Annotated in this window: 52 protein-coding genes and 1 other RNA gene (1 of these 53 running past the window's edge); 20 read left to right on the top strand and 33 right to left on the bottom strand. The window is 32.0% G+C overall.

Annotated features, from left to right (window positions below; translation table 11 throughout):
- Positions 1-293: 293 nt before the first annotated feature.
- A complete protein-coding gene (locus B8T70_RS03235) occupies positions 294-1,883 on the bottom strand; it encodes a RagB/SusD family nutrient uptake outer membrane protein (protein ID WP_086893905.1) in 1,590 nt (529 codons plus the stop codon).
- 146 nt (positions 1,884-2,029) lie between these two features.
- Positions 2,030-5,062, bottom strand: coding sequence for a SusC/RagA family TonB-linked outer membrane protein (locus B8T70_RS03240; RefSeq protein WP_086893906.1), 3,033 nt, complete (start codon positions 5,060-5,062; stop codon positions 2,030-2,032).
- A gap of 443 nt (positions 5,063-5,505) precedes the next feature.
- Between B8T70_RS03240 and B8T70_RS03245 the strand changes: the two genes are divergently transcribed.
- The 3 genes from B8T70_RS03245 (at position 5,506) to B8T70_RS03255 (ending at position 8,879) form a co-directional block, all read left to right on the top strand.
- Positions 5,506-6,540 (top strand): sensor histidine kinase, encoded by a 1,035-nt coding sequence (locus B8T70_RS03245; RefSeq protein WP_240474703.1) that lies wholly within the window; start codon positions 5,506-5,508, stop codon positions 6,538-6,540.
- Positions 6,530-7,231, top strand: a complete 702-nt coding sequence (locus B8T70_RS03250; protein ID WP_039112758.1) for a LytTR family DNA-binding domain-containing protein — start codon at positions 6,530-6,532, stop codon at positions 7,229-7,231. The genes B8T70_RS03245 and B8T70_RS03250 overlap by 11 nt, the downstream gene beginning before the upstream one ends.
- Before the next feature lie 178 nt (positions 7,232-7,409).
- On the top strand, positions 7,410-8,879 hold the full coding sequence (locus tag B8T70_RS03255; protein WP_086893907.1) for an MFS transporter: 1,470 nt from the start codon (positions 7,410-7,412) through the stop codon (positions 8,877-8,879).
- A gap of 229 nt (positions 8,880-9,108) precedes the next feature.
- Here the strand turns inward: B8T70_RS03255 and B8T70_RS03260 are convergent, their stop codons facing one another.
- From B8T70_RS03260 to ffs, 4 genes are all read right to left on the bottom strand, one after another.
- Complete coding sequence (locus B8T70_RS03260; protein ID WP_086893908.1) at positions 9,109-9,603, bottom strand: hypothetical protein; 495 nt, start codon at positions 9,601-9,603, stop codon at positions 9,109-9,111.
- Between the two features lie 92 nt (positions 9,604-9,695).
- Positions 9,696-10,352 (bottom strand): fructose-6-phosphate aldolase, encoded by a 657-nt coding sequence (gene fsa / locus B8T70_RS03265; RefSeq protein WP_039112761.1) that lies wholly within the window; start codon positions 10,350-10,352, stop codon positions 9,696-9,698.
- Between the two features lie 144 nt (positions 10,353-10,496).
- Positions 10,497-11,300: an SDR family oxidoreductase gene (locus B8T70_RS03270; RefSeq protein ID WP_086893909.1), complete on the bottom strand. Its 804-nt coding sequence runs from the start codon at positions 11,298-11,300 to the stop codon at positions 10,497-10,499.
- A gap of 193 nt (positions 11,301-11,493) precedes the next feature.
- Positions 11,494-11,591: signal recognition particle sRNA small type (gene ffs / locus B8T70_RS03275), an RNA gene on the bottom strand.
- A gap of 88 nt (positions 11,592-11,679) precedes the next feature.
- Between ffs and B8T70_RS03280 the strand changes: the two genes are divergently transcribed.
- The gene (locus B8T70_RS03280; RefSeq protein ID WP_039112763.1) at positions 11,680-12,735 is read left to right on the top strand and encodes a glutaminyl-peptide cyclotransferase; all 1,056 of its coding nucleotides are present in this window, start codon (positions 11,680-11,682) and stop codon (positions 12,733-12,735) included.
- Between the two features lie 202 nt (positions 12,736-12,937).
- Entirely contained in the window at positions 12,938-14,176 is a 1,239-nt protein-coding gene (hutI, locus tag B8T70_RS03285; RefSeq protein WP_086893910.1) for an imidazolonepropionase, read from the top strand.
- A gap of 622 nt (positions 14,177-14,798) precedes the next feature.
- Here hutI and B8T70_RS03290 read toward each other — a convergent pair.
- Positions 14,799-15,677 (bottom strand): hypothetical protein, encoded by an 879-nt coding sequence (locus B8T70_RS03290; protein WP_039112765.1) that lies wholly within the window; start codon positions 15,675-15,677, stop codon positions 14,799-14,801.
- 95 nt (positions 15,678-15,772) lie between these two features.
- Here B8T70_RS03290 and B8T70_RS03295 point away from each other — a divergent pair, with 95 nt between their 5' ends.
- Together B8T70_RS03295 and B8T70_RS03300 are read left to right on the top strand one after the other, a co-directional pair.
- Positions 15,773-16,834: a formimidoylglutamase gene (locus tag B8T70_RS03295; RefSeq protein WP_086893911.1), complete on the top strand. Its 1,062-nt coding sequence runs from the start codon at positions 15,773-15,775 to the stop codon at positions 16,832-16,834.
- A gap of 87 nt (positions 16,835-16,921) precedes the next feature.
- Positions 16,922-18,175 (top strand): DEAD/DEAH box helicase, encoded by a 1,254-nt coding sequence (locus B8T70_RS03300; RefSeq protein ID WP_039112767.1) that lies wholly within the window; start codon positions 16,922-16,924, stop codon positions 18,173-18,175.
- Between the two features lie 83 nt (positions 18,176-18,258).
- Here B8T70_RS03300 and B8T70_RS03305 read toward each other — a convergent pair whose 3' ends face one another.
- The 3 genes from B8T70_RS03305 to aroC all read right to left on the bottom strand — a co-directional run bounded on the left by B8T70_RS03305 (position 18,259) and on the right by aroC (position 23,052).
- Entirely contained in the window at positions 18,259-20,478 is a 2,220-nt protein-coding gene (locus B8T70_RS03305) for a response regulator (RefSeq protein WP_086893912.1), read from the bottom strand.
- 164 nt (positions 20,479-20,642) lie between these two features.
- Positions 20,643-21,935, bottom strand: a complete 1,293-nt coding sequence (locus tag B8T70_RS03310; RefSeq protein WP_039112769.1) for a dicarboxylate/amino acid:cation symporter — start codon at positions 21,933-21,935, stop codon at positions 20,643-20,645.
- 58 nt (positions 21,936-21,993) lie between these two features.
- Positions 21,994-23,052 carry a chorismate synthase gene (aroC, locus tag B8T70_RS03315; RefSeq protein WP_039112770.1) on the bottom strand — a complete coding sequence of 353 codons (1,059 nt, stop codon included), beginning with the start codon at positions 23,050-23,052 and terminating at the stop codon, positions 21,994-21,996.
- Positions 23,053-23,241: 189 nt separating this feature from the next.
- Between aroC and B8T70_RS03320 the strand changes: the two genes are divergently transcribed.
- Positions 23,242-24,066, top strand: a complete 825-nt coding sequence (locus B8T70_RS03320) for a UDP-2,3-diacylglucosamine diphosphatase (protein WP_039112771.1) — start codon at positions 23,242-23,244, stop codon at positions 24,064-24,066.
- 127 nt (positions 24,067-24,193) lie between these two features.
- On the top strand, positions 24,194-24,679 hold the full coding sequence (locus B8T70_RS03325; RefSeq protein WP_039112772.1) for a hypothetical protein: 486 nt from the start codon (positions 24,194-24,196) through the stop codon (positions 24,677-24,679).
- Between the two features lie 49 nt (positions 24,680-24,728).
- On the opposite strand, the gene B8T70_RS03330 is transcribed toward B8T70_RS03325, so the two are convergent.
- The 7 genes from B8T70_RS03330 to B8T70_RS03360 form a co-directional block, all read right to left on the bottom strand.
- A complete protein-coding gene (locus B8T70_RS03330; protein ID WP_039112773.1) occupies positions 24,729-25,154 on the bottom strand; it encodes a protease complex subunit PrcB family protein in 426 nt (141 codons plus the stop codon).
- A 23-nt stretch (positions 25,155-25,177) separates the two neighbouring features.
- Positions 25,178-26,329, bottom strand: coding sequence for an N-acetyl-alpha-D-glucosaminyl L-malate synthase BshA (bshA, locus tag B8T70_RS03335; protein ID WP_039112774.1), 1,152 nt, complete (start codon positions 26,327-26,329; stop codon positions 25,178-25,180).
- 495 nt (positions 26,330-26,824) lie between these two features.
- Positions 26,825-27,307, bottom strand: a complete 483-nt coding sequence (locus B8T70_RS03340; RefSeq protein WP_039112776.1) for a hypothetical protein — start codon at positions 27,305-27,307, stop codon at positions 26,825-26,827.
- A gap of 117 nt (positions 27,308-27,424) precedes the next feature.
- Complete coding sequence (locus tag B8T70_RS03345) at positions 27,425-28,216, bottom strand: (Fe-S)-binding protein (RefSeq protein ID WP_035620482.1); 792 nt, start codon at positions 28,214-28,216, stop codon at positions 27,425-27,427.
- Between the two features lie 139 nt (positions 28,217-28,355).
- On the bottom strand, positions 28,356-29,690 hold the full coding sequence (locus tag B8T70_RS03350) for a (Fe-S)-binding protein (RefSeq protein WP_086893913.1): 1,335 nt from the start codon (positions 29,688-29,690) through the stop codon (positions 28,356-28,358).
- A 9-nt stretch (positions 29,691-29,699) separates the two neighbouring features.
- Complete coding sequence (locus B8T70_RS03355; protein WP_039112778.1) at positions 29,700-30,659, bottom strand: MlaD family protein; 960 nt, start codon at positions 30,657-30,659, stop codon at positions 29,700-29,702.
- 51 nt (positions 30,660-30,710) lie between these two features.
- The gene (locus B8T70_RS03360; protein WP_039117401.1) at positions 30,711-31,865 is read right to left on the bottom strand and encodes an N-acetylmuramoyl-L-alanine amidase; all 1,155 of its coding nucleotides are present in this window, start codon (positions 31,863-31,865) and stop codon (positions 30,711-30,713) included.
- Between the two features lie 82 nt (positions 31,866-31,947).
- On the opposite strand from B8T70_RS03360, the gene B8T70_RS03365 reads away from it, so the two are divergent.
- The gene (locus tag B8T70_RS03365; RefSeq protein ID WP_086893927.1) at positions 31,948-34,653 is read left to right on the top strand and encodes a putative LPS assembly protein LptD; all 2,706 of its coding nucleotides are present in this window, start codon (positions 31,948-31,950) and stop codon (positions 34,651-34,653) included.
- A 49-nt stretch (positions 34,654-34,702) separates the two neighbouring features.
- Entirely contained in the window at positions 34,703-35,083 is a 381-nt protein-coding gene (locus tag B8T70_RS03370) for a RidA family protein (protein ID WP_035620489.1), read from the top strand.
- Here B8T70_RS03370 and B8T70_RS03375 read toward each other — a convergent pair.
- The 6 genes from B8T70_RS03375 to B8T70_RS03400 all read right to left on the bottom strand — a co-directional run bounded on the left by B8T70_RS03375 (position 35,064) and on the right by B8T70_RS03400 (position 43,814).
- Positions 35,064-35,438 (bottom strand): methylglyoxal synthase, encoded by a 375-nt coding sequence (locus B8T70_RS03375; RefSeq protein WP_086893928.1) that lies wholly within the window; start codon positions 35,436-35,438, stop codon positions 35,064-35,066. The two genes, B8T70_RS03370 and B8T70_RS03375, sit on opposite strands and share 20 nt — an antisense overlap.
- A 163-nt stretch (positions 35,439-35,601) precedes the next feature.
- Complete coding sequence (locus B8T70_RS03380) at positions 35,602-35,976, bottom strand: methylglyoxal synthase (RefSeq protein ID WP_039112940.1); 375 nt, start codon at positions 35,974-35,976, stop codon at positions 35,602-35,604.
- 14 nt (positions 35,977-35,990) lie between these two features.
- Entirely contained in the window at positions 35,991-36,842 is an 852-nt protein-coding gene (locus B8T70_RS03385) for an N-acetylglucosamine kinase (RefSeq protein WP_039117402.1), read from the bottom strand.
- A gap of 136 nt (positions 36,843-36,978) precedes the next feature.
- Complete coding sequence (gene gap, locus B8T70_RS03390) at positions 36,979-37,983, bottom strand: type I glyceraldehyde-3-phosphate dehydrogenase (protein WP_039112782.1); 1,005 nt, start codon at positions 37,981-37,983, stop codon at positions 36,979-36,981.
- Between the two features lie 91 nt (positions 37,984-38,074).
- Entirely contained in the window at positions 38,075-39,061 is a 987-nt protein-coding gene (gene pfkA / locus B8T70_RS03395) for a 6-phosphofructokinase (RefSeq protein WP_039112783.1), read from the bottom strand.
- Positions 39,062-39,353: 292 nt separating this feature from the next.
- Positions 39,354-43,814 carry a translocation/assembly module TamB domain-containing protein gene (locus B8T70_RS03400; protein ID WP_086893914.1) on the bottom strand — a complete coding sequence of 1,487 codons (4,461 nt, stop codon included), beginning with the start codon at positions 43,812-43,814 and terminating at the stop codon, positions 39,354-39,356.
- 206 nt (positions 43,815-44,020) lie between these two features.
- Between B8T70_RS03400 and tsaD the strand changes: the two genes are divergently transcribed.
- The 8 genes from tsaD to B8T70_RS03440 all read left to right on the top strand — a co-directional run bounded on the left by tsaD (position 44,021) and on the right by B8T70_RS03440 (position 51,176).
- On the top strand, positions 44,021-45,043 hold the full coding sequence (tsaD, locus tag B8T70_RS03405) for a tRNA (adenosine(37)-N6)-threonylcarbamoyltransferase complex transferase subunit TsaD (RefSeq protein ID WP_039117404.1): 1,023 nt from the start codon (positions 44,021-44,023) through the stop codon (positions 45,041-45,043).
- 3 nt (positions 45,044-45,046) lie between these two features.
- Positions 45,047-45,760: a 16S rRNA (uracil(1498)-N(3))-methyltransferase gene (locus B8T70_RS03410; RefSeq protein WP_086893915.1), complete on the top strand. Its 714-nt coding sequence runs from the start codon at positions 45,047-45,049 to the stop codon at positions 45,758-45,760.
- 184 nt (positions 45,761-45,944) lie between these two features.
- The gene (locus B8T70_RS03415) at positions 45,945-46,583 is read left to right on the top strand and encodes a DUF4159 domain-containing protein (RefSeq protein ID WP_086893916.1); all 639 of its coding nucleotides are present in this window, start codon (positions 45,945-45,947) and stop codon (positions 46,581-46,583) included.
- A 10-nt stretch (positions 46,584-46,593) separates the two neighbouring features.
- On the top strand, positions 46,594-47,088 hold the full coding sequence (locus tag B8T70_RS03420) for a TrmH family RNA methyltransferase (protein WP_086893917.1): 495 nt from the start codon (positions 46,594-46,596) through the stop codon (positions 47,086-47,088).
- A gap of 158 nt (positions 47,089-47,246) precedes the next feature.
- Complete coding sequence (locus B8T70_RS03425; protein ID WP_086893918.1) at positions 47,247-48,203, top strand: zinc metalloprotease; 957 nt, start codon at positions 47,247-47,249, stop codon at positions 48,201-48,203.
- Between the two features lie 129 nt (positions 48,204-48,332).
- The gene (locus tag B8T70_RS03430; RefSeq protein WP_039112792.1) at positions 48,333-49,424 is read left to right on the top strand and encodes an AI-2E family transporter; all 1,092 of its coding nucleotides are present in this window, start codon (positions 48,333-48,335) and stop codon (positions 49,422-49,424) included.
- 2 nt (positions 49,425-49,426) lie between these two features.
- On the top strand, positions 49,427-50,605 hold the full coding sequence (locus B8T70_RS03435) for a class I SAM-dependent methyltransferase (RefSeq protein WP_086893919.1): 1,179 nt from the start codon (positions 49,427-49,429) through the stop codon (positions 50,603-50,605).
- A gap of 4 nt (positions 50,606-50,609) precedes the next feature.
- Positions 50,610-51,176 carry a hypothetical protein gene (locus B8T70_RS03440; RefSeq protein ID WP_039112794.1) on the top strand — a complete coding sequence of 189 codons (567 nt, stop codon included), beginning with the start codon at positions 50,610-50,612 and terminating at the stop codon, positions 51,174-51,176.
- A 1-nt stretch (position 51,177) separates the two neighbouring features.
- On the opposite strand, the gene B8T70_RS03445 is transcribed toward B8T70_RS03440, so the two are convergent.
- Entirely contained in the window at positions 51,178-51,831 is a 654-nt protein-coding gene (locus B8T70_RS03445) for a M15 family metallopeptidase (RefSeq protein ID WP_086893920.1), read from the bottom strand.
- A 78-nt stretch (positions 51,832-51,909) separates the two neighbouring features.
- On the opposite strand from B8T70_RS03445, the gene B8T70_RS03450 reads away from it, so the two are divergent.
- Positions 51,910-52,485 (top strand): hypothetical protein, encoded by a 576-nt coding sequence (locus B8T70_RS03450; RefSeq protein ID WP_086893921.1) that lies wholly within the window; start codon positions 51,910-51,912, stop codon positions 52,483-52,485.
- A 78-nt stretch (positions 52,486-52,563) separates the two neighbouring features.
- Here the strand turns inward: B8T70_RS03450 and B8T70_RS03455 are convergent, their stop codons facing one another.
- The 9 genes from B8T70_RS03455 to B8T70_RS03495 form a co-directional block, all read right to left on the bottom strand.
- The gene (locus B8T70_RS03455; protein WP_086893922.1) at positions 52,564-53,025 is read right to left on the bottom strand and encodes an SRPBCC domain-containing protein; all 462 of its coding nucleotides are present in this window, start codon (positions 53,023-53,025) and stop codon (positions 52,564-52,566) included.
- 4 nt (positions 53,026-53,029) lie between these two features.
- Positions 53,030-53,506, bottom strand: coding sequence for an SRPBCC domain-containing protein (locus B8T70_RS03460; RefSeq protein WP_086893923.1), 477 nt, complete (start codon positions 53,504-53,506; stop codon positions 53,030-53,032).
- 241 nt (positions 53,507-53,747) lie between these two features.
- Positions 53,748-54,050, bottom strand: a complete 303-nt coding sequence (locus B8T70_RS03465; RefSeq protein WP_086893929.1) for a phosphoribosylpyrophosphate synthetase — start codon at positions 54,048-54,050, stop codon at positions 53,748-53,750.
- 108 nt (positions 54,051-54,158) lie between these two features.
- A complete protein-coding gene (locus B8T70_RS03470; RefSeq protein WP_086893924.1) occupies positions 54,159-54,797 on the bottom strand; it encodes a hydrolase in 639 nt (212 codons plus the stop codon).
- 55 nt (positions 54,798-54,852) lie between these two features.
- Positions 54,853-55,491 (bottom strand): isochorismatase family protein, encoded by a 639-nt coding sequence (locus B8T70_RS03475; protein WP_086893925.1) that lies wholly within the window; start codon positions 55,489-55,491, stop codon positions 54,853-54,855.
- 40 nt (positions 55,492-55,531) lie between these two features.
- Entirely contained in the window at positions 55,532-56,056 is a 525-nt protein-coding gene (locus B8T70_RS03480) for a YceI family protein (RefSeq protein ID WP_052259411.1), read from the bottom strand.
- A 30-nt stretch (positions 56,057-56,086) separates the two neighbouring features.
- Positions 56,087-56,962, bottom strand: a complete 876-nt coding sequence (locus B8T70_RS03485) for a pirin family protein (protein WP_086893926.1) — start codon at positions 56,960-56,962, stop codon at positions 56,087-56,089.
- Positions 56,963-56,969: 7 nt separating this feature from the next.
- Positions 56,970-57,260, bottom strand: a complete 291-nt coding sequence (locus B8T70_RS03490; RefSeq protein ID WP_039112804.1) for a GNAT family N-acetyltransferase — start codon at positions 57,258-57,260, stop codon at positions 56,970-56,972.
- 275 nt (positions 57,261-57,535) lie between these two features.
- A protein-coding gene (locus B8T70_RS03495; protein WP_205625774.1) for a Crp/Fnr family transcriptional regulator crosses the window boundary here: on the bottom strand, positions 57,536-57,671 show its final stretch. 431 nt of this gene lie beyond the right edge of the window; the window shows 136 of its 567 coding nt (coding positions 432-567); the start codon falls outside the window, past its right edge; it ends in the stop codon at positions 57,536-57,538.

Genomic DNA, 57,671 nt, shown 5'->3' on the forward strand with positions numbered 1-57,671 from the left:
CAAGATTTATTCTTTTCTTGTTTAGATCTAATTAATTGAGCAATTTCCTGCGCAACAATTATCGATGCCTCGGTAGAGTTCCTGAAGATTTCATTGTGGATTTTCTCAAATCGTGTCTCTTCAAACTTACCAGCACTCTTATAGCTAATGTCAGGTTTAATTTCTATAGCACTTTTCATTTTATATTTTTTTATACTATTTATTATAAAGACATGCGTGTTTAAAAAAGGCATAAGTAATTTTCACTACTTATGCCCTTTACACTCTTTTTTAAAAATTTGTTTTTGTTTTGATTAGAATTTATTAACTCCTGTATCCCACCAAAGTTTAGTTCCTCCATTATCAGCACCACCAAGTTCTTGAACTCCTTGTGCATATCCTGCTGGATTAGAATTTTTCTCTTGAACTGGGAAGTTTAATCTCCTTACGAAAGTTCCATCTGGAATTTTACCCGAAGAAAAGTTATTTGTAGGTAAAAATAATTTAGGGTAACCTGTTCTTCTAGTTTCAGCCCATCCCTCTTGACCATCAGGGAAACCTGCAATCCATTTTTGAGTAATAATTTTTTGAAGCTTAACTTCGTTAGATGCAGCATCAGACCATTTAACAGTAACAAGATTTTGAGCAACAATATTATTAGCTGCATTTAAAGGGTCTACAAAGTTTTCTGGCAATAATACATCATTATTAATGTAGCTAGTTGCAATACCTGCACCGTTCTGTGCGAAAGATAAACTAATACCATCCTCATAGAAAGATTGAGCAGTACCACCTCCCATATCCCATCCTTTTATAGCTCCTTCAGCTTTTAAGAAACTAGCTTCAGCAGCAGTAAACCAAGGAATTTGCCCACTACTTAGTACTATATCACCAATTCTGGAAAACTGTTTTTCTTTTGCAGTTTTATAATCATCATTAACAAGAGATCCCATTCTGATTCCTTGATAAGTTCCAGTTGCTGTCTTTGTAAAATAACGACCTCTTCTTGGATCATCATACCCATTCATCATAGAAGTAAGGGCCGCTCCAGCTTTAATATCTTTCCATTCGTCAGAATATGTTTTAACTGGATGATCTGCTAAATAAAATACGTTCTCAGCGTTTGAATTAATAGTACCAAATCCTTTAACAGCTCCTTCTGCTTCTGCTTTCGCCTTTGCTGGGTCAATATTCGAAATTCTCATCGCCAAACGAAGACGTAATGAATTGGCAAATTTAATCCAATTTACAACTACTCCTTTTGCAGTTGTTCCGTCTGTTCCATCTTTTGCATCTACGAAAAAGGTACTTTTTACATCAGCAGTTGCAAAAGGCGTCAAAATATCCACAGCCGTTTTTAACTCTGTAAAAAACTGGTCATAAACTGCTTTTTGAGAATCATAAGGTACTGTCGCAGCCTCTGATCCAAAAGCTGAATAAACTATTGGTCCATGATAATCCGTTACTTTATGCATTGCATAGACTTTTAAGATCAAAGCCCATGCATAATACTTAGGTCCTTTTTCCTTAACCAATCGCTCTACCTTAAGTGCATTAACCATTTCTCTTCTATAGGCATTCTCCCATTCTGCACTATTCCATCCGTCAAGAAGAACATAAGTAGAATTGTTGTTATTACCCTCAAAAGCAGTAGGAGTTGCCATATATCCAGAAAAAATATCTGCATTTAGATTAAACTGTATCTGACCTCTCCAGTCATCTTCGACCAAAATATACATGGCTCTTTGCATCGCTCTAAGAGGTGCCTTTACATTATTAAAGTCTTGTTCTAAATCTTTATCTGAAAGAGCAGTATCATTAGAATTGACATCGTCAAAATTACTTGTACAGCCTCCAAAAGAAAAAGCCAGGACTGCACCTAAAATTAATAATTTATTTTTCATTTGTAAAATTTTATTGTTGATTAAATTATTTTCATCAATTTATGATTAAGCGTATTAGGCCTCATTAACTATTTCATTTCCATCTTCAGCCCAAACAGTTAAAACATCATAAATCAAAAGGTTTTATCCTTTATAAGAAAACATTCTTAGAATGTTAAATTCAAGTTCACACCAATACTTCTAGTAGATGGAGCACCAAAAATATCAATACCTTGCAATCCTTCACCAGTACTTAAAGTTACGTTTGGATCAAACGGAGCATCTTTGTAAAAGAAAAATAAGTTTTTCCCAACAAGAGAAAGATTCACCGTTTTAAAAATAGTTTCTTTACTAAAATCAAAAGTATATCCAAAAGAAAGTTCTCCTAATCTTACATTTGTAGCTTTGTACATATACTCTCCAGTAGCTCCACTTCTATCTCCTACAACACCATAATATGTTTCAGTATCATACAATCCAGTATATTTAGTACCATCCGCATTTACAGCATTTATAGCAACTCCACCTGCAGCTCTGGCATCTCCTGATTTTTTAGAAACACCATAACTATCCAACATAGCTTCTGTTAAGCTCATTACGTTTCCGCCAAATCTTCCATCGATAAGTACATTTAAGAAAAACTTCTCATATTTAAATGTATTAGAGAATCCTAACATAAAATCAGGATTTGAAGTTCCCATTTGTACCCAGTCTGTTTTTTGGATCTTTCCTTTATCATCAAGTAGAATTTGTCCTTGATCATTTTTTACAATATTTTTTCCTTCGATAATACCAAATGGTTTTCCTTCAATTAAACGGTATCTATAACTATTTGGATCTCCATTTGTTAAAAGAACTCCAGTATCTTTAAATTCTTCACCCAAAGATTTTACTAAGTTTTTGTTTGAAGCATAATTAAGAGCTATATCCCAAGAAAATTTATCGGTAACAATTGCTTTTGCAGATACAGTAATCTCAAAACCTTTATTTTCGATACTACCTGCATTAAAAGCATAATTAGTATAACCGAAAGGATTTGTTAATGGAGCTGGTATAGTTACTAACTGATTTTTTGTCTCATTTTGATAATACGTAAAATCAAGTCCAAATTTATTATTAACAAATCTCCACTCTGTACCAATCTCAAATGAGTTTTGTTTTTCAGGTTTCAAAGAAGTCCCTGGTCTTGGACCTGTTACTGGGCTAATCACACCTCCAAAAGAAAGACTATTTTCAGGCGAAGTTAAATAAGGAGTAATATCATTACCTACCTGAGCAAACGATGCTCTTACTTTTCCGTAGCTTATTGCTTCTGGCAACTTAACCATCTGGCTTACAATAGCAGTAACACCTACAGATGGATAAAAGAATCCTAAACTTTCAGTATTTACCAATGTAGATGACCAGTCATTTCTTCCTGTAACATCTAAGAAAAGCATATCCTTATAACCAAAAGTAGCGCTACCAAATACAGATTGCACTTCTTTTTCTGCCCCAATAGTTTGACTGTTTCCTGAAGTTGCAACAAAGTTATTGATGTTAAACCAGTTTGCATTTATCAATCCTTTTACACCCGAGTCATTAGTTACTGTATTATTAACTGTTGATTTAGTAATACTTGCTCCTAAAATTGCATTAAAACTAAAATCACTACTAAATTTTGTATTTACCGTACCAATAAAATCTCCGTATAATTGAGAACTTTCACTGTTTGATAAAATATATCTACCAGTAGTTGCAGCTAAAGTTGTATTAGTTCCTGCATAAACTTTCTTATCATATTTACTGTACATTTTATTGTAACCTCCTCTGGTTTTAAAACTTAACCACTCATTAGCCTTGTAAGATAATGCGATAGAACCAATAAAAGATTGGTTAATATCAGTCGTTACGTTTCTATTCTGAATCCAATATGGATTTTGAATAATATCTGTAGTAGCACTAGCCCAATTTTGAGTATTTAAATTTCTGATAGGATCAAATACCTCAATGTTTTCTTTATAATAATTAAAATCATTCCCTCTTGGAAACAAGTACACCCCAGTAAGAGGATTATAATACAAAGCATTCGTTGGCTTGTTAGTAATTTTTTGATCTGCAAAAGAGAAAGCAGCATCTACATTTACTCTATCTTCAAACAATTTTACACTTTGGCGAATACCAATATTATTTTTCTTCAATTCATTTGTTGGCATAACACCAGCAATGTTAGTATTTGCATAAGTAAGACTTGTAGTAGCTTTTTCACTTCCGCTATTAATTCCAACAGAGTTTATAAAAGTCATCCCTGTATTGAAAAAATTATCTACATGCTCAGGAGACTCTTTAGCAGCTCCCCAAGTTTTTGCACTTTCGGCAACAGATCCATAAGATGTTTGAAATTTAGGTAGCGATATCACATTGTCTACAAAAAGACTTGAAGTATAATTTGCAGTTACAGTTCCAACTTTACCTCTTTTAGTAGTTACAAGAATAACTCCATTTGCTCCCTGACTACCGTATAAAGCAGCTGCAGAAGCTCCTTTTAGTACCGTCATAGACTCGATATCCTCAGGATTCATCATAGACACAGCATCTCCACCATCTCTGTTACCACCCGCTTTATCTCCAAAAACATCATTTCCTTGCGCAGTAGAAGAGTTCAATAATGGAATTCCATCAACAACATACAATGGTTGGTTGTTTGAGATTGATGAATTACCACGGATAGTTACTTTAACAGAACCTCCAGAACCAGAAGCACTTCTACCCACAACTAAACCAGATACTTTTCCTGATAAACTATTAATAAGATTCGCATCTTTTACACGAGTCATTTCTTCACCCTTTACCTCTTGTGCGGCATAAGTTAAAGACTTCTTAGCCTTCTTGATACCTAATGAGGTTACAACAACTTCATTCAATGCATTCGAAGCAGCGTTCTTTAACTTTACGTTAACAGTGGCAGCGTCACCTACAACAACATTTTGCGTTTCCAATCCTACATAGCTAAAAACTAAAGTTTGCCCTTTTTGAACCTCAATAGAAAATACACCATCAAAATCGGTAACTGTACCTTTTTGTCCTCCTTGAACTGCAACTGAAGCTCCTGGCAACGGCAATCCATCAGAATCTGTAATCACACCTTTGACATTTTTTACCTGAGCAAGCGAAACCTGCACCGTAAAAGCAATCATAAAGATTAAGAAAATTTTTTTCATGTTTATAAAATTTTTGTTAGTTATGGGATAAAATTATTCTTAAAGAATTGTTAAAAAAAATATTTTATACCAACAACAAAAAACTATAAACAAACGACATCAAACAATCTATAATATGCTAAACGAAAACGTTTTCTACATACAAATTATTCAATATTTTAAGTTTTAAGCTAAACTTAAACCAATAATATAAACTTTTTAACAAATTATCACACATTTAAAAACAAAACCAAGCAAACAAGCCAGTATATCTAGGAAACAATCAATTATGCATTTTACGAAAACGTTGTCTAGACTAAATATTTCATGTTTTAAGATATTTTTCAAATTTTTATTCAAAAAAATTGTGTTTTCATTAACTAATTGATTAAAGTTGCAAAATAATATTTTACTAATTATTTAACACAACCAAAACCAACTACTAATTGAATAGAATCAGTAAAATGAAATTCGATATTAAACTTCAAAATCATCTTTGGTTTTGGGGAGTCTATTTTATATTGAATTTCTTAAGATGGGGAGCTTACTTCAATAACTATCAATATTCATTTAAATCAAATCTTATTGAATTCTCATTACATATACCATTAGTATATTTTAATCTATTTGTTTTAGTACCACGGTACGTTTTAAAATCTAAATACATCACCTATACTTTTAGTCTTATAGCGAGTCTATTTGTAATTTATTTAGTAAAAACCGCACTTACCTATTACTTAATATCCCAAAACATTTGGCCAGAGGCAAATCGCGAATACAAACCTTTCGAGATAAATCATATCGTTGCTGTATGTATTGGTGAATTATATGTATTAGCAATGGCATCATCTGTTTACCTGACACTTACATGGTTACGAGAAAGGGAAAGAAACCGATCCTTGAGAGAAAATCAGTTTAAGATTAAATTAAAATATCTTGAAAATCAGATACAACCTCATTTTTTCTTTAACACCCTAAATAATCTATATGCATTATCACTGGAATCTTCAGACAAAGTTCCAGATGTGATTATCAAACTTTCCAAATTAATGGAATATGTTTTATATGACATAAAAGGAACAAAATCTGTTAAATTAATTCAGGAAATAGACTATATTCATAACTATATTGAGATAGAAAAACTACGATTTCAAAATGTAGAAGTTAGTATTAATTTAGAGTCAGATATAGACGATGTCGAGGTACCGCCTTTAATCTTCATCTCCTTAATAGAAAACGCCTTTAAACATGGCGGACTTAATAACCCAAATTTAAAAATAAAAGTAAACTGCAAAATCATTGATAACAAAACACTCGATTTTGAAGTATTAAATAATTTTGTACATTCACAGAATTTTAAGACAAAAAGAGGAATTGGCTTAGTCAATACCCAAAAGAGATTAAAACTAATTTATAAGAATAATTACAATTTAGAATATAAAACTAAATTTAATTACTACATAATTCGCTTGCAAATACCTATTAATAATGAAAATTAAATGCGTATTGATTGATGATGAACCATTAGCAATCAAAGTTCTACAAAACTACTTTACAAATTTTACCGATTTTGAAATTACCGGTACATTTGTTAATGCGCTAGAAGCACTGGACTTTATAAACAACAACAGTGTAGATGCCGTTTTCCTGGACATTAACATGCCCATGATGACTGGTTTTGAACTCATTAGTTTAATAGAAAACAAAACCAAAGTTATCATTACTACCGCTTTTAGAGAATTTGCAGCCGAAAGTTATGATCTTGAAGTTTTAGATTATTTAGTAAAACCTATCCCCCTTCCTCGATTTATAAAATGTATCAATAAAATTACGACAGAGTTCAATTTAAAGAACAATATCAAAGTCGAAAATCATCGTGTCGAGCCTCATCTTTTTATCAAAGTAGATAAGAAAATGATCAAGATAAATATTGATGAAATTTTATTTGTAGAAGGAATGAAAGAATACATCAAGGTAGTAACCCTTGATAAAACGTACATCACCCACAAGTCATTAACCGCATTATCAGACGAGTTGCCGGCCGATAGATTTATGCGTATTCACAAATCTTACTTAATTGCAGTGAATAAAGTCAAATCTATTGAAGGAAATCGCATACAAATCCAATCTTTCACTTTACCAATAGGTAGGAATTATAGCAAAGATGTAAAAAGTAAAATACTAGAATAACCTCCTCAAAATCATCGATTTTACCTCTCCAAAAAATAACACTTTGTTGAATAAATCATACCGTTGGTATAAATTTAACATTATTTGTTCTGTTTTATTTTTTTTTAAACGAGTTTACAAATATATTTACGCTCATCAAAAAACAAATAAAAACAAATAAAATTAACCTTATAACATTATGAGTTCAGAAAATGTACAAACAAAATGGGGACAATTTATCTCCTTGATAATAGTTTTCTTTTTTTGGGGCTTTGTTGGATCTGCCAATGATATCCTAATTCCAGTATTCAAAAAAGTTTTCACTTTATCTCAAGTACAATCACAATTAGTTGCTTGGGCATTTTATGCAGCTTACTTCGTAGGATCTATGATTTTCTTCTTAGTATCTTTAAAAATGGATGTACTGCAAAAATTTGGATACAAAAAAACACTTTCTGCTGGTTTAATTCTTTCTGCTGTAGGTTCGTTTCTATTTGTTCCCGCTGCAACTATGGAAAGCTTTCCTTTCTTCTTAACCGCTTTATTTACTGTAGGTTTAGGATTTTCGATTCAACAAATTGTAGCCAATCCTTTAGCTATTAAAATGGGAAGCCCACAAACAGGAGCTCACCGTTTAACTTTAGCAGGAGGTATCAACTCTTTCGGAACAACAATTGGAGCTATTTTATTAGGGATCGCTTTGTTCGGAATGGGAGATAATAAAAATACTTCTCTTTCATTAGAAGACATCAAACTACCTTTCATCATTCTTGGTCTTGCTTTTATTGTAGTAGCCATTTTCATGAATTTCTCTAAAATTGAAGATCCTGCAAAAGAAGAGGAAGAAGTAGTTAAAGTAGCACACGAAAAATTCAATATTTCAGACTACCCACAACTATATTTGGGAATGTTAGGAATCTTTATATACGTAGGAACAGAAGTAACAATTATTAGTAATTTACCAGCTTTACTACATACTGCCGAGTTTGGTAACATTTTAGAAGATGCTATTGCCCCATTTATCGCTCTTTATTGGGGAAGTTTAATGATCGGACGTTGGAATGGTGGAGTAAACGTTTTCAACACTTCTACGTTAGTAAATACAGCCTTAAAATTCATTGTTCCAGCTATCGCCTTTGGAGTAATTATTGGAGCTAATATTTTTGCTGCACATGACGTTTCTTCATTCTACATTTACCCAATCTGGATTTTGTTATTCATAGCAGTAAGTTTTGTAGGTGGTAAAAATGCTGGGAAAACTTTAATGCTTTTCGGAATTTCAGGTTTATTAATGATGGTTGCCGGATTAATTTGTCCAGATCCATCAATTGCTAAATTCTTCTTTATCTCTGGAGGTTTATTCTTATCTATCATGTGGCCATCTATATTTGATTTAGCTATTGCTGGTTTAGGAAAAAATACAGGAAAAGCATCTTCATTCTTAATCATGATGATTCTTGGAGGAGGAGTAATTCCTTTGATTCAAGGAAGTATTTGCGATATCGACCTTACTAGCCCAGAAGGAATATTTGGTATTACATGGACACACTTTTCTTATATCGTTCCGCTACTTGGTTTTGCATATTTAGGATTCTACGGTTATTATTGTCCTAAAATACTAAAGAGACAAGGAATTAATCATACTCAAAGCGGAGGAGGAGGTCATTAAAAACCCACCGTATTAAAATAGAAAAAGTCCCATTGCAAAATGGGACTTTTTTATGCTTTACAACTTTCCATTAGGAATTAGATTTAACCACAAAGTCCGCAAAACTTAACAATCAAGCTTTGCGGACTTTGTGGTTTTCAGCTTTGCACCCTTTACGGTTAATTTATCTGCCATCGATTTAAATCTTTGCGTCCATTGCGATTAAATAGCATACCTCATGATAATATAATCATTTAGCATTAAGGATATTCTCCAAATTCTTTTTAAAAATCACCTTATTCTTTTCAGAAATAGTATACACCACATCTTTATTAGCATGCACTATAATTTGCTTTATATCCAGATCCAAAAGCTTTCTCGGTTCTTTTAACTTCAAGGTACAAGCACCATCAAAATAACCATCATCTTCAATAATTTTTTGAGTTTTAACAATACTTCCATCACCAAATACTGCCGAAATTGTCATCGAATTATTTAATGTTGTAGTATAAAAACCATCCATAACCAACATAACGCGGTAGCTATTTTTCATCTCAGCACCTTTAAACTCATGTCGTACAATTGTATAACGCAATCCTTTATCAAGAACCTGAAAGCTTTTTGAACAATCCAGTTCAAATGTTGCTACGTCACCGGCATCATTAATTCCTTTTATCACTTTGGCTTGCGCAGTAACCGACAATCCAACTATTGTAAACGCAAATGCAATTAGTAGCTTTTTCATATGTAGATAGTTAATTTTGAGATACATAAAAATATAAAAAAAACGCCATGTTTTTGACAAACATGGCGTTTTAAAATAAATTTTAAGAAAAATTACTTATTTCCTTTTTCAAAATCAGCTACAAACTGTGCTAATCCGATATCTGTTAATGGGTGTTTTAATAAACCATAAATTGCAGAAAGAGGTCCAGTCATAACATCAGCACCAATTTTTGCACAGTTTACAATATGCATAGTATGACGTACAGAAGCAGCTAAGATTTCAGTTTCATAACCATAGTTATCATAAATCAATCTAATCTCTTCTATAAGCGCTAAACCATCTGTAGAAACATCATCCAAACGACCAATAAAAGGAGAAACATAAGTTGCTCCAGCTTTAGCAGCCAATAAAGCTTGTCCAGCAGAGAATACTAAAGTTACGTTTGTTTTAATTCCTTTATCCGAGAAATATTTCGCAGCCATAACACCTTCTTTCGTCATTGGCAATTTAACTACGATTTGCTCGTGTAAATCAGCCAATTCTTCACCTTCTTTAATCATTCCGTCATAATCCAAAGCATTAACTTCGGCACTAACATCACCTTCAACAAGATTACAAATATCAACGTAATGTTTCAAAATGTTGTTTTTTCCAGTAATTCCTTCTTTTGCCATCAATGATGGATTAGTAGTAACCCCGTCTAAAACACCTAAAGCTTGTGCTTCTTTAATTTGAGCTAAATTAGCTGTGTCAATAAAAAATTTCATATGTATTATATTTAATTGTGTTCCTAAATAGGGCGTGTTCGCCGCGGCGAACGGGTTTTACATTACAATCTTTTATTTTTTAAAGAAAAAAATAAAAGGATTTCCATTTCATCCCCTCACGCAAAATGAAAAATCGCTGCAAAATTACAACTTATAATGATTCATTAACATCTTTTCATAAACTTTATCAGGAAGAATACGTTTCAAAACAATTGAGAATTTCTGCATAAAAGCCCCAACTTTATAATGTCCTTTAGGCTCTTTAGTTTGCATAATTTTATAAATAGCTTCAGCCATTTCATTAGGATTTCCACCCGCATCTACATGCTCATTCATCGTTTCAAGCGTACGTCCATACACAGTCTCGTAAGCCGAACCCTTTATTACAGGTGCATGATAACGCCCTGCAGCAATATTAGTAGCAAAATCACCTGGTGCAACATTGGTAATATTAATTCCAAAAGACTTAACCTCCATACGCAAAGCTTCCGTAATTAACTCCAAAGCTCCTTTCGAAGCCGAATATACACTTCGATAAGGCAACCCCATATAACCAGCAATAGAAGTAATATTAATGATCAAACCTGACTTCTGCTCACGCATTTGTGGCAAAACAGCTTTCATTACCTCGATTGGACCAAAAAAGTTAGTTTCAAAATTATTCTTGATTTCCTCCGTCGGAATTTCTTCCAGAGGACCAGTAATCCCTACACCAGCATTATTAATAACAACATCAAGACGCCCTGTAGTTTTTATAATTTTAGCAACAGCAGCCTTAATCGACTCTACATCACGAACATCTAAAGCAACTAAAGGAAAAACAGAATTTAAAACCTTCTCAGGAGTTCTACTAGTTCCATACACTACAAATCCTTTGTTATGCAAAAATTCTCCAATAGATTTTCCAATCCCTGAGGATCCTCCGGTAATTAAAATAACTTTACTCATGATTTAGGTTAGATGTTAAATGTTATAGTTAAAAGTAAGTGCCTATGCCTAAAATACGATGTTAAAGAAAACTTCTAACATCCCACATATGACTTCTAACTTCAGACAGGTCCAAAAATAAAAAAATCCTCCCGAAGGAAGACTACTTTTAAATTTATTCTAAAAAAAAATCCCGAAACATCGGGAGATTAAAAAAAGGCAAGCGACCTACATCGCATCGCTCAACCACTTACCCTTGCTATGTTCCCATCCTGGGGGAGTCTGCAGGAGCAGATCGTGTAGGACTTGCCGGTGCAAATATACAATCTTTTTATATTTTTGCAAGAGCTTTGTGCCTATAAAAATAACATTGTATATTGGCTACTTCAAATTTTAGACTATGAAAAAACATAACTTCTTAACTTTCATTTTATTAGGAATCACACTAGTTGGTTGTAAAGAGACAAAAAAAGATGAAAATTCTATATTTTCTTTTGATGATTCTAATTTTCCTGCCCATTTTTTAACAAATCAGTCTGTTTCTTTGGGTATTTCAAACCCAAATTCGAAACAAATCGACAGCATTGTGTACTTTGTTAACGATACAAAAGTTGGTGCAGTAAAAGGTTTAAACAAATTAAATTTTGAATTAAAAGATCAAAAACTAGGATACCAAAAACTAAAAGCATTGGTTTATTACGACGGAGAAAATGCTGAAGCAACCTCAAGAATTGAATTAGTTTCGGATATTCAACCTAAATTATTGAAATATAAAATCGTAAACACATATCCTCACGACACCAAAGCTTTTACAGAAGGCTTAGAGTTTTTCAGAGATACTCTTTATGAAAGCACAGGACAAAAAGGAGATTCGTACTTTAGAAAATACGATTACAAAACTGGTAAAGTATATAAAGAAATTACACTTGATAACAAATACTTCGGAGAAGGAATTACTATTATCAACAACAAACTATACCAATTATCCTGGCAAGAAAAAACAGGTTTTATATATGACATCAATACATTAAAACTTGAAAAAACTTTTACCTACGATAAAGAAATCGAAGGTTGGGGAATGACAAATGACGGAAAATACATTTATCAAGGTGATGGAACCGAAAAGATTTGGAAAATGGATCCTGAAACTCAAAAAATGATTGATTATATCAATGTATATTCAGGAAGTTCAAAAATCAAAGCTATAAACGAATTAGAATTAATCAACGGGAAATTCTATGTAAACGTATTCCAAAAAGATGCAATTGCAGTAGTAAACCAAACAACTGGTGCAGTCGAAGGAATCCTAAACATGTCAGGATTACGCAAGCAACTAGCTCCTAGCATAACAATCGATGATGTTTTAAACGGAATTGCTTACAACCCAAAGACAAAAACAATATTTGTAACAGGTAAAAACTGGGACAAAATGTTTGAAATAACCGTTTCTGAATAATATATAAAGACAATATTCGAATTCTTATCCCGAAGCTTCGGGACCAAATTCTAATATTTCAACACGAATTTCACAAATTTTCACGAATCGATTGGTGTTAATTTGTGACACGAGACCGTAGGGCGAACTGACGAAGTAAATTTGTGTTTTATTTCAATACTATAAAAACAATCAGTATCCTTTTTAAAACTAAATTTATACAATGATTACTTTAATTACAAACATAAAAGAGCTTATACAGGTTCGGGAAACTCCAATTTCTAAAGTTTCCGGAGCCGAAATGGCAATACTTCCAACCATCAAAAATGCTTATTTAGTTATAAAAGACAATCTAATTGCAGGATTTGGTTCAATGGAAAACATTCCTGAAATAAAAGCCGATTCAACTATTGATGCAACTGGAAAAATGATTCTTCCCTCTTGGTGCGACAGCCATACACATATTGTATATGCTGGCAACAGAGAACAAGAATTTGTAGATAGAATAAATGGACTTTCTTACGAGGAAATCGCTAATCGCGGTGGTGGAATTCTAAATTCTGCAAAAAAGCTTAACGAAACCTCCGAAGAAGAAATATACAACCAATCCAAAGCCAGACTTGAAGAAGTTATGCGTTTAGGAACTGGAGCTGTCGAAATAAAATCAGGTTATGGACTTACTGTAGACGGCGAATTAAAAATGCTAAGAGTCATAAAAAAACTTGCCGAAAATTACCCAGTAACTATAAAAGCAACTTTTCTTGGCGCACATGCATTCCCTTTAGAATTTAAAGAAAACAAAAAAGGATACATCGATGAGATTATCCGCAAAATGCTGCCAGAAATTGCCAAAAACAAGCTAGCAGATTACGTAGATGTATTTTGTGAAACGGGTTACTTCTCTGTCGAAGAAACAGAACAAATTATGGAAGCAGGTATCCAAAACGGATTAATACCAAAAATCCATGTCAACCAGTTTAATTCTATAGGCGGTATACAAGCAAGCATTAAATACAAAGCCCTTTCTGTGGATCATCTCGAAATAATGAACCCAGAAGACATTCAAGCATTAAAAAACACCGAAACGATGCCTGTAGCTCTGCCATCGTGTTCTTATTTTCTGAGTATTCCATATACACCAGCAAGAGAAATAATAAAAGCAGGATTGCCAATTGCATTAGCTACAGATTACAACCCAGGCTCTACCCCATCCGGAAACATGAATTTTGTCGTTGCAACAGCATGCATCAAGATGAAAATGACTCCCGAAGAAGCAATTAATGCAGCTACAATAAATGGAGCTTATGCAATGGGAGTTTCAGATACCCATGGTACTATTACAGTAGGTAAAAAAGCTAACTTTATACTAACTAAACCTATTACCTCCTATTACCAATTGCCCTATGCTTTTGGTACTAATTTAATAGAAAGCGTTTTTATCGAAGGTGAAATTTTCGAATAATAAAATCGAAAACAGAAAAAAAAACACAAACTCTTATTTTAAAAGACTCTAAAATAGCTACTTAAATTAGGTAATCCCTAAATAAGTTACTATCTTCATCTTTTTAAAATAAGAGTTTTTTTTTCATGAATACATTAGGCCTCATTTTAGATTTATGCAAATTTAGTTTGAAACAAAAAGGTTTCAATACTAGCATAAACTGGGTTCCTAACACAAACGTTCCTATAACGTTTACAAATTCATTTAAACAAAAAATCTTCCCGAATTATTAAGCACCCGCGAGTGTGCTTAGTACATCCTATAAACTTTATTTTTTACAATCCCATTTCCAATACATTTTTGGATAATGCTACTCGCTATATAAAGTTTTATTTATATCCATAAATTTTAGGATCAAGGCTATTTTATACTATTTAAATAATTTTTAAAAAAAATAAGATCATGGCTAAGGTTAACAACATGAAAGCACCTTCAAAAGATTTAAAGGCGAAGAAACAAGAAAAAGCATTAAAAAAACTAGAAGATAGTCAGAATAAAAAACGAAAATCCAGATAAATAAACCTAAAGAAAAAGGGCAGCAAAACTAAGTTTTACTGCCCTTTTAATATTATTAAGTACTTTTTTATCTTAAAGTAAAGCTTGTTTTAGAAACCAACTCGTCATTATCAAAAACATTGATAAAGTAAGTTCCTTTTTCAAAGTTTTTACCAGGTAAATCTTCAGAAACATTTACTGATTTGTTTTCGTACTGAACTTTTGTAACAAAGCTATAAACTAACGATTTATCTCCAAAAGATTCTGTTTTTTTATCTCCTAAAACATTGTTTTTACTATCGATAACTTGTACATAATACGTTTTATCTCCAGATTTAGCAATTTGATTTTCAGCAATTGTAAAACTAATTTTTAATACATCAGCTCTACTAGCTTTATCAGTTTCAATTTGTTTTCCTGAGCTTCTTAATTTGTAAGCTGCAGTTTTTGTATTAAGGATAGATAATTTCGACCCTTTTTCAACAGTTTTAGCCAATTCTTCATTTTGACCAACTAATACTTCGTTGAATTTTTTAGATTCTCCTAAAACAACAATTGTGCTATCACGTTGAACTGTTAACACCCCATTTTGTTTTTTCAACTCATCATTTTCTGCAACTAAAACTTTCATTTTACCTTGCATAGCCTGAACCTGAGATCTGAATTTAGACACATCTCCTTTAGATTTATTCAAATCATCCATTAAAGTAACTACTTTGTCTCTTTCCTGAATTAACTCATCAGACATAGATGTATTCTCAGCAATTGCAGCATCATAAGTTGCTTTTAATTCCTGTAAATCCTTCATTACAGACTCTTTTTCTGTTAATGTAGTAGTAAGTTCAGTTTTCACAACATCAGAATCAGATGTCATTTTAAATATATACACTAAACTACCTACTAATAAAATTGCTAAAACTGCTATTACCGCTTTTAGACTTGAGTTGTTGTTCTTTTGATTTTCCATATTTAAATAATTTTTGTAAACAAATTTAATAATTAATATAAGCTAATAACGTAAGTTGCTACAAATATATTATTTTTGGAAAATATATTTTTTTTATGGAAAAACTAATCCCTTTTACTATTAACGACTTAGCTAAAGTTACAAATCACAGAAGTGGCGAAATAAAATTTGGCGAAAAAATGATAATAGTTCCCAAAGGTGCTGACACAATTGATTTTCTTAAAAATTGTGAAGCTAAGTATGTCCTTTTAGGAATTCCAGAAGACATTGGAATACGTGCCAACTACGGAAGACCTGGGGCTGCGTCTGCTTGGGATAGTGCCATAAAGAGTATTGCAAACATCCAACACAACCGTTTTTGCAAAGGAAATCACATTGTAGTTTTAGGTCAAATTGATGTAAAACAAGAGATGAAAGAAGTAGAACATCTTGACTTTAACGACATCGACGACCGATCAAAACTTAGCCAGTTGGTAGAGCGTGTAGACAAAGAAGTTTCGCATATTATATTTAACGTTATCAAAGCAGGAAAAATCCCAATTATCATAGGCGGAGGTCATAATAATGCTTACGGAAATATAAAAGGAACAGCACTTGCTCATGGAAAACCTATAAATGCAGTAAACTTTGATGCGCATTCAGATTTCAGAATTCTGGAAGGAAGACATAGCGGAAATGGTTTTTCATACGCTTACGAAGAAGGTTTCTTAAAAAAATACTTCATATTTGGATTACACGAAAATTACACCTCCAAAAGTGTACTCGATATTATTAAAAAAATTGAAGACAGAGTGCGTTACAATACGTACGACAGCGTAAAAATTAGAAAAGAAAAAGATTTTAATGCCGAAATGCAATTTGCTTTAGATTTTGTTAAAACAGATATCTTCGGAATCGAAATCGATTTGGATGCTATTCCAAATATTGCAAGTAGCGCTATGACCTTAAGTGGATTTTCGATTGAAGAACTACGCCAGTTTGTATCTTATTTTGGACAACATAAAAATGCTGCTTATTTGCATATTTGCGAAGGTGCTCCAGATTTAGGCGAAGAAAAAAACAATCATTTAATTGGAAAATTGATAGGCTATTTAGTTACCGATTTTATAAAATCTAACTTTGAAAAAATCGAAATAAAAAGCTCAATAACTAAATAAACGCATATTCAAATAAACGATTAAGCGAATAAACCTATCTTTGCACAGAATTTTAGTACTTAAAACTAAATTCTTAATACCGAAAATATGTTATTCGAAGACTTATCACTTTCTAAAAGTATACAAAAAGCCGTATTTGAAGAAGGCTATACAAACCCTACTCCTATCCAAGAACAATCTATTCCGATTGTACTAGCTGGAAGAGATTTAATTGGGTGTGCCCAAACAGGTACTGGAAAAACTGGAGCATTTGCTATTCCTATCATACATCAATTACACAGAATTGTAGGTTCATCTAAAAAAGCCAAAGTAATCCGTGCACTTATAGTTACACCTACAAGAGAATTAGCGGTACAAATTGGGCAAAGTTTTGAAACTTATGCAAAATATACCAACTTAACTCAACTTACAATATTTGGTGGAGTATCACAAAATCCGCAAGTAGATACCCTTAAAAAAGGTGTAGATATTCTTGTGGCAACACCAGGAAGATTACTTGACTTACAAAAACAAGGATTTATAGATTTAGATCATTTACATGTTTTAGTATTAGATGAAGCAGATCAAATGCTGGATATGGGTTTTATAAACGATGTAAAAAAGATTGTAAAACTTACTCCAAAAAACAGACAAACCTTATTGTTCTCGGCTACAATGCCAATTGCAATTCGTGAACTAGCTGAAATGTTCTTGCAAGACCCAGCAAAAGTCGAAGTTTCGCCTGTATCATCTACAGCCGAAAATGTAGAACAACGTGTTTATTTTGTTGAAAAAACAGAAAAAAGAAACCTTTTATATCATTTGATAAAAAATGAAGACTTATCAAATGTTTTGGTTTTCTCAAGAACAAAACATGGAGCTGATAATGTTGTAAAAGCACTTAGAAAAAACAATATCGCTGCCGAAGCAATTCACGGTGATAAATCTCAAAACGCAAGACAACGTGTTCTTGATGCCTTTAAGAACAAAGAAGTTGGAGTTCTTGTAGCTACAGATATTGCTGCACGTGGTATTGATATTGATCAATTGCCATTTGTTATTAATTTTGATTTACCAAATATTCCAGAAACGTATGTACACCGAATCGGTAGAACGGGACGTGCTGGAAACGGAGGAATTGCAATTTCTTTTTGTAGTAAAGACGAACATGGATATTGGAAAGATATACAAAAACTAATAAAAGTTGATGTAAAAACGATAAGTGATCATCCGTACCAATGGCATGCAGGAAGCCCTGAAGCGGCAGCGGCAGCAAAGCCTAAAAATTCAAACCGAAGTGGCGGAGCGCACAAATCAAGAAAATCAGACGCATCTAAGCAAAACAAAAAACGTTGGTATTAATCTTATCGCGTAAACATACAGAGTTAAACCCGAACTCATAATTATCAGTAATTAGCGAAATTCGTGTTTAAAATCAATCAGATTCAAACGTTGGTACTATAGCCAACGTTTTCTGTTTCTACAATAAGGCAATTTATAATTTTGAATAATTTTACAGATTCAAAAGGCTTTATTATAATATCATTTATCCCTGCAGAAATAGCTTCATCGGTAATCTCATCTTTATCAAAAGCAGTTAATGCCACAATAGGCGTTTTTATGCCTTTTAAGCGTATTTTTCTAGTTGTTTCAAATCCATTCATCATTGGCATATTAATATCCATTAAAACAACGTCAAAAGATTCCGTATCTAATATCTCCAAAGCTGCAAACCCATCATCAACAACAGTACAGCTATAATTATTTTTTTCGATAATCTTTTTAGTCACAAGCTGGTTTATTCGATTATCCTCAACAACCAAAACTCTGAACACTTGATTAGAGGTTAGATCAACCTGAATTTCATTAATTATACTTTTTGTTTTCTCTGGATCATATTCAAAAGCTATAGTAAATGTAAATGTAGTTCCTTCCCCAACATTACTTTCTAACGAGATTGAACTACCAAACAATCCTAATAATCGTTTTACAATAGTCAACCCTAAACCAGTTCCTTGATAATCTTGTTCATTACGACCAACCTGAACAAATTTCTCAAAAATCTTATCCTGATCAACAACGGCAATTCCCATTCCGGTATCTTTTACCTGAAACTCTATAAAATGTGCCTTTCCTGCAACTTTAACTAGATTTGCAATAATAAATACTTCTCCTTTTTTAGTAAATTTTAAAGCATTACTTACCAAATTCATTAATATCTGAGCAAGCCTTAATTTATCACCAATTAAATACTCAGGAATATCCGAATCGATAATTACAGTAATATGATTATTGTTTTTTTGTGATAAAAAAGACAATGAGTTCTTAATCATATTAATCTCATCAGATATATTAAAAGTCAAACTTTCCAGAACAACTTTATTTTCTTCAATTTTATTAATTTGCAAAATATCGTTAACCAGAGACAATAAATATCTAGCCGAGAATTTTAAAGAACTTAAATGTGGGCTTCTGGCTAATTCCTTATGTTCCTCCAGCAGCATATTAGTTATCCCTACAACACCATACAGTGGCGTTCGTAATTCGTGACTTATTGTAGATATAAATTGAGTTTTAAGAACCGAAGCCTCTTCAGCCTGTTCCTTAGCTTTTATTAATTCCTCATTTGTAAACAATAACTGTGCATTAGTTCTCTTTTTAAAAACAACATTTTTATATAATGTAACTATCAGAATAAGAAAAATACAAGAGGTTAAAACAAATAACAAAACGATAATCCTGGACTTCCTTAAATCCTGATACTGAACACCTTTTTCAATTTCAATTTTACCAATTTGTCTTTTATACTCATCCAATTCTAGATTAAAACCAGCCTTTTCAGCACTTTTTAATTTACGCTCATTATAAAGGTTTTCTTTAACCGCATTGTGCTTAATAATATTTTGATAAGCTTGTTTATGATCCCCAATTTTATTCAAAAACTTAGAATATTCAAGATAAGAATACAATAAATCAGATTTTTCCATTCCTGCTTGCCCCTCTTTAATTGCCCGAATAAAATATGCTGCAGCTTTAGCTTTATCTTCGATATGAGAATAATACATTCCGTTAAGCAAATTAAACGCTACAATTGTAGATTCGTTAAGATGATTGCTATGATGTTCATTTATATATTTAAAATAAGGCAAGGCCAATGAAAACTCACCAATATCAAAATACGCCCAGGTAATATTTAAGTTAATCAAATAAACAAGCGAGCTATCTTTCTCTTTCTTACTGTAATCAAGGGATTTTTTATAATACTCTATTCCTTTTTCATATTGCTTTTTTTCAAAACAATACATATTACCTAAGTTATTGTTTATTCTGTTTTTTAAGATGTTATTGGTAGTTTTATTGGCAAAGGATAATGCCTTTTTATAGTAGAATATTGCTTTGTCAAATTCCGAAAACTCGTTATAATTTGCAGCAATGATATTATATGAAACAGCTATTAGGTTATTATTTTTAGCTATTAATGCTTGTTGTAAAACTATTCTGGAAACAATTAATGATTTTTCAAAATCAGATTCTTTTAGATATTTTAGTGCCTTATCAGCTGTTCTTGTGATATCTTGTTCTGTTGGCAACTCTGTCTTAGCAATTACAGGCTTCACAACGCAAATCATCAAAAATAGCGATAAAATAATCCGAATATTAAACATAAATTAACTATAGTTTCATCAAATATACATTTAAAAACAAAAAAGGAGTTGTATTTTATAAATAAAATACAACTCCTTATAATATATTTTGAATAAAAAAGAATACAAGCTACTCTTACAAATAGTACTCTTTTTAAACTATCTCACTATTAAGAATTTCTCTCTTAACTATTAGAATCTACTGCATCAAAATTAATCTCTTTGTCAGCTTCCCATTTTCCTACTACCGATGTAGCAAGTGCATTACCTAATACGTTTGTAGCACTACGGAACATATCACAAAAATGGTCAATTGGCAAGATTATAGCAATACCCTCAATAGGAATGTCAAACATACCACAGGTTGCAGCAACAACAACCAAACTGGCTCTTGGCACACCTGCAATACCTTTACTAGTTAACATTAAAACCAAAAGCATTACCATTTGAGTTCCTATATCTAAATGTACACCATAGAACTGTGCTATAAAAATACTTGCAAAAGTCATGTACATCATACTACCATCCAGATTAAAAGAATAACCTAATGGCAACATAAATGATACAATTTTATCTTTTACACCAAATTCTTCCAGCTCTTCTGTTAATTTAGGAAACACAGCCTCACTACTTGTTGTTCCAAAAGCAATAGCAACAGGTCCCATAATACGTCTTAACAATTCAGTCATTCTTCCTTTAAGGAAAATATAACCTACAACAATTAAAACAACCCATAAAGTACTAATCCCTATTAAAAACGAACCGAAAAATTTAAAATATGTGATTAATAATTCTTCAGCATCTCTTACAGCAAATACACCTGCAATGGCTCCGAAAACCCCAATTGGAGCGAAGTTCATTACATAGTTTACCATTTTAAGAACAATGTGCGACATTTTATCCAGCGCATTAATAACTGGTTTTACAGTAGTTCCTAATGAAGCTGCTGCTAATCCGAAGAAAATTGAGAATATTACAATTTGTAAAATCTCATTTGTAGCCATTGCTTCAAAAATACTCTTAGGTACAATATGTGCAATAAAATTCTCAAACGACAACGATTGCGTTTTCCCTGTTACCTCAGTTGCAGCCGACATATCTACGTGGTCTAATTTTAAACCCACTCCTGGTTGCAAAATATTTATATAGAACAAACCAATCAATAATGATATAAAAGAGGCTGTAAAAAACCAAGCCAATGCTTTTCCTCCAATTCTACCTACTGTTTTTATATCTCCCAATTTAGCAATACCAACTACCAAAGTGGTAAATACTAAAGGTGAAATAATCATTTGAACCAAACGAATAAAGATAGTAGCTAACATCTTTATCTTATTACTAAACTCTACTGCCGCATCATGCGAAATATAATTATGCAATATAATCCCCAGTGTTGCACCAAGAAACATTGCAATAAGAATTTGCCCAGTTAAGCCTCTGAAAAAAGATGTTTTTTTGATTTCTGTATTATTGTTCATCAAGTGTTTTTTGTATTATTAATTAAATATAAGACGCTCGCCTGTCTTACGTATCTCTCTAATATGTTTTATTTATCAAATGGAAATCTGCAAGAACTATTGCAGCCATAGCTTCTACAATTGGTACAGCACGAGGAACAACACATGGATCATGGCGTCCTTTACCAGTCATAGGAGTAATATTTCCTTTGTTATCTAATGAATCCTGTGTTTGCATAATTGTTGCAACAGGTTTAAAGGCAACTCTAAAATAGATATCCATTCCGTTACTAATTCCACCCTGGATCCCTCCCGAAAGATTTGTCTTAGTAGTTCCGTCAGGATTATATAAATCGTTATGCTCGCTTCCTTTCATTTCAGAACCCGAAAAACCACTTCCATATTCAAAACCTTTTACAGCATTGATAGAAAGCATTGCTTTTCCTAATTCGGCATGTAATTTATCAAAAACAGGCTCACCTAAACCTACAGGCACGTTTTGAATCACGCAAGACACAACCCCACCTACAGTATCACCTTGTTTTCTTATATCTCTAATATATTCTTCCATAGTCGCTGCAGCAGCTTCATCCGGACAACGCACAGGATTACTTTCTGTTTTAGAAAAATCTAATTCCTGATAAGGAGTATTTAAATGAATTGGTCCTACAGACGAAACGTAGGCATTGATTTTAATAGTAGGTAACATTTGTTTCGCAATCGCTCCAGCAACAACTCTACTGGCAGTTTCGCGGGCAGAGCTACGACCTCCCCCACGGTAATCACGAAAACCGTATTTTTTATCATAAACATAGTCAGCATGACTAGGTCTGTAATTATCTTTTATATGAGAATAATCGTCTGATTTTTGATTTGTATTCGGAATAATAAAACCAATTGGAGTACCAGTGGTTTTTCCTTCAAAAACTCCAGATAAAAATTGTACATCATCTGGCTCCTTCCGTTGGGTTACTATTGCAGATTGCCCAGGTTTTCTTCTTGACATCTCAAACTGTATTGCTTCTAGATCTAATGTTATTCCTGATGGACAACCATCAATAATTCCGCCTAAAGCTTCCCCATGCGATTCTCCAAATGTTGTAATTTTAAATAGTGTTCCGTAGCTATTTCCCGCCATTGTAATTAGTTTTGAGCAAATGTAAGTTTTATGAATTAAATTAAAAAATTTTAAATTGGTATTATTATCTAAAGGTTAATTTGCATTATCATCACGATTTCTTAAAATTGAAGAACAATTGATAACTATTTATTAAAAACAAATCGGCAGCAGATTCTTTAAATTTGTTAAACACCAAATCAAAACCAATTGAAAAAAAGAAATGTTGAAGTTGTAGTAATATCAGATGTTCATTTAGGAACTTACGGAAGCCATGCCAAAGAACTAAGCAACTACCTATCAAGCATTAAACCAAAAATTTTAGTATTAAATGGCGACATAATTGATGCATGGCAATTTAGGAGATCTTACTTTCCAAAATCCCATTTAAAGGTAATTCAGAAAATTATCGGCTTTGCTTCCAAAGGAACTAAAGTGTATTATGTAACAGGTAATCACGATGAAATCCTAAGAAAATTCAGCGAAATGACTATGGGAAGTTTTGCCTTAGTCGATAAATTAATCTTAGAATTAGATGATAAAAAAGCCTGGATTTTTCACGGAGACGTATTTGATGCCTCTGTACAACACTCTAAATGGATTGCAAAACTAGGCGGAATAGGTTATGATTACCTAATTTTAACCAATCGATTCATAAACTGGTGCTTATCTAAGATTGACAGAGAACCTTATTCTTTTTCTAAAAAAATTAAAGCCAGCGTAAAAAAAGCTGTTAAACATATATCCGATTTTGAAACAACTGCAACAGATTTAGCCATCGAAAAAAAATACGATTACGTAATTTGTGGACACATTCATGAACCAAAAATTGAAAGAAAAGAAAACAAAAACGGATCAACACTTTATCTAAATTCTGGAGATTGGATAGAAAACTTAACCGCATTAGAATACCATAAAAAGCGATGGAAATTATTTCATTATTCTCAAATGAATTTCTCTGAAGAAGAAAACCTTTTCGAAATGGAAGATAGTTTAAGTAGCCAATTAATGACCTCACGCTTTATCCCTAAATAATTTCATCCTGATTTGCATCAAGTATGATTCAGCAAAGCAAAAATGTGAATTATGAAACATTTAATATAATTTCTATAATTTTAACATTTTGTTTATACAATAACTTTGTCTGAATAAATACTTACTTATGAAAAAAATAATTTTGTCAGCTATCATGTTGCTAGGATTAGCATTTACAGCACAAGCACAAGACATTTCTAAAAATGCGCTTGGATTGCGTTTAGGGGATAACCACGGATTTGGAGGAGAGATTTCTTACCAGAGGGCATTATCTAAAAATAATAGAATTGAAGCCGATTTAGGTTGGAGAAATAGCAACGATGTAGATGCTTTTAAATTAGTAGGGCTATACCAATGGGTATGGAACATAGACCAAGGTTTTAACTGGTACGCAGGTGTCGGTGGTGGTATTGGCAGCTGGGATCATGATTACCATGGCTATAGTGACAGTGGAACTTTCGTATTTGCAGCTGGAGATATAGGTATCGAGTACGGATTTAAAGAAGTGCCAATTTTACTTTCACTAGATGCAAGACCAGAAATTGGTTCTGGATATTACGATGATGATAATTTTGGATTTGATATCGGATTAGGAATCAAATTTCAATTTTAATAAATGTATTTATAAAAAATCCTGTCATTAAGTATGACAGGATTTTTTTTTATTTAATGATAATTTCTTTTTTCGAATTTATTTTTACCACCGCATAAGGATAAGTAATAACTTGCATTACCATACTATCAGGCGCAGGAGCAGTTTCTTTAACAGTTATAATAATATTTTTATCTGTTTCTTCTACTTTTTCAACTCCTATAGAATAACCTCCAGTATTTTTCTCTCCCATATTCAGGACAATATAATTTGCCTTTTTTATATCGTCTTCTTTTATTTTTCCTTTTAAGCTCTCATCGCTGGTCAACATCTTGATTTCATTAGGTTCGCTCAATATTTCAAAAAAATGAATATTTCCACCACCATCACTTTGCTGAGTCAAAACTTCATACAAAGCAGTATTTTTATCTCCAGATTTTGTTGCCCCACAAGAAATTACAAGAACCGAAACAAATAAGACTAGTATTTTTTTCATTGTTAACTTTTTAAATTAATATTTTACTGTACTCCTTTGTGATCTTTATAATCATTAATCGCTTTTTGATATAATGCTTCATACTTTGGCAAAATATTCTTAATATCAAATTTCTTTGCAACCTCCAGAGCATTCGCTTTAAACACATTTAAAGTCGCATCATCCTTAAGAATCTTAAGAGCGTTCACAGCCATTTCTTCAACATTACCTACATCGCTTAAATACCCCGAATAACCATCAAAGTTTACCTCAGGCAAACCACCCGAGTTACTAGAAATTACAGGAACACTACAAGACATTGCTTCAAGCGCTGCCAAACCAAAACTCTCTGTTTCAGACGGTAATAAAAATAAATCCGTAAAACACAAGATTTTATCTATTTCGTTACTATTCCCAAAAAAGATTACTTTATCATAAATCCCTAATTCCTGGCATAAAATCTCGGCTTTCTCCTTTTCAGGCCCATCACCTACCATCATTAATTTTGCAGGAATCTCTTTTTGGATATTATAAAAAATCTTGATAATATCCGGGATTCTTTTTACTTTTCTAAAATTACTAATGTGTGTAATAATACGTTCGTTTTCCTTTGCCATAACATAACGATGACAAGGAGCGTCAGGATCTTTTTTAACCTTATCCAGTTCGATAAAATTAGGAATCACCTTTATCTTATTCTTAATATTGAATAATTTTAATGTATCATCTTTCAAACTCTGAGAAACCGAAGTCACATAATCTGATTTGTTAATACTAAAAGTTACTGCAGGTTTATAAAACGGATGATTCCCAACCAAGGTAATATCCGTTCCGTGAAGCGTTGTAATCATCGGGATATGAATTCCTTCATTTTTAAGCATTTGCTTGGCCATATAGCCTGCATACGCATGAGGAATTGCATAATGTACATGAAGCAACTCAATCTTATATAACTTCACCATGTCTACCAATTTGCTTGACAAAGCCAACTCATACGGTTGGTAATGAAACAAAGGATATTCAGGAACATTTACTTCGTGATAATGTACGTTAGGATTCAAAAGTGCCAACCGAACAGGCTGACTATAAGTTATAAAGTGAATTTCGTGACCACGTCTTGCTAATTCAAGACCGAGCTCTGTTGCTACAACCCCGCTCCCACCAAAAGTAGGATAACAAACTATTGCTATTTTCATGTATTAATTTTAGTCTTACGAAAGTACTTAAAATTAGTGTTGAATTGAAATTTTAGAATGTTAATAATATTCAATCATTAGAGTTTAAAATTTTCAGAAGCAGTAGTTTTCATTCCTAAAAGAACCATCTGTCCCGCTGTCCACTATATCTTTTTTAGTCAAAAAAAAGACTAAAAAAGGATATCATTCCCATCGGGGCTAAATTAGAAGATTAGTTTTCATAAGACAATATCACTCAACAACCTTTGTCAAAGTTTTAAAACTTTGACAAAGGTCTCCAGACGATATAAACCAAGCTAATAGCGCGATAAACTATTGCAAAACAAATAACACATTACAAACATTGCCAACGGTTTCAACCGTTGGAGCACAATGTATTATCACAATCCGTATCACATGGTTGAAACCGTGAGCTATAATCAAAATGCAATAGAGCAAAAAAAAAGGCATAAAATCTAAATTTTATGCCTTTTGTAATTTATCTATAATAAAGATTTAAAAGAATCTACTATGCCAGCTATCTGCTGCTGGAACTTCCCAAGATTCATTAAATTCTTCAATATTGTTTACCAAATTATTAAAAACGATAGTGTTTTCAGTAACTGCTTTATCCTTCACCATTTTCTTAAAATCAATCAATGGCTTGTGAGCAATATGTTCTCCTAATTTAAAAGTAACATTCATCTTATCCAGCAAGTCTACATTGTATTTTTTCTCAAGACTTTGGATAAACTCTACCGATGAATCGATAGAACATCCTGTTGCAGCTTGCACATCCTGATCTACAGCAATAATTATAAATCGGTTGTATTTAAGCAAGTATGATGATTCTAAACTAGTTCCGTGTGCTGCCCAAGATTCAAGGAAACCTTGTAAAGCAGTTTCGATTTCAGAAAATTCTTCGTCCGAGAACTTTCTATTGGATTGATAAATCCAAATCTTTGATTCTCCGGGTAAATTTTCAAAAGGAATATACATTTTTTTTTATTTTAGATTTTAAACAGTTTAAAGTTTCATGTTTAAAGTTCAAAACCTTAGAACCTCAGAACCTATGCAACTTTGAACCTTTTTTTTAAACTTTGAACCTTTCCTAAACTACAAATCCTGTGCATTAGCGATTAACTCGGCAATGTCCATTACTTTAGTTTCAGCTTCTTTTTCTTTATTTTTGATACCATCCGTTAGCATTGTATTACAAAACGGACAAGCAGCAGCAATAATATCTGGTTTTACTTCCAGAGCATCTTCAGTACGTAATACGTTTACTTCTTTGTTTCCTGGCTCAGCATCTTTAAACATTTGCGCTCCACCAGCTCCACAACATAATCCGTTTGCTTTAGAGCGTTTCATTTCGACCAACTCAATATCAAGTTTCTCAATTAATTCTCTTGGTGCTTCGTATATTTTATTAGCTCGTCCTAAATAACATGGATCATGAAACGTAATACGTTTTCCTTTAAACTGTCCGCCTTCAATGGTTAATCTACCATCATCCAGCAATGATTTTAAGAATTCTGTATGGTGTACAACTTCATATTTTCCACCAAGTTCAGGATACTCATTTTTTATTGTATTGAAACAATGCGGACAAGCGGTAACTATTTTTTTTGCTTCATATGCATTCAGAACTTCGATATTCATCATAGCTTGCATCTGAAACAAAAACTCATTTCCAGCACGTTTTGCAGGATCTCCAGTACAACTTTCTTCTGTACCAAGAACCGCAAAAGAAACATCTGCACGATTTAATATTCGCACAAACGCTTTTGTGATTTTTTTTGCTCTATCATCAAAACTTCCTGCACAACCTACCCAGAATAAAACTTCTGGTTGTTTTCCTTGGGCTAGCATTTCTGCCATTGTTGGCACAACTAAACTTTCTGACATGTTCTTTTTTTGTTTAATCGGTTAATCGTTAAGTGGGTAATTGTTATAAAACAAATCTACCTTCAAACTTTCACTAAAAACCGAAAAATTATTTTATTCTATTAATTAAACGAATTACCGATTAACCAATTAAACTTTTTTAATTTTCGTTTTTCCAGTTCAATCTATCTTGCTGATTGTACTGCCATGGTGCTCCATTATTTTCAATATTCGTCATCATTGCATTTAAAGGCATTGGTGCAGCGCTTTGCTCCATAACCAAGTAACGACGCATATCCATAATAATAGATAACGGACTAATATTTACAGGACACTCTTCTACACATGCATTACAAGATGTACAAGCCCATAATTCTTCCGGAGTGATATAATCATTTAATAAAGACTTATTATCTGGAACAAAAACTCCTTTATTAGCATCTATATTTTTTCCTACTTCTTCTAATCTATCTCTTGTATCCATCATAATTTTACGAGGAGACAATTTTTTTCCTGTTTGATTTGCAGGACAAGATGAAGTACAACGACCACATTCTGTACACGTATAAGCATTTAATAACTGAACCCAGTTTAAATCCTGAACATCACTTGCTCCAAATTTAGCTGGTGCAGCATTTTCATCTGCCGGAGGTGCCGCTGCAAATGGATCAGCGTTAGGATCCATCATTAATTTAACCTCTTTTGTAACCGATTCTAAATTATCAAATTGTCCTTCTGGTTTCAAATTAGCAAAATACGTATTTGGGAAAGCTAATAAAATGTGTAAATGTTTAGAGAAGTACAAGTAGTTCATAAAAATTAAGATACCTATAATATGCAACCACCAAAATACTTCAAACAACAATACAACCAATTCGTTTGACAATCCGTTAAACATTGGTGCTACAAACTGACTCACAGGAAAACTTCCTGCTTTATGAAAAACTCCTCCAGGAACATTTTGCAAATGAAAATCAGAAGCATTCATCAATAAAAACAATACCATCAAAACGACCTCAAAATACAAGATGTAATTTGCATCATTTTTAGGAAACCCGTTTAAATCTGGATTAATAAAACGCTTTAATCGAACAATATTTCTTCTTATCCAGAAAACCGATACTGCAACCAGAACTAATAATGCTAATATTTCAAAAGAAGCTATCAGTACATCATATACTGGTCCTAAATATGGCGCAAATACTCTGTGCGTACCAAATAAACCATCAATAATGATTTCGAGTAATTCAATATTTATAATTATAAAACCTACATAAACAACAATATGCAATACTCCTGCTATTGGTCTTTTTACCATTTTAGACTGACCAAGGGCAATCATAGCCATGTTTGTCCAACGTGCTTTTGGATTGTCTTTACGGTCTACATCTACTCCAAGCTTTATGTTTCGGATGATTTTTTTTACGCTAGACGCAAAAAAACCAAAACCAATTATAAGAAGAATGGCAAATAAAATATTATCTAAATAACTCATATCTTAAGCTTATTTTTTAGAAATCGAATCGTTTACTGGTGCTACGTATGGTTTGTTTTTCTTACCAAAAAGAGAAACATTTACATAACGTGTTGGCGACAAACGTACATCTTGTAACAACAACTCTAGTTCTTTAGATGTTGCTTGTAGGTTATTATAAAGCGCTTCGTCTTTTAGTAATTTACCCATTGTACCTTTACCTGAATTTAATCCATTCATTATACCATCAACTTTAGCCAATGTTTGGTTTAAATTTCTAACCGTTTTTCCTAGATCTGCTTTATTTAATGAATCTGATATTTTAGAAAAATTCCCAGAAACTTTATTAAAGTCAGTTACAATACCGTGAATTTGGTTTTTGTTATTATCTAAGATTGAATTTACACTAGCTGAAGCTTTATGAAATTGAGCCATAGTTTCGCTTAATTCTGCCAAAGTCTTTTTTAAATCTTCTTGCCCTTTTTGATCAAGAATATTGTTTAATCCAGAAACTAGTTTATCTATATTAACTAACATCTTCTCTACTTTATCCTGAACTGGAGCTAATTTATCTGCTAAACCTGCTGTTAAACCAAGTTTAGTAGTTCCTTTTAACATTTGCCCGTCTTCTGCTGGCTCTTTATCATTAAAGTTTGGAATGATTGAAATTTGTTTTCCTCCAATAAATCCAGGCTCATATATAGATGCAGTACTAGATTTAGAGATTGGAAAATCAGTTTTCAACTGTAATTCCACTAATAATTTTCCTGTAGCTTCGTTAATTTTTATACCGTTGATTTTTCCAATTGCTAAACCGTTAAGAGTAACAGGTGCAGATGTAGCTAAACCTTCTACATTGTCATATTCAACATAAAATGTTTTGTAGTTTGTAAAGAGGTCTTTGCCTTTTAGAAAGCTGTACCCCCAAATAAATAATAAAATTGATGCGATGACTAAAATAGCCGTTTTAATTTCTCTTGTTAGTTTCAAAATTGTAAGTGTTTGTACAAATTTAATATAAAAATATTGAACTTGTAATTATTATTTAAGCGAGTCTTGGATACTAATTTTTTCTCCATTTTTAAATGCAATCAAAAAAGCAGAGTCAAACCCCTTATCTTTTGCTTCTTGCAAATATTTTTTTGCTTGATTATAATCCGCTGTTTGCTGGTAGGTGTATTTATAAACATTATTCTCATATACTACAGAAACTCCAGATAATCCCTTAAAGTTAGATGGCGCCAATGGAGTCTTTTTTATACTAGCCAAAAGTTGTACCTTATATATAGAACCTGTTAAATTAGGTTTTACTGTATTTTTTTGAGCTGGTGCAGTATTTACATTTCTTACAGGTGTAGAATCTTTAACTGCATTTTCTATCATCTTAGTAGATGGTTTTTCATCAACAACATCGGCAGAACCAGTACCAAAATATTCTTTTTTATAACTGATAATAGCATCAGCAATTGCTTTTGCATATTCATTTTGTCCAGCATCAGAATTTAAAATATCTCCTTCTGTAGGATTAGAAATAAAACCTGTTTCTACCAAAACTCTTGGCATATATGCTTTATGAAGTACCATAAAAGGAGCTTGTTTTACTCCTCCATGACGTAATTTTTTCCCGAGAATATCAAAACCTTCTTCTATTTTACTTGCTAATGCAATACTATAATCTAAATATTCTTCTTGCATTAACGTCATTCCGATCATAGATTCTGGCGAATTAGGATCAAAACCTTCGTATTTACGTTTGTAATCTTTCTCTAAGGTAATAACGGAGTTCTCTTTTTTTGCCGCTTCAAGATTCGAAGCAATTTTATTCATACCCATAACATAGGTTTCTGTACCAAATGCAGCAGTATTTTTATTTGCATTACAATGTATAGACACAAAAATATTAGAATTTGCTCTATTAGCAATATTGGCTCTTTCGACCAAATCTATAAAAACATCCGTCTTACGAGTATAAATAACATCAACATTCGGATAAGACTCTAGTAATTTACCTACTTTTAAAACTATAGCCAAAGCAATATTTTTTTCAATTCTTCCGCTATAAACCGCTCCAAAGTCATGATCTCCGTGACCCGCATCCAGTGTTACTTTAAACACATTGGACTGACTATAAGCAGAAATCGATATTATAGTTAGAAATAAACTAAATATTACCCTAATTTTGCTAAATATATTCATAAATTTAAAAGTTAATTTTAATAAAACACAACTGTTATAATTTTTTCAATTGATTATTTTTGACAAAAAATTATATGTAAGTTTGACATGTCAAAAAACAAGCCATATTTTTACAAAAATAGTATTTAAACCTTTGCATACAAACTTATTTAATATCGTTTTATTATCATTTTTCCTAACGCTAGGATGCGGTAATCTATATTCTCAAGAAACAAACAAAAAAAAGAAAGCTGCAAGCGCTAATAAACAGCCAGATAGCATCAAAACTGCAACTATTGATACCATAAAGGTAGATAGTATAAAACCCAAAAAAGCTTTTTTGGATGGCAAAGTAAAATACAAAGCCAAAGATTACGCAAAGATTGATCAAAAGCGTAAACTTATCACCTTATATAATGAAGCTGAATTATATTATCAAGATGTCGAACTAAAATCGGGTATCATTGTTTTGGATTATGAAAAGAATGAAGTTTATGCAGGTCGATTAAAAGATTCTGCTGGAGTTTATACTCAATATCCAAATTTCAAACAAGGCGCAAGTGCTGTAGAACCCGATTCTATACGGTTTAACTTTAAAACCCAAAAAGCTTTAATTTGGAATTCGAGATCTGAACAAGGTGAATTTAGAATAAAAGCTGGTATCACGAAAAAAGAAAACGACTCTGTTTATTTCTTAAAAGGGGCTCGATTTACTACTGCAAAAGATGTAGATAATCCTGAATACTATTTCCAGACCAATAAAGTTAAATTTATTCCTGGAAAAAAAGTAATTACTGGTTTAACCAATATGGTAATTGCCGATGTACCTACTCCTATCGCCTTACCATTTGCCTATTTCCCGATGACAAACGAAAAAAGTGTTTCAGGTTTAATCCTTCCAAGTTATAATGACTCTAATACTCGAGGATTCTCATTACAAAATGGAGGTTATTATTTTGCTTTAAGCGATAATTACGACTTAACAGTCCTGGGAGATTATTACACCAACGGAAGTTATGCCATGCGATTTGAGTCGGCATATGCAAAAAGATATAAATATAGAGGTAATATTAATATTCGTTTTGAAAACCTGATATCTAGTGAAAGAGGATATCCAGATTACTCTAAACAAAACATCTACAACATTCAATGGTCACACTCTAAGGACACAAAAGCAAGTCCTAATTCAAGTTTCTCTGCTTCGGTGAATATGGGTAGTAGTAAATACTTTAAACAATCTATCAATCAGGCAAACATCGGGTCTAGCTTAAACAATACTTTAAGTTCATCTGTTTCTTACAGCAAAAACTTTAATACGTTACCACAAATACGTACATCGATAACTGCCACGCACTCGCAAAACACGCAAACGGAAGTTATTAATATGACGTTACCAACGCTTGAAGCAAGTGTAGACAGGATATATCCATTTGTTGGTAAAAATGGAGTTAAAAAAGGTTTTATCAAAAATATTAACTTTCAATATAACCTGAGTGGAAAAAATAGTATTGTAACAACTGATTCTTTATTTTTCAAACCTCAAATGTTTGATAATGCAAAAATTGGAGCTAAGCACAGCATTCCTATTAGTACCAACTTTAAAATATTTAAATATTTTAGTGCCAGTACAACTGCCAATTATCAGGAAGTATGGCAAACAAAAACTGTCGAAAAACATTACGATACTGACCAAAGTAAAGTAGTAGAAAATGTTGTAAATGGTTTTGATGCCTATAGAACCTACTCTTTTAGTTCTAGTCTTGGTACAACAATATACGGTACTTTTAATTTTGGCGAGGACAAAAAGATAAAATCGATACGCCACGTAATGCGTCCGTCTGTTTCTTACGGATACACACCAAGTTTCGAGAAATATTACGATACTTATGCTACTGATGCTACTGGTACTATAACTAAAGAATATAGCCGCTTTGAGGGAGGTATTTTTGGTGCTCCGGGTAATGCTAATTCTAATATTATAGGATTTGATTTAAGTAATACTTTTGAAGCTAAAGTTACAGACAGAGACAGCACAAAAACAGAACCTAAAAAAATAATGCTGCTTAACAATTTAAACTTCTCTACGAGTTATAATTTTAATGCCGATGGTATAAACTCATTTGCATGGCAACCTGTTAGAGTTAGTGGAGGAACACAACTTCTTCAAGACAAAATGAATGTCAATTTTGGAGCAACTTTAAACCCATATGCAATTGACAATTCCGGGAGACAAATAAATAAATTCAATATTGATAACGGAGGAAGTTTATTCCGAATGACGAGTGCCAATATGACTTTAAACTATTCTATCTCAAATAAGGACAAGGATAAAAAGAAGAAGGACGAGAACAAGCAAAGTGAAAGAAATGGTGGTCGTGAGGATGACTTGTTTGGAACAAATACCGACTTAAATGATCAACGTAAAAGTCAGTTTGATGGATCTGAAGAAGATGATAATGCAATAACTGAATTCTTTAATGCAAAACTTCCTTGGGATATGACACTTGCTTATTCCTTAACTTATGGGAATACTGCCAGAGAAAATAAAATCATCGGAAACTCTATAATGATTTCTGCTAACATGGACATTACCCCTAAATGGAAAGGTGGTATATCTACAGGATATGATTTTGTACAAAAAGGAGTTACTTTTACCCAACTTCGTTTTGAAAGAGATTTATTAAGCTGGAGAATGGATTTTAACTGGACTCCACTAGGTACAAATTCTAACTGGAATTTCTTTATCGGGATAAAATCGGGTGTTCTTAGTGATATCAAATGGAACAAAAGAAGTACTAATAACAGATAATATTATCTTGTTACAAACAAAAATACATTTAATTTAAATTGAGATAATCATGAAAAAAATCATTTTTACCGAAAATGCACCAGCTCCAATTGGACCATATAACCAAGCTGTTTTAAAAAACGATACTCTTTATGCTTCTGGTCAAATTGCTATTAATCCTCAAACTGGAGAATTAGTAACAGATAACATTCTTGATGAGACAAAACAAGTAATGGAAAACATAGCTGCAATTTTAAAAGCTGCAGATATGACATTTGAACACATAGTAAAAGCAACCATTTTTATTATGGACATGAATAATTTCGCTGCAATAAACGGCGTATACGGAGCTTATTTTGACGAAAAAACAGCACCTGCGCGCGAAACTGTTCAAGTAGCTTGCTTACCTAAAAATGTAAATGTAGAGATTTCTATAATTGCAATACGATAGCATTAAGTAGTAATTGTGCCGAGGCTTCATTTGTAGCCAACGGCACATTATGTACATCACATACCCGCACTAGCATATTAATATCTACACCATGTGCATGGCTTGCTAGTGGATCTTTAAAAAAGAGAACTATCTGAATTTTACCTTCTGCTACTTTTGCAGCAATTTGAGCATTACCTCCCATAGGTCCAGGAAGCATTTTAACTACTTTAAAGCCTGAATTCTCAACATTCCTTCCTAATATTCCTGTTGCTATAAGCTTCATTCTTTCATCCTGCAAAATGATTCTATTTTTATCTAAAAACTGAACCATGTCTGCTTTCTTCTTATCATGAGCAATAATCGCAATTACTATATATTTTTTCATGAATTAACACTAAATTTAGTATCAAATTTACGCAAAAAAAGACAGCTAAAAGTCTAAATTAATAAATACCAATCGATTACACAAAACAAGAAACAAAAAAACCGTTTCAAATAATTGAAACGGTTTTTATATATTTTTAATATCTTGATATTTATAATTGCAAAGCGATGGCATTTAATAATAACTGTGCAGATGCTTCATTAGTTGCCAATGGTACATTATGTACATCGCAAACACGGATTAACATATTAATATCGACCTCATGGGCATGGCTTGCAAGTGGATCTTTAAAAAAGAAAACCATTTGCGTTTTACCCTCTGCTACTCTTGCAGCAATTTGAGCATCACCTCCCATAGGACCAGAAAGCATTCTTCGAGCTTTAAAGCCAGCGTTTATAGCCTTGCTTCCTGTAGTTCCGGTAGCGATAAGTTTAATGTTTTCCTGAAGTAAGAGAGTTTTATTTTTATTCAAAAACTGAACCATATCTGCTTTCTTTCCATCGTGAGCAATAATAGCAATCTCCATACTTTTCATGTATCTTATTTATTAGAAATATGATATGCGATAAGTCCATCGATTGGACGTCTCAAAACATTACCTAATTGCAATTCATATTTATCAAAAGTTTCTTGTAACTCATCTTTCAAATAATAAGCAATAGAACCCACAAAATGAACTGGAACTTCTTTACAATTATCAAATTGTTTGATGTAATTCTTAACAAATGATTTCATCCCTTTAAAGATGATTTTTCTACAAAATTCTGAATCTTTATGTTTGATTAAGAACTTTGCAAAAGTTGCCAAATAAGCATTTGGATTTGGCTCTTTATATAATTTATTTTTAATAAAATCTGGATCCATGTTGTATTCTTTTGCAAATTCAACTGCTAAATCCTGAGGCATTTTATTAAAGTAATATTTTCTAATTAATTCTTTTCCAAAAACATTACCACTACAATCGTCCATTGCAATGTATCCTAATGATTGTACTTTTTGGAATAATTCTTTACCATCAAAATAACTACAGTTAGATCCTGTTCCTAAAATACTAACAATTGCTTTCTCTCCTCTTGGGGTAGTAGCATATACTGCTGCATACGTATCTTCATGAACATCTACGATTGCATTAACGAAATATTCCTGAAAAATTTGTGATAGAGCGATTTTCATTCTATCTGTACCACAACCTGCTCCATAAAAGAACAAATGTGTAGCTGTATTTTTATTCTGTAAAATATCAAAACGATCATTTAATCGGGTTACGATTTCATCTCCATTAAGAATTTCAGGATTTAATCCTAAGGTTTGTGTTGTGAATAATATCTTGCCATTATCATCAATTGCTATCCAATCTGCTTTAGTAGATCCACTATCAACTATTAATTTCATTTTATTTTATTTAGTTTTCGGTTTAGTTTTTCATCTTACAATATTAAGTGTAATTATTTACATTATTGGAGAGTCAAACAAAATAATAAAAATCCCGCTATCTATTCAATAACGGGATTTTGAAATGTATATAAAATTATTTAAGACCTGCGATATGCACAGATAAATCAATTAATTTGCTAGAGTATCCGTACTCATTATCATACCAAGATACAATCTTGAAGAAAGTTGAATTTAAACCAATTCCTGCATTAGCATCAATGATAGAAGTTCTTTTGTCAGAAATAAAATCTTGAGATACAACTAAGTCTTCAGTATATCCTAAAATACCTTTCATTGTAGTTTCAGAAGCTTTCTTTAAAACAGCCATAATTTCTTCATAAGAAGTTTCTTTAGCTACTTTTACAGTTAAATCTACTACAGAAACGTCAGCAGTAGGAACACGGAAAGACATTCCAGTTAATTTTCCATTTAAAGATGGAATTACTTTTCCAACAGCTTTAGCAGCTCCAGTAGAAGAAGGGATGATGTTTATGCTAGCAGCACGTCCACCTCTCCAGTCTTTTCTAGAAGGACCATCAGCAGTCATTTGAGTTGAAGTTGTTGCGTGAACAGTTGTCATTAAAGCTTCAACAATTTCGAAATTATCGTGAATTACTTTAGCTAAAGGAGCTAAACAGTTTGTAGTACAAGATGCGTTAGAAACTACTAAATCAGAAGCTTTTGCAGTTTCATGATTTACTCCCATTACAAACATTGGAGCATCTGCAGATGGAGCAGAAATAATTACTTTTTTAGCACCACCTTTAATGTGCTCATTTGCAGTTTCGATAGTTGTGAAAATACCAGTACATTCAGCAACTACATCAACATCAACTTCATTCCATTTTAAGTCAGCTGGATTTCTTTCTGCAGTGATACGGATGTTTCTTCCGTTTACAAAAAGTTTTCCTTCTTTTACTTCTACAGTTCCGTCAAAACGACCGTGTACTGAATCATATTTTAATAAATAAGCTAAGTGATCAACATCTAATAAATCATTGATTGCTACAACCTCTACATTATCTCTATTGAAAGATTCTCTGAAAACAATTCTTCCAATTCTTCCAAATCCGTTTATTCCTAATTTTACTTTTGACATTTTACTAAATTTTTATTTATTTTTTGTTATTCTACTTATTTTCAAAGTCTAATTTCCTCACAATAAACTTCAATTTTTTTATTCTATATTTTTATGTTGACATGATCTCAGAAACGCGTAGCAATTCTCTATCTATTTCAGATTTACCTTTAATTGCTTGTTCCAAAGGCGTTAAAGTAACTTTGTCATTTTGTAAACCAACCATATAATTTGATTTTCCTTCAAGTAAAGATTCTACCGCTTTTACACCTAATCTACTTGCAAGAACACGATCAAAACAAGAAGGAGAACCTCCACGTTGCATGTGTCCTAAAACAGAAACTCTAACATCATATTCAGGTAAGTTAGCCTCTACATAATCTTTTAGTTCAAATACGTTTTTACCGATTTTATCTCCTTCGGCAATAACAACAATACTTGATGATTTTCCAGATGCTTTACTTTTTTGAAGTGATTCTAATAATCTATCTAAACCTAAATCTTCTTCTGGAATAAGAATTTCTTCTGCTCCAGCTCCGATTCCTGCATTTAGAGCAATATGACCTGCATCTCTACCCATTACCTCTACAAAAAACAGACGGTTATGAGAACTCGCAGTATCACGTATTTTATCAATACAATCTACAACAGTATTTAGTGCCGTATCGTACCCTAAAGTATGACTCGTACCAAAAATATCATTATCTATAGTTCCTGGGATTCCCATTACTGGGAAATTATATTCAGAGTTAAATAATAGGCCTCCGGTAAAGCTACCATCTCCTCCTATTACAACCAAAGCGTCGATTCCTGCTTTTACAAGATTCTCATGAGCTTTTTTTCTTCCTTCTGGAGTTTTAAATTCTAATGAACGAGCCGATTTTAAAATCGTCCCTCCTTTATTCACAATATTATTTACACTTCGAGGTCCCATTTCTTTGAAGTCACCTTCAATCATTCCTTGATATCCTCTATAAATTCCGATACATTCGATGTTATGATAAGCACAAGTTCGAACTACTGATCGAATGGCTGCATTCATTCCTGGTGAATCTCCTCCTGATGTAAGAACACCAACTTTTTTTATTGTTTTTGGCATTATTTAAGTATTAAAGTGTAAAATTAGCAAACATTCACCACTATTTGGGCTATATTTATAATAAGTTAATAAAATATGTTAAATTCAAACGTTTTCGTTAATAAGTTTTCGGATAGTAAAAAAAATCAATAAAATAAAAAAAGACATTTATTTTAATTGATAATTTAAAAATAACAATATACGGTTGAAGTGTTACAAAAAATGAGATGTAACTAAACTGAAAGATAAGGAAATTGTAAGGCTAAAAAAAAATCATTAACAAAACTAAAACACATTAGTAACTTAAAGTGTGTTAATCTTCTTCAGGAATATATCCCTGATCATTAGTTTTTACCTTTTCTTTTTCCTTTTTATTATTCTTTTTTGACTTTGAGAAATCAATATAATCTGGATTTATAGCAGAATCCGGAACATCATTATTCTGGTTCGAAGTTTTAATCGCACGTTCTAGTTTATGGTCTTTAAAGATTTTATTTACCAACTCTCTGAAAGTATCAAAATCTACTTCATAAGAAACCCCTATACCTTGTGTATAACCAACTCCCTGACCTATATAATTAATATCGTTTTCTCGGTTAAATAAACGCAAGTTCATACTTCCGTCTTCATTAACTCTGTATTGCACCTCTACGTCGCCCACAATTGCCGATTCGTTGATACCTCCTACAGGTACTCCTACTTTACCGTTTATGGTAATTCTCTCATTGATCTGAGATGAAATTGTCGCTGCAAATTGACCATCGGCTTCCTGACCAAGTCGTCTGTCGGCAGAGGTATATGTAAAACCAATATCTATCTTATCACTATCAGAATGAATTATCCCTCCCAATAAGTTGGTGGCTGTTTCGAATAAACTACTAGAAAAATCAGATTGACTCACTCCCTCAGGGCTTAAGAATCCTCCTGAAGACAGCAAATAAAGTGCTTGTGTTTGTCGCACATCTTTATCGACTAACTTATACTGTATTTCAGACTTTAATACATTACTTACCGTTGGGAACTCAATATTAAAATCTGGCTCTGGGCTCGTTAAATCTCCTCGAATACCAATAACTACCTCTACAGGTACTTTTTTGCTAAATGAAGAGTTCTCTAATAATACTGCAGGATTTGCAGATGTTTTATAAACTGCTTCAAGATTTAACTGCGCTTTCATCGGGTTACCTTCCCAAGAAATCGAACCTCCTTTTTTTACAACAAATTTCTTATCGATTAATCCACCATACTTAAAGTTATAGGTTCCTTCGTATGCCTGGAAATCCCCCCACATATTAAATTTACCAAGTGTATTAATTTTAAATAATAAAGATCCAAATCCTTTTCCTTTCATTCCGTGTCCAGAATTTCTATCTAAAATTACTTCGACCTCGGCGTCTGGAGTAATATCAAAATCAAACTCTAATTCCAGACCATTATAGTTTCTTGTCTTTTCGACAATACCATTAGCAAGATTATACTTTTCTTTGGCTGTGATAAAATGAATAAAATTATTATCACTCATTGTTTGCGCATCATTAATCGGGATCTTCACAGATGTTCCTTTCTCTGATTTTGCATCTACTTTTATAAATAATGCCGTAGTTGGTCCTTTAATAGTTGCTCTACCATTAATAAATGCTGTACCAAAATAAGCCGCATCTTCACTGTCTTTAGTATCTAATGCTAACAATCTTTTTGAACTGATATCTAAATCTAATTTCCAATCGCCAAAATTATTATGCTCGACTGTACCATTTAAAATCCCTTTTGTTCCGTATTTAGAATCGGTGATAGTATTATTTCGTAACAAGAATTTCTCATCGGTTACATCGACAATAGTTTTATCACTCAGCTCATAATCTATGTTTAAATAAGGAATAGTCATTCCGGCTTTATCCAGATATAAACGCCCATTAACATCAGGTCTTTTTAAATTCCCGATAATAGCCGCGTTACCCGAAACATAGCCTCGAATATTAGACAACACTTCTCCTCCCAAAGAACTAAGCGAGGCTAAATTAAATGTGTCAAATTTAAGCTGTAAATCGAGTATGGTTTCTTTATTAATAATTTCAAAGCTTCCGAATAACTTAAACATCTCCAATTTATCATTTTCGATAGAAGAGTTTATCGTAAATTTTCTAAGGTTTTCATCACCTACAATATCAAATTTTAATCCTCCTAAATCGGTCTTATTTACATTTAGCTTATCGATAAAGATGGAAGCAGTTGGCTGGAAGACATTCTTTTTCTGTTTAAAATTAATCTCTCCGTTAATATTACCATTTAAAACAAGTTTATCATTGGTTGGTGTAATTTTATTAAGATCTACATCTTTAAAACTTAGTTTCAAATCTTTAAAATCGGCATCTTTTATTTGCCCGACCAATTCTATCTTTTGGTTTTCATGAGATAGAATAATATTATCTATGTCAAAATTCTTAAATTTTTTATCAAAAACGATTTTATTATCCGGTTCATCATTTTCATTTAAATACCACAAATAGTCTTTAAATTTCAACTCAGATTTATTAATCCCGACAACGTTGTTCTTATCTTTATCAATAGTATGATATAAGTTGAAGTTAAAATAATCTTCTCCTTTTGAACCTCCTTTAAACTCAGACCTTACAAATAAGGTATCTTTCATGGTTACGTTTATCAAACTAAAATCACGTACCTTATAATACTTCGTTTTAATACTATCTAACTCGATATAGGTATTATACAATGGGTTTTTATTATCTACAGCAACTCTTATATTGTCAAATGTATTTTGTGCTGCTTTAATTTGAGGAGAATTAAACTTAAACTTGAATTCATCTTTATCAGCGTCGATTTTCCCTCTCACAACCGTATTGGTTGCTACCTCTATCTCAGGATAAAAGATTTCGATAATCTTATTGTAAATAGTAAAATTAAAATGTAAAAACTGTCCTTTACTTACTTTAAGTGGTTTATAATTGGCATATAAACTACCTACAGAATTTGTGACTAAATTTTCTAATTGATTAAATTTAAACTTCCCTACGATTTCACCATCAACAACATCGGTAGAACTTATTGTTATTGTACGTATTTTATCGGCATCAAAATTTGAGCTTACTTTTACCTGATCAAAAACATAAGTCGATTTTGGATTTTGATAAACCGCATCATTAATCTCAATATCCCCCTGAAGATTTTCGATTGTATTTCCTGATACGTGAACTGCTACATCTCCTTTAAAAACAGATATAGAATCTTTTATGAATTTAAGTTTGTGTAAATCGGCATTTTCTACCTTAATATGAAAATCATAGTCACTATCTTTTCTACTTAAATCTATCAAACCATCAAATGTCATACTCAGGTTAGGATCATTCACAGAAAGCTGTCCTTTATAATGTGGCAATTTAAAATTACCATTTAAGACTATATTATTATAGGTATAGTTATTATAATAAAATTTCTGAACATCTCCTTTTATAACTGTGTTCAGGTATTTCTCGGTAAATCCTTTTCCATCGACATCCAGATTAAGGGTTGTTTTACCAATATCTTTTCGACCAAGCAAAGTACCTACATCAAAATTCTCTAAGACAATATTTCCCGAATACGAAGCTTTATCGATAACATCGATATTATTCATATTCAAATCAATAAGCCCATTTCCTAAATCCGTTATCATTGTAAAATCGGTGTCCAAAGCTGTCTTAGACACTTTTGCTCTACCTACAATCGAGAACTTACCAATACGTTGTAATTCTTTAGGCAATTTTTTCCCTAATACATTTGGCAACAAAACAACCAAGTTATCATAACTAGACGAAAGCTTATCGAATTTACCATTCATAAGAAACTCTTGTCCGTTTTTACCAAAAAGATTTTTGAAATTAATATCTCCATTTATAGTCGATTTATGCAAATCAGACAATCTAAGATGTTTTAAATTTAAATCGTTTAAAGTTCCGTCAATTTTAGATTTAACACGGAAGTACTGGTCTTTTCCTAGTTCTTTATAAAAATAACGAATATCGTTAGATCCAATATTAGCAGAATCTAAAACTACATCAAACTGAACTTTATCGGTAAACTTAGCAAAATCTTCTATTCGATAATTTAATGTAGCCGCTCCGTATATTTTAGAGTACTTGGTAAGAATAGACAATTTTTCAAGCTTCATTTGCTTTTTGGTATAGCTAAATCTTGATGTTAAATTAGCTACATACAAACCTCTATGATCCAAAAACGATAATTTATGAATCCTTGTACTTACATCGGGTCCATAAAGTTTAAAATCACTTATGTGAGCATTAAGTTTTGTAAAATCGACATCTTTAGGAACTACTCTATTTTCGTCTGTAAGAATAAAATGTCCGTTGGTAATGTAAGCATCTTTTGCGGTAAGCAAGAAACGTTTTGCTGAAGGTTTTTTTGGTGGTCCAGTTTCGAAAGCCTGAATGAATACATCAAGATTGGTTTTCTTTTCGTTTTTATAGGTTTTTAAATTAAAAAGTAAACCTGTCATACGAATTTCGCCAAAAATCAAATCGCCATCAAGAACTCTCTTAACGGCCAAAATATTAGTTTTAATTAAATCAGAATAGATTAAAGTATCTTTATGGTGATCCATTATTAATACTTTCCTGAGTTTTACTCCACCAAAAACACTTACAGAAACTTTCTCTACAGATATATGTGTACCAAAATCTGAGTTTAAAGTATCGGTAATATAATTTGCAATTTTTGTCTGAACGACCGGTAGAGACAATGCGATAGCCAGTACTAACAAAAGTAGAATTAGTCCGATTAAGGAACGAGATACTATTTTTTTTATTTTTCTGATACTGGTTGTTTTTTAGTTTTTCTTTAAATTTAATTTTAGAGCAAACAAAGGAAGGTTCCTTTGATAAAAATTCTTTAATTTTGGCTTCTGCTTTTAAATAAAAAAATTTAAAATTTGATTCGTCAAATATAATTCAAAATTCGTGCCTTTACATGCAAAATCCTGAGGTTTTTATTCTAGCTATCGAAAGTTCTTGTGATGATACTGCAGCGGCTGTTTTACATAACGATAAAGTCCTGTCAAATGTTGTTGCCAACCAACTGATACATACGCAATATGGCGGTGTAGTACCCGAACTTGCGTCTAGAGCTCACCAACAAAATATTGTTCCTGTGATTGATGCTGCTCTTCGCAAAGCAAATATAAAAAAAGAACAATTATCTGCAATAGCATTTACACAAGGTCCCGGACTTATGGGGTCATTGCTAGTAGGAAGTTCTTTTAGTAAATCGATGTCTTTGGCTTTACAAATCCCTTTAATTGCTGTTAATCATATGCATGCGCATATATTAGCTCATTTTATTGATGAAGATGGTTATGACAAACCTACATTCCCTTTTTTAGCATTAACAATAAGTGGTGGTCATACACAGATTATTAAAGTAAATGGCTTTTTTGATTTACAAATTATCGGAGAAACTACCGATGATGCTGTTGGAGAAGCATTTGATAAAAGTGCCAAAATTCTTGGACTTCCCTACCCTGGTGGCCCACTAATAGATAAATACGCACAATTAGGAAACCCTAAAGCATTTGCTTTTACAAAACCAAAAGTACCTGGATTAGACTTTAGTTTCTCTGGTTTAAAAACGGCTATTTTATATTTTATTCAGAAGAAAAAACTGGAGAACCCAAATTTCATTGAGGAGAATCTTAATGATATTTGTGCTTCTATACAATATACAATTATCGAAATTTTAATGGATAAATTAAAATTGGCGGTAAAAGAAACTGGAATCAATCAAATTGCGATTGGCGGTGGTGTTTCGGCTAACTCGGGCATTAGAAACAGACTGAAAGAAAGCGAACAAAAATACGGTTGGAAAACTTATATTCCGAAATTTGAATACACTACCGATAATGCTGCAATGATTGGAATTGTAGGTTATCAAAAATATTTATCAAAACAATTTGAAACAGCTGCTGTTGTTTCTAAAGCACGAATACAATTTTAAACTATGCAATTATTTCACAACCCAAATATTGACGAAACAACTCAGGAATTTTCTTTTGATAAAGAAGAAAGTAAACACATTATAAAAGTATTACGAAAAAAAGATTCTGATATATTACATGTAACAAATGGATTGGGTTATTTATTTGAAACCGAAATTACACTAGCTTCTGATAATAAATGTACTGTCAAAATAATTTCTGTTGAGAAAGCTCAAGATCCAAAATACCGTTTGCATCTTGCAGTTGCTCCTACCAAAATGAATGATCGTTATGAATGGTTTCTGGAAAAAGCTACCGAAATAGGTATTCATGAGATTACTCCAATTATTTGCGATAGATCAGAACGTAAAGTGATTAATATGGAGCGTTTCGAAAAGATTATTTTATCGGCAATGAAACAATCAAATGAATTGTATCTTCCTAAACTTAATGAAGCTATCTCGTTTAAAGAATTTGTAAAACGCAAAAACGAAGGTTTACAATTAATTGCGCATTGTGAGGAAACAGATAAAAAATCATTAAAATCAGTTTTAAAACCAAATGAGAACGTAACATTGCTTATTGGTCCTGAAGGTGACTTTTCGGAAAAAGAAATTGCTTTGGCTATCGAAAATAATTTTCAGCCAGTATCTTTAGGAAATACAAGATTACGTACTGAAACAGCTGCCATGGTAGCTTGCCATAGTGTTGCTTTTTTTAATGAGGTTCCTAATTAAAGTTCAAACTTGTCATTTCGATGAAGGAGACTCGAGCGATAGCGAACAGATGAAATAAATCACATTTACAGATTAAATTTACAAAGCTTTGTCAAAGTTTTGAACTTTGACAAAGCTTTAGAGTCCGAATTACTAGTGAGGTTATTTCGTTCCTCTCAATGACAAACCGATAATTTAAAATTACATGAAAAAAATATTTCTTTTGTTTTTATTGATTTCATTTTCTTCTTTTTCACAAGAAATTGCATTACTAAAATATAGTGGTGGTGGCGATTGGTATGCAAATCCTACTTCATTATCCAATTTAATCAAGTTTTGTAATGCTAATATTGATACTCGTATAAAAGCAAAACCCGGAACTGTAGAACCTAGCAATCCCGACTTGTTATCCTATCCTTTTGTACACATGACTGGACATGGAAATGTAGTTTTTAGTGATGCTGATGTTACTAATCTTCGTAATTATTTATACGGTGGAGGATTTCTTCATATTGATGATAATTACGGAATGGACCAATACATACGAAAAGAGATAAAAAAAATATTCCCAAACAATGATTTAGTAGAACTTCCTGCCAATCATGCTATTTTTCAGAAACCGTTTCTTTTTCCTGCTGGGTTGCCTAAAATTCATGAACACGACGGGAAAAGACCACAGGCATTTGGGATTTTTATCGAAAATAAATTAGTGTTACTTTATACATTTCAATGTGATCTTGGTGATGGCTGGGAAGATGCCGAAGTACATAACGATCCTCTCGAAGTGCGCCAAAAAGCTTTAAAAATGGGCGCCAACATTATCAATTATATCTTTACCAATTAATTTAAGTCAAGTGCAATTAACACACGAAGAAATACAATTCGAAAGAAAGACATTCCCTATTACATTAGTTTGCGATCATATCTATTTCCAACAAAACATTGGTTCTCTTTTTAGAATAAGTGAAGCTTTTGGAGTTGAAAATATTATTTTTTTAGGTAAAGACATTCCGCTTAACCCAAGAAAAATCAATAAAACTTCTCGTAGCACCCATCTTCAGGTTCCATATACTGTTATCGAAGAAACTCAAGATTTAGTTACTCATCTGGTTGATTTAAAATGCGAAATCATTGCATTAGAAATAACAAATAGTAGCAAACCTTTAAAAGAAGTTATACTACCTGCTGATAAAAAAATCGCATTAATAATTGGAAGTGAAATCAATGGAATTTCAGAAGAATTATTAAAAATTTCGAGTCAAATAGTTCATATTAATATGTTTGGAAAAAATAGTAGTATGAATGTTGTACAAGCCGCCAGTATAGCATTGTACGAATTTACATCTTAAAAAATAAACCTCTTTTTTTGTAAGAACTAAGCCATGCAAGGGTTTTTAAAATTCTGACAAACAAAATAATAATAAAATTTTGTCTGTTAAGTTTTTTGTTATAAAATTGCTTTAATTATTAACTAAACTAAAATTTTATAACAAAACCCCAAACTATTATGAAAAAGATTGTTTTATCCGCATTTGCAGCGCTGCTGCTATTCTCATGTCAAAACGACCAAACAGAATCTACAACTCCAGAAGCTTCAGCAACTGCTACTACTCAACGTGGTTGCGCTACTCAAGATGTTCTTGAAGCTCAATTAAAAGCCGACCCTACTTTGGCTATTAGAATGAATCAAATCGAAGCATTTACAGAAAACAAGTTACTTACGGGCAAGTTGGTAAATGGAAAAGTTCAAATTCCAGTTATTGTAAATGTATTATACAAAACGGCAGCAGAAAATATTTCTGATGCTCAAATCCAAACACAAATTGATGTCTTAAATAAAGATTTCAATGCTCAAAACTCAGATTACAACAGCGTTCCTGCTTTATTCGCAGGAGTTAAAGCAAATGTTGAAATTAGCTTTGTTTTAGAAAAAATCAATAGAAAATCTACAACAAAAACTTCATGGGGAACTAATGATGCTATGAAAAAAACGGCTAACGGTGGTATAGCTCCAACATCTCCAACTACTAAGCTTAATTTATGGGCTTGTAAAATTGGTGGTGGAATATTAGGTTATGCTCAATTTCCTGGCGGACCTACTACTACTGATGGAGTTGTAATTGACTCTAAATATTTTGGATTATCTGGATCTGGTGCTGCTCCTTACAATTTAGGAAGAACTGGAACTCACGAAGTGGGTCACTGGATGAACTTACGTCACATTTGGGGAGATGCTAATTGTGGAAGTGATTTAGTAAATGACACTCCTGTACACAATACAGCAAATTATGGTGTACCTGCATATCCTCATTATAGCACATGTACAGGAACTCCTGTTGAAATGACTATGAACTACATGGATTATACAGACGATGCAGGAATGTATATGTTCTCTTTAGGTCAAAAAAACAGAATGGCTGCTATATTTTTATCAGGTGGACCTAGAGCTGCTTTTGGTATCTAATACAATAACCATATAACTAAACAGGTTAATAATTATTAAAAGCGAGATATTAAATCTCGCTTTTTTTGTTTTATAAATGTAATCTTTCCCTGCTTTTTTCTATATTTATGCTCTAAAGAAAAACAGACTATGATTACATCTAAAGTAATTTCAAACGGGATTTTAAGAGCTATCGCAACTATTTTGGGAGTATCGCTAATATTGTATTTTTTATATCAAATACAAACTGTGATTGTTTACTTATGTGTTTCTCTCATACTGTGTTTAATAGCAAACCCTTTTGTGAAATTCCTGAAAGAAAAATTAAAATTCAATAGCTCATTTGCAGCTATAACAACTATCGTATTTTTTATATTATTAATGATTGGGTTCATCTTATTATTTGTACCGTTAATAATATCTCAGGCTAATAATTTATCTCTTCTTGATACTGATAGTCTTCAAAAACAATTTATGCTGATAGAACGTGATTTCGAAAATTATTTCAACTTGCAACATCTCGATTTACAAGCACTTTTAAAAAAACCTGAAATAACGTCTAAACTAGATTTTAGTTATTTTACGGCTTTTATAAACTCAATCCTAAACATGCTTGCAGGTTTTGGAATGGGATTAGTATCTGTTTTCTTCATTACTTTTTTCTTTATCAAGGATCAAAACATTTTTAAAGAAAATGCAAAAAGAATACTTCCTGATAACAATGAAGACAAAATTATAAACTCGATTACTAAAATAAATCATTTGCTAACACGCTATTTTGTAGGCTTGTTGCTACAATTAACAGTTGTATTTATTCTTTATTTTATTGTGCTAATAATTTTTGGTAGCCAGAATGCATTTGTAATTGCTTTTTTATGTGCTGTCTTAAATATCATTCCTTACGTTGGACCCATTATAGGAACCATTCTTGCAGCTATATTAACGATGTTGAGTTTAATTGGCGGGGATTTTCAAACAGAAATTTTACCTAAAACCATATATATAGTAATTGGATTTTTATTGGTTCAGGCAATTGATAATAATGTTAGCCAACCTATTATTTCCTCAAAAAGCGTAAATTCGCACCCGCTGGAAATATTCTTAATTACTTTAATTAGCGGAATAACTTTTGGAATCGTCGGAATGATTATTGCAATCCCGTTTTATACTTGCCTTAAAGTTATTGCCAAAGAATTTTTTCCTAACAATAAAGTTGTTATTGTATTAACCGAAAAAATATAACCTTGAATTTAGCCCTTTTACATAATTCTGTTCAGGATTTTATAAATAAAAAAGTAAATGAATCTATTTCAAAATTAGCACTTCAAAAAAATCCTTTTCCAGAAATAGAATGGATTGCAATTTTGAATCAGATTGAGGCTAAAACAAAAGCCAAAGATAAATTACCTACTTGGTTTGCGACCGAGAATATAATTTATCCAAGTAAAATTTCGGTTGAACAAACCTCATCAGAGAAAACGGCTCTGTATAAAGCCAATTTAGTTTCGGGAGAAAGTTTAATAGACTTAACCGGAGGTTTTGGTGTAGATGACTATTATTTCTCCAAAAAAATAAAAAATGTAGCACATTGCGAGATAAACACCGATTTATCGGCAATTGTACAACATAATTTTAAGCAATTAAAAATTGACAATTGTACTTGTTATCCTGAAGACAGTTTTGATGTTCTTAAAAAACTAAACCAAAAATGGGATTGGATTTATATAGATCCTTCCAGGCGAAATGATGCCAAAGGCAAAGTTTTTATGCTAAAGGATTGCTTGCCTAATGTCCCTGATTTATTAGATTTTTATTTTGAAAACGCTGATTCTATTTTAATAAAAACGGCTCCTTTATTAGATATTTCCGCAGGACTTTCGGAATTAAAAAATGTAAAAAACATTCATATAATTGCTCTCGATAATGAGGTTAAGGAATTACTGTGGGAAATTCATAAAGGCTATTCTGGAAAAATTACACTAAAAACGGCTAATATATTAAAGGATAAAACGGAAACTTTTGAATTTGCATTAAATGAAGAACCTGAATTTGTAAGCTACAGTTTACCTCATAAATATTTGTATGAGCCTAATAGTGCAATTATGAAATCGGGAGGATTTGACGAAGTAAGTACTTTTTATAAAATAGATAAGCTACACAAACACTCTCACTTATATACCTCGGCCGATTTAATTACATTTCCTGGAAGAACATTTGAGATTCTGGAAACTATTCCTTACTCTAAAAACGAAATAAAACTCCATCTTTCTAATAAACAAGCAAACATTACTACTAGAAATTTTCCTGATAGTGTAGAAACCATCCGAAAAAAATGGAAAATAAAAGATGGCGGAAATTTGTATTGTTTTTTTACAACTGATAAAAATGATAATAAAATAGTTTTAATTTGCAGAAAAATATAATAAAATGAAACAACTAATTACTTTAACTTTATTCTTATTAACTTTTAATTTATTTGCACAAAAAGATTGTGAATACACTGTAAACGTTACCGATTCTATAGGAACATACAAATCGACTAAAGAAACCATGATTTCCGAAAAAAACTTTGCAGGAACTGCGAGTTATATCTTTTTCTCTTTAGCACAAACAGATGGTCTGCCAACACTTAATGTACAATTGATTAAAAAAAGTAAAGAGTTTACAGCCGCAAATTGCTTTGATAAGAATTCGAAATTATTTTTACAATTAAGCAATGGAAAAATCGTTACACTAATCCATATAGACCAAGAAAACTGCGGAACATTAATTCGTGATGACAAAGGATTTGATAATCGCGTTACTCCAGGTATTTTTATGTTCTTAAAAGATAATTTTGAGGATTTAAAAACTTCACCTATCTCGATGATTCGTATTAAATACTTGTCAGATACTGAAGATTATGTTATGAAAAAAGAATTCACATCTGAACTAAATGATAAAACATACCGACCTGAAACATTCTTTATTGATAATATAAGATGTGTCGAATAATCTAATTACAATCCCATTTTGTATTAGAAACTTTATCGTTTAAACCTGCTTTTAAATTATAATGCCACCACTCTGAATCGAATGAATTAAAATTATGTTTTATCATTATTTTTTTCAACAACAGGCGATTGGCTTTAATAGTATCAGATAAATTTAAATAGCTATGACTGGCTTCTTTTCCGAAAAAATCAAAAGAAGTTCCCATATCTAACTCTTTACCATTACGGTCTACAAGAGTAATATCTACGGCTCCTCCTCTATTATGGATGGAGCCTTTTTTTGGATCAGCCACATATTTAGGGTTAGAAACTATTTCCCACATTCTTTTTTGGATAAATAGAGGTCTGTAACAATCAAACAACTTGATTTTATACCCTTTCTTCATAAAACTTTTATTAGCTTCTACTAATGCTTTTACTGTTTTTAAACGCAAGAAACATTCGGCACAATCATACACTTTTGCTTTAAGAAAATTATCTTCTGTAGCATATTTCATATCATACACAAAATCGTTACTATAATCTTTTAAATTAACAAAAGTAGTATCGGCAATTACCTGATTGGTTTCGCTTGCATATGACTCGTTTTGAGCATTTGAAGAAATTATTCCCAGAATAGAGAATAGGAAAAATAAAATTCTATTGAATTTTGGCATGAAATTGGTATTTTAAATTGTACAATTTTTCTCAAAAGTAAATATAGACAATTAATAAATCAACAAAAACAGTGCATTATGAAAAAAATTACTTTGTTATTATTTATCCTCCCGTTTTTAGGAATCTCTCAAGAAATAAGCTATTCTGAACCTTCTCAATTTATTGAAAAAGCTGGTTCTGTTCAAATTAATTTGGTCGAAAGTGAAAAGACTATTTTTAAATCTGGACTTGGAGAAACGGTATCATTTTATCCAGCGGAGATTATTGATTTGAATCAAAATCAAAAAAAAGTAAGCGGAATAGAGCTTGAAAGTACTTTTATCACAAAAGAATATCAGAACAAACAAGACCAATATACCAAAGAAACCGCATGGATAGGTATTGATGAACTTCCTGTATTAATTGATTGGTTTGAAAGTTATGTAATTCCTAATTTATCAAATCCTACAGGAACAAAAAAGACAGTAAAATATATCCATAGCACTAAAGAAATTCAGTTTAAGTTTGACGTTTATAATGCCACTCAAACTTTTACGATTGCAGTAAAAAATACAAATCATAAGGATAAATACTTTTGGACAGAATCACGCACAAAAGATATTCCTAACATTTTAAAAACACTTAAATATATGCAGACGAGAACTCTCAATTAATAGTATTCAACAAAAAAACGGAGCCAGTAACGGTTCCGTTTTTATTTTACTTTTTACTGAAAAACTAATTCTTTTAAATTACTTACTTTCTACTTCTTCTTTTAAATTTGGTTGTCCTTTACCTGTAGTAATTAAATTGTATAAACTATTTTGTATGTAATTGGTCCAGGCGTTAAAGCAGATATCGTAACATTCATAATCTGGAACTAAGCCTAGATGTGTTAAACGAACTTCTATTTTATTGTCTTTCTCATTAATTTCAAAAATAACTTTTGTACCTACCCATTCGCTTTTATCTGTAGTAAAATTAAAATCATTTTCTAAGACATCCCAAACTACTTTTTTGTTAGGAATAACTTCTATTAATTTCATTTTACAAATATGAACGTCTTTATAATGATACTTAAATACATCATCTAGTTTTGCCGTACCTCCTTCTATTTCTTCCGACCACCATCCTCTAACATTCGTTATAGCATCAAATGCTTCTTTGGGACTTTGCTCTACCAAAATACTTGTAGTAAAATCTTGATTATCCATGATATTATTTTTTAATTGATTTATCTTCTATTTCCTGATTCAACACATTCAGATTTCCTTTACCAGTGGTTATCAAACTCAATAAACTATTCTTTAAAAATTGATTCCATCCATTTGAGCAATCGCCAAAACATTCTATTTTTGGCACTAATCCTAAATGAGTAAACTGAATTTTGGTTTTATCATTTTCTCTAGACATTTCAAAAACAATTTTAGTATCATTCCATTCTGATTTATTTTTGAGGAAACTCAATTGACTGGCTGTAACGAGCCAAACGATCTTTTTTTCGGGTATTAACTCAACTATTTTTTGTTTGGAATAATGAACATTTCCAAAACGAACTTCAAATTCATCATTAAGCTTTTGTGAATCTCCTTTAAAATCTTCTGACCACCAACTCCGAACTTTCATAATAGCATCAAATACTTCTTTGGGAGTTTGGTCTACCAAAAAAGTTGCATTAAAATCTTGATTATCCATGATATTAATTGTTTAAAAAATTAAAACCTCATTTGAACTAAACAAAGTTAACATTCTCATTTACAATTAATAGGGCGTAAAATAGACTTTTACAGGGTTAATTAAGACATATTAATGTTTAACTTAATCTTCTTGAGTTAAAATTTTATTTTTAAACTAAAATTATCCAAACAGTCTAACAGTTATCCGCTTTACATTTCAAAATTATAATCTGAAAAACAAATTCTCTTTTATTGATACTTTAGATTGTCTTTAATTTATTTAGCATTTCATTTGTAATGTCATCTGAATAAATTCCATAGCCATTTATTAGTATTCCTTTCAAATTATACTTTTCCGATTCTATAGCATACAAAATGGACTGGTCTGAAGGATCTTCATTTACATCAAAATGAAATGATTTATTTATCACAAACTCCTCATGAAAGATTTTATATTTTCCGTTTCGGCATTCAATACAATTTTGTTTTAAATTAAAATCTTCTACATAACCTTGAACCCTCAAAGCTTCTATTCCTTCTATAAGTGTATCGTACGTTTCCATTTTTATATAATTAATTTTTATTTTAATTAATTTCAACTCTTTATTTATAACACCAAAACAGCATCACAAAATGTAATACTGCTTTGGGTTAATTAAAAGTAAAAAGAATTATTCTCTATCATAAGAAAACTGAATTCCTGCTGTACCTCCTGTTTTAATAAACAATTGCATAAATTCCTGAGCTGTTTCAGAACGTCCCCAATCACGTTGCAATTCACAAAATAATTGTGGCGCACTAACCAGAATTGCTCCTGCTTGCTCCATTCTTCTTAATGCTGCATTATGTGCCTCTAAAGAAGTTCCTCCAACAGCATCAACTACTAAATACACATCATATCCTTCTCTTAAAGCATCTAGTGCAGGAAATGAAAGGCAAGCCTCTGTCCATAAAGCAGTCATTATTAGTTTTTTCTTTCCGGTTGCTTTAACAGCTTCTAAAAATTCTTTGTCTTCCCAAGAATTTATAGTAGTTCTGTCATAAGATGGTATTCCTTCTAATTCTCTTTTTAATTGAGGAATTGTTTCTTTATTAAATCCAGTTTTTACATTCACCGTCGAAAGTACAATCGGTAAATCATAAACTTTGGCCATTTTGGCTACACCACAAATATTATTAATAAGTATCTGTCTATCCATTGATGCAATGGAGTTAACTTGTACTGGTTGATAATCGATAATGATTAATGCTGAATTTTCTGGTGTTAACAGATGATCGCTTTTCTGATCACGAATTGGTAAACTGCTCATAATTTCTATTTTTTATGTTAATCTTAATTTATTATTACTGCCTATTATAATCTCTTTACTTTTTAGATGTTCCTATGCTTTCTGCTTTTAAGAAACTTTCGATTACTGCCTGGTAATTTGGCATAACCGCTGAATACGCTTCTGCAAATTGTAAAGCATCTGGACGATTCCATGTTTTTTGAATTTCGCTACAAACAGCTGTTGTAGTGATTGGAACTACTCCTGCAAGTGTTAATCTGGCAAGTGTTGTTTGTGATGATAAAGGACTCATATCACCAGAAGCATCAATGACAGCAAATACTTCATAACCTTCTGTTACTGCCGAGATAGAAGGAAAAGCTACACATACGCTAGTTAATACACCTCCAATAATTATTTTTTTCTTACCCGTTTTTTTAACTGCTTCGACAAATGCTGGCGTATCCCAAGCATTAATTTCGCCATTACGAGGTACATAAACAGCATGTGGAGCATATTTATGAATTTCTGGCATTAGCGGTCCATTAGGTCCATTAGGCTCAGAAGCTGTTGTTATTACAGGAATATTTTCTATTGCTGCAATTTTAGCTAGTGTGGTTACATTGTTACGCAATGAGGTAACATCAATGTCTTTTACGGTTTGAAACAAACCACTTTGATGATCGATAAGTAAGATTACTACATCGTCTGAATTTATTCTAGTTACTACTGACATGTTTTTTAAGTTTATTTGTTATTATTATGTTTATCTTAATTTATTCCTTTGGAAATTCTCCATCCATTTTTATTAGTACATCGTCCTTAAGTCCATCAAAAGGTAAAATCAACCCTACTTTAAAATCAGAACGTTTTAACGTTGCCAAAACCTGAAATCCAGATGTGATTTTGTTCGAATTCGGATTAAGCATTGTTCCTCGATAAATAAAATCTACCGTAACTTCTTTTGTAAAACCATGCATACTAAGATTGCCAGTAACTTTATAATTATCTTTGCTGCTTTCTTTTATCGCATTACTTTTAAAATTTAGAGTAGGATATTTTTCCGCATCAAAAAAATTGGGACCGCGTAAATCTTCGTCTCTTCCTTCTGAATTTGTAAACACCGAATTTATTTCTGCTGATAATTCAAAAGAGGCATCACTAAAATCTGATTTGGTCGTTACTACCGTCAAATCAAAATTGTTAAACTGACCTACAATATCATTAATCATCATATGTGTTACCGTAAAGCCAAGTCTTGAATGCTCATGATCATTTCGCCATATTGTTTGATTTTCCATATTCTTATTATTTAATTCTTAATCTATTAATTACTCTAAATACCCGAACCTTCCCATATTTACATCATCGAATGCCTGAATGATTTCTTCCTGGGTATTCATAACAAAAGGCCCATGAGCAACTATTGGCTCATTTATCGGTTCCCCACTCAATATCAACACTATTGAATCTTCAGATGCTTTAATTGTAAATTCTTCGCCTTCATTTGCAAAAAGCAAAAAATTATCTGCAGGTACATTTTCACTATCATTAACCCTAATACTTCCCTCTATCACTAAAAGTGCTGAGTTGTGATTAGCAGGGAAATTAAAAGTTGTAGTAGCTCCTTTGTTCAATTTTGCATTAAACAAATTCACAGGAGTAAATGTTGTGGCTGTTCCTGGAGTACCATTATATTCACCTGCAATAACTTCTATAATACCATCGTTGTTAGGCAGTTTATGCTTATTGATTTCGCTATTAATAATCCCCTGATATTTGGGTTTTGTCATTTTATCCTTGGCTGGAAGATTTACCCAAAGCTGTACCATCTGAAAATCACCTCCTTCTTTGCTAAACTGCTCTTCGTGATATTCTTTATGTAAAATTCCAGAAGCAGCAGTCATCCATTGTACATCTCCTTCACCAATTACACCACTGTTTCCAGAACTGTCATGATGTGCTACTTTCCCTTTGTAGGCAATCGTAACTGTTTCAAAACCTCTATGAGGATGTACTCCAACACCTCTTAACTCATCTGTTGGCGAAAAATAAAATTTAGAGTTATAATCCATCATTATAAATGGACTCATTCTCTCCATGCTCATCCCTTTTCCGTAAGGAATAAAATTATGTACTCTAAACCCGTCTCCTACCATATGTGGTGCAGGCGGTGTTAATACTTGTTCTATTTTTTTTGTTTTCATTTTAATGTTATTCTTTATTATGAAACAATGAGTTTGCCTGATATTCAGGATGCTTATCGATATAGGCTTTTATGTATGGACAATAAGGTTTTACTTTAAGATGATTCTCTTCTGCATAATCCAAAACATATTTAGCGATATAAGCAGCTATGCCTCTTCCTCCTAATTCGGGTGGAACTTCTGTATGGATATAAGCAATACCGCCATCAAACAATTTGTATTGTTCAAACGCTATTTTTCCATCTAAATGAATCTCAAAACGTTTGTCTTTTTCGTTATTTATAACTGTGTATTCCATGATCTAGTTTTTTAGTATTGTAAAATTAGTGAGGATAAAAAACTAAGTACTTGATCTATGATAAGAAATATAAAAAGGGAGGATAAAAATATAAATCAATGATTATCAACTTATAAAAACACAGAAATATGACAGTATAGTGCTTCAAAGTTTAATTTGAAACAAATACTCTCTATTGTAAAGAATCGGCTCTGAGCCTAAAAAATATTATGAAGATGTTATTGTATTAACAATAATTATTAATAACAACTATTATGGAGTCTGTACTGAATAACTTAGTACTTGAAGTTTTTTCTGGCTAGTTCTTTTCGGACTCTACTCAAACTTTCGGGGGTAATGCCAAGATAAGAAGCAATCATTTGAAGTGGTAATCTAAAGGTAATTTCGCGATGCGTTTCTATAAAATCTAAA

It is taken from the genome of Flavobacterium sp. AJR, from assembly GCF_002156885.1.
GTDB lineage: Bacteria > Bacteroidota > Bacteroidia > Flavobacteriales > Flavobacteriaceae > Flavobacterium.

Bases quoted from the DNA above. Each gene is read 5' to 3' on its own strand.
- B8T70_RS03330 (WP_039112773.1), bottom strand. From the start codon at position 25,154: ATGAAAAAAATACTAGTCTTATTTGTTTCGGTTCTTGTAATTTCTTGT.
- bshA (WP_039112774.1), bottom strand. From the start codon at position 26,329: ATGAAAATAGCAATAGTTTGTTATCCTACTTTTGGTGGGAGCGGGGTT.
- B8T70_RS03280 (WP_039112763.1), top strand. From the start codon at position 11,680: ATGAAAAAACATAACTTCTTAACTTTCATTTTATTAGGAATCACACTA.
- B8T70_RS03440 (WP_039112794.1), top strand. From the start codon at position 50,610: ATGAAACAACTAATTACTTTAACTTTATTCTTATTAACTTTTAATTTA.
- B8T70_RS03345 (WP_035620482.1), bottom strand. From the start codon at position 28,216: ATGTCAGAAAGTTTAGTTGTGCCAACAATGGCAGAAATGCTAGCCCAA.
- B8T70_RS03370 (WP_035620489.1), top strand. From the start codon at position 34,703: ATGAAAAAAATCATTTTTACCGAAAATGCACCAGCTCCAATTGGACCA.
- B8T70_RS03295 (WP_086893911.1), top strand. From the start codon at position 15,773: ATGGAAAAACTAATCCCTTTTACTATTAACGACTTAGCTAAAGTTACA.
- B8T70_RS03260 (WP_086893908.1), bottom strand. From the start codon at position 9,603: ATGAAAAAGCTACTAATTGCATTTGCGTTTACAATAGTTGGATTGTCG.
- B8T70_RS03250 (WP_039112758.1), top strand. From the start codon at position 6,530: ATGAAAATTAAATGCGTATTGATTGATGATGAACCATTAGCAATCAAA.
- B8T70_RS03245 (WP_240474703.1), top strand. From the start codon at position 5,506: ATGAAATTCGATATTAAACTTCAAAATCATCTTTGGTTTTGGGGAGTC.
- B8T70_RS03385 (WP_039117402.1), bottom strand. From the start codon at position 36,842: ATGAAATTAATAGTTGATAGTGGATCTACTAAAGCAGATTGGATAGCA.
- B8T70_RS03425 (WP_086893918.1), top strand. From the start codon at position 47,247: ATGAAAAAGATTGTTTTATCCGCATTTGCAGCGCTGCTGCTATTCTCA.
- tsaD (WP_039117404.1), top strand. From the start codon at position 44,021: ATGCAAAATCCTGAGGTTTTTATTCTAGCTATCGAAAGTTCTTGTGAT.
- B8T70_RS03470 (WP_086893924.1), bottom strand. From the start codon at position 54,797: ATGAGCAGTTTACCAATTCGTGATCAGAAAAGCGATCATCTGTTAACA.
- B8T70_RS03455 (WP_086893922.1), bottom strand. From the start codon at position 53,025: ATGGATAATCAAGATTTTACTACAAGTATTTTGGTAGAGCAAAGTCCC.
- B8T70_RS03380 (WP_039112940.1), bottom strand. From the start codon at position 35,976: ATGGAGATTGCTATTATTGCTCACGATGGAAAGAAAGCAGATATGGTT.
- B8T70_RS03235 (WP_086893905.1), bottom strand. From the start codon at position 1,883: ATGAAAAATAAATTATTAATTTTAGGTGCAGTCCTGGCTTTTTCTTTT.
- B8T70_RS03300 (WP_039112767.1), top strand. From the start codon at position 16,922: ATGTTATTCGAAGACTTATCACTTTCTAAAAGTATACAAAAAGCCGTA.
- fsa (WP_039112761.1), bottom strand. From the start codon at position 10,352: ATGAAATTTTTTATTGACACAGCTAATTTAGCTCAAATTAAAGAAGCA.
- B8T70_RS03325 (WP_039112772.1), top strand. From the start codon at position 24,194: ATGAAAAAAATAATTTTGTCAGCTATCATGTTGCTAGGATTAGCATTT.
- pfkA (WP_039112783.1), bottom strand. From the start codon at position 39,061: ATGCCAAAAACAATAAAAAAAGTTGGTGTTCTTACATCAGGAGGAGAT.
- B8T70_RS03450 (WP_086893921.1), top strand. From the start codon at position 51,910: ATGAAAAAAATTACTTTGTTATTATTTATCCTCCCGTTTTTAGGAATC.
- B8T70_RS03310 (WP_039112769.1), bottom strand. From the start codon at position 21,935: ATGAACAATAATACAGAAATCAAAAAAACATCTTTTTTCAGAGGCTTA.
- B8T70_RS03480 (WP_052259411.1), bottom strand. From the start codon at position 56,056: ATGGAAAATCAAACAATATGGCGAAATGATCATGAGCATTCAAGACTT.
- aroC (WP_039112770.1), bottom strand. From the start codon at position 23,052: ATGGCGGGAAATAGCTACGGAACACTATTTAAAATTACAACATTTGGA.
- B8T70_RS03240 (WP_086893906.1), bottom strand. From the start codon at position 5,062: ATGAAAAAAATTTTCTTAATCTTTATGATTGCTTTTACGGTGCAGGTT.
- B8T70_RS03270 (WP_086893909.1), bottom strand. From the start codon at position 11,300: ATGAGTAAAGTTATTTTAATTACCGGAGGATCCTCAGGGATTGGAAAA.
- B8T70_RS03465 (WP_086893929.1), bottom strand. From the start codon at position 54,050: ATGGAAACGTACGATACACTTATAGAAGGAATAGAAGCTTTGAGGGTT.
- B8T70_RS03445 (WP_086893920.1), bottom strand. From the start codon at position 51,831: ATGCCAAAATTCAATAGAATTTTATTTTTCCTATTCTCTATTCTGGGA.
- B8T70_RS03350 (WP_086893913.1), bottom strand. From the start codon at position 29,690: ATGAGTTATTTAGATAATATTTTATTTGCCATTCTTCTTATAATTGGT.
- B8T70_RS03490 (WP_039112804.1), bottom strand. From the start codon at position 57,260: ATGGAATACACAGTTATAAATAACGAAAAAGACAAACGTTTTGAGATT.
- B8T70_RS03475 (WP_086893925.1), bottom strand. From the start codon at position 55,491: ATGTCAGTAGTAACTAGAATAAATTCAGACGATGTAGTAATCTTACTT.
- B8T70_RS03415 (WP_086893916.1), top strand. From the start codon at position 45,945: ATGAAAAAAATATTTCTTTTGTTTTTATTGATTTCATTTTCTTCTTTT.
- B8T70_RS03430 (WP_039112792.1), top strand. From the start codon at position 48,333: ATGATTACATCTAAAGTAATTTCAAACGGGATTTTAAGAGCTATCGCA.
- B8T70_RS03410 (WP_086893915.1), top strand. From the start codon at position 45,047: ATGCAATTATTTCACAACCCAAATATTGACGAAACAACTCAGGAATTT.
- B8T70_RS03485 (WP_086893926.1), bottom strand. From the start codon at position 56,962: ATGAAAACAAAAAAAATAGAACAAGTATTAACACCGCCTGCACCACAT.
- B8T70_RS03255 (WP_086893907.1), top strand. From the start codon at position 7,410: ATGAGTTCAGAAAATGTACAAACAAAATGGGGACAATTTATCTCCTTG.
- B8T70_RS03305 (WP_086893912.1), bottom strand. From the start codon at position 20,478: ATGTTTAATATTCGGATTATTTTATCGCTATTTTTGATGATTTGCGTT.
- B8T70_RS03340 (WP_039112776.1), bottom strand. From the start codon at position 27,307: ATGTATATTCCTTTTGAAAATTTACCCGGAGAATCAAAGATTTGGATT.
- hutI (WP_086893910.1), top strand. From the start codon at position 12,938: ATGATTACTTTAATTACAAACATAAAAGAGCTTATACAGGTTCGGGAA.
- B8T70_RS03290 (WP_039112765.1), bottom strand. From the start codon at position 15,677: ATGGAAAATCAAAAGAACAACAACTCAAGTCTAAAAGCGGTAATAGCA.
- B8T70_RS03360 (WP_039117401.1), bottom strand. From the start codon at position 31,865: ATGAATATATTTAGCAAAATTAGGGTAATATTTAGTTTATTTCTAACT.
- gap (WP_039112782.1), bottom strand. From the start codon at position 37,983: ATGTCAAAAGTAAAATTAGGAATAAACGGATTTGGAAGAATTGGAAGA.
- B8T70_RS03460 (WP_086893923.1), bottom strand. From the start codon at position 53,506: ATGGATAATCAAGATTTTAATGCAACTTTTTTGGTAGACCAAACTCCC.